Source organism: Leucobacter sp. M11 (assembly GCF_035726885.1).
GTDB lineage: Bacteria > Actinomycetota > Actinomycetes > Actinomycetales > Microbacteriaceae > JAPFRB01.
Window position 1 is genome coordinate 698,071 of record NZ_JAPFRB010000001.1, and the last position, 47,249, is coordinate 745,319.

Consider the following 47,249-nt stretch of genomic DNA (forward strand, 5'->3'; position numbering starts at 1 on the left):
TGAAGCGCGCCTCGAAATGGCTCGCTGAGGAGGAACGCGTCGACCCAAAAGGGCGCACCCGGTGATCGACCGTCTCGTCGATGCCGGGGCACCCGTAGAGACCTGCTGCCGGCTCCTGGGCGTCTCCCGGCAGGGCTACTACCGATACCGGAAACGCCCCACCAGCTCCACGCAGCTGCGTAGGCAGTGGCTCACGGGCCTGATCCGTGAAATCCACACGGCCTCACGCGGAACGTACGGATACCGCCGCATTCATGTCGAGCTCACCATTGGGATGGAGATCCCGTGTTCGAGTCGGCTGATCTCGGTACTGATGACTAAGAGCGGCATCTACGGGCTCCCTGGCCCGACCCGTGTGAACCGATTGAAAGGGGTTGCGACTGCTGATGACCTTGTGCATCGCAAGTTCCACCGGCTCACGCCGGACGAGCTCTGGGTGACGGATATCACGGAGCATCCGACGCGGGAAGGAAAGGTGTTCTGCGCGGCGGTGCTTGACGCGTGTAGCCGGAAGATCGTCGGTTGGGCGATCGATTCCAAGCAAGATTCAACGCTTGTGGTGAATGCCCTCGACATGGCGCTCCGCGGGCGAACACCAGCCCCAGGGGGAATCGTCCACGCTGATCACGGGGTCCAGTTCACCTCGTGGGCGTTCACGCAGAAGATTCGTTCTGCAGGCTTTCTGCCTTCGTTCGGGACGGTCGGTGATGCGCTCGATAACGCGATGATGGAATCGTTCTGGTCATCGATGCAGATCGAGCTGCTCAACCGAAAGAAATGGAGAACTCGGATCGAGCTCGCGAACGCGATATTCGAGTACATCGAGGTGTTCTACAATCGCAAACGAAGGCACTCGTCCTTGGGGTATCAAACGCCCACGGACTTCGATCTCGCCCTCTCAAAACAGTTAACATCCGCCTGAAGCTAGTGACCGGGATTGGAAACCAAACTGTAGGTCAGGTCAGAATGTCACCTAAACATGCATCAGACCCGGTGGTTATCATGGTGCTGGCGCGGGATTGAGAGCGGGAGGGACGGTGCCGGTGCGTTGAGGTTCCTGACCGACGGGAACCTGTGGTCGGCCGTCTATCGTCGCGAGATCAACATCGTGACTCTAGAATCTCCGAAACCAGGCGGGAACACCACGCGACACGCTGATCACGCCCGCGCACTTGCGCCGCGGTGCCGACGTGCCTCCTGAATCCGCGCCCGCGCAAGGAGAACGAGGCTCCAAGGACCGAAGAAGAGGAACTTCAGCCCGTTCCACAGTACCCAGAAGAAGGCCAGGTAGAGCCATTTGCTCCAACCGTGCTCGATGAGACCGGTGCAGGTGACTGCAATCAGCAGGTAGGCGAAGCCGAGGAGCATCGCGGGGATTCCCCATTTGAGGCCGCGTCGGGTGCGGAGCTTGTCGAGGAGGATGTTGGTGGGCATCCAGCGGCGCAGGAAGATGCGGGTGTGGATGCTGGCGTTCCAAAGCCGGTTCAGGAGCATGATGTGGGCCTCACTTTCGCACACAGGACTATCGCGATGTGGCTGGTCCTGAGTGGTTGAGTGCCCGAGATACTTCTCGAACGGTCTGCCTCACCCCAGTGTGCGGGGATCGGCGCGTGGTTGCTCCTGCCTGACCTGATCCTACGTCAGCCCGTCGAAACCTGGTAAGGGCTCTTCGCCGCTCGTTGCCGTCATTTGCTCGTTTCTGGCCGGGTCGGGTGCTGCCGGGTGGGGGTCGTACCTGCTCTGGTGGCGGGGCTTCGTCTTGAGGTTGTCGCCTCCACCCGTGACGCAACCAGCAGTGGTGCAGAAAGAGAAAACGTTATGCGATTCCAATCACCTCCGGCAGAAATCAGGCCGGAACCTGTCACCCGGGGTGGGAGGCTGCGACGGCGGCTTCGCCAGCTCGGGTCCGTTCTTGCTGCCACCGCAGTCCTCGCCACCGGTAGCCTCATCGCCACGTCCCCGGCGAATGCTGCCTCTCTCGGTCCAGGCCACGGCGATCTGAACACCACCGGCACTGTCGGCGCGTTCATCGCAGAATCCGATGGCCGACAGGTGTACTGCATGGATGCCGGAGCCCCAGCCCCCTGGAACACCACGACCGGGCCGACAACCGTCACCGACCTGGTGAGCTACACGGGTCAGCAGTTGTCGCCCACGACGCTCGCGAAGCTGAACTATGTGCTCTCAAAGTGGGGTGATGCCACGAACCCTGACGTGACGGCTGCCGTGCAGATGTATGTATGGGCAGAAGCCGACCCGGTGACCTATCACTCCCACGGGATGGATGGTGACTCCTGGTACATCGGCCGCGTGCCAGCAGCAAACCGTGCCACGGTGCTGAACAATTTGGCGGCGATGCGGTCGGAAGCGACCGCGAATCACTCGGTGAACCCGTCCGTTGACGTGTCGATCGCGATGGTCGACCAGTACAACGGCACTCTCACTGTCGCGCTGTCGCCGACGGTCCTCACCGGCAACGTCGTCCTCACTGATGGCACCTTCGTTGACGGCACCACCTCGAAGGCCCTCAGCGAAGGCACCTACCCGATTGTCGGGAAGCCAGCGGCCGGGGTGCCTGAGTATCGGATCAGCGCGTCGGCGTCATACAGCGGTGTGGGGCTTGGTGCACGGGTGAACCTGTATGAGACGCCCGGGCAGCAGCGGCTCCTCGCGAACGGCAGCCCCGCCGCGGTGACAGACACGGCGCAGACGCCGTGGATCGAGTTGGATTTCCAGCCCGTGATCGGCACCCAGGTCGCCACAAAATATGTGGCCGAAGGTGACGCGTTCACGGATCTGCTCTCCGTCTCCACTGTCGGTGTCGGGGCCTGGATTCATGTCGCTGGCACCCCGGTGCCGTTGACCGCATCAGGTACCTTGTACGGGCCGTTCGATGAGCAGCCCACCGAATCCGAGAGCGTCCCCGAGGGTGCACCAGTAGTTGCTGAGGAGACGCTGCTGCTTGATCGTGGCGTCGGCGACTACACCTCGAACGGTTCACTGACCGCGACTGAGTCGGGTTTCTACACCTGGGTGTGGGGCATCGATAAAGACGACCAGGGCACGAACTCGAAGTACATTCGCGGATCGTTCACCGACTGGTTCGGGCGGGTCACTGAAACCCATGTGACACCGTTCCAGCCAGAGGCCGTATCGAAAACAGATGCGCGGCTCGCAGTCCCCGGGGATGCAGTCACCGACACGATCACTGTGTCGAGCACGAACGGTGCCTGGTTGAAGATTGACGGAGAACCCATCCCCGTGGTCCTCGATGGCATCGCCTATCAAGTGCCCGGCACACTGCCACCGGTGGAACAGGCAGGCGTGCCCGAGGACGCGATGGTGCTTGGCGAGGTGCAGGTCACCGCGACGGGACCAGGCACGTACACCTCGCCTGGAGTCGTGCACCCTGATGCGGGGTTTGTGACCTGGGTGTGGGGAGTCCGGTTGGTGTCGCAGCCTGAGGAGTACCGCGACTTCATCGCCGATAACTGGTCGGATAACTATGGGATCCCGTTGGAGTCCACCAGCGTCCGCTGGCCTATCAGCGTGACTTCGGAGGTTCGGGAATACAACGTGTATTCGAATGGGCGCGCGTTCGACACTGTCGAGGTCACCGGGTTCCCTGACAACCACGGCGATTTCACTGGAGACGGATACTGGGGTGCCGACCTCGATGTCATCACCCACACCGTCTACGGCCCGTTCGTAACTGACACGGTCCTCACTGATGATCTGACGCTCGAAGACGCTCCAGTACTGACAGCATTGACTACTCCGGCACGCAACGGGGTGTACAAGCTCGGCTACACCGACGCTGATCAGATCCGTCCGACGGAGCCTGGCTACTACGTCATCGTGTCCGCGTTCGCTGGCGATGACCGGGTGCAACCCTTCCGATCCTCACCAGCAGACATCCTGGAACGCTTCTACGTCCCTGAGACGCCCGTCCCGGTCGGGGTGACGGTAACGACGAAAGCGACACCGGAAGCGTTCGTTGGAGACCCGATCAGCGACACGGCAATCATCGAAGGAATTGTGCCTAATGGTGCGTATCTGGTGTTCCGCGCCTACGGCCCCTACCAGGAGCAACCGATCGCTGATGAGGAGCTAGAGCCGTTCTTCACCTCAGAAGACATCCCGGTGGCGAGACACGGCGAGTACACCTCTGGAGTGACGAGTGTCGCTGCTGCGGGGCTGGTGTTCTGGGTGGAAACTCTGCATGCGGCAGACGGCACGGTGCTTGCGGAGGGGTTCATCGGAGCCCCCGGAGAGACCACGATCGTTCACCACCGGCCTACGGTGCAGGTGACAACCAAAGCGGTCCCGGAGGTGACTCTTGGGGACCCTGCCCATGATGTTGCGATCGTCACTGGCACGGTGCCAGAGGGGACGATGCTTGCCTTCCAGGCTTACCGTCGAAACGGAGACGCCCCGGTGTGTGAGGTGAAGAACCTCGTATTCGACACTCACGACACACTCATCCCCGTCACTGACGCTGGCGAGTATGTCTCCACTGAGGTCGTGTTCGAAAGTACCGGCACTTACTACTGGGTGGAGTCGCTCTACAGCAGGGACGGTGAGCTGCTGCACCGTGGGGACTGTGGCGCACCGGGTGAGACGACGAAAGTCGTCGACAAGCCGGGTGTTCCGCCTGGTCCGCCGAGCCTCGCGGTCACCGGTGGAGGGTGGTCCTGGGCTGGGATCATCGCCGCGCTGATGCTTTTCGCAACCGGTGGGACACTATGGTTTGGCCGCAGACTCGCCCTCCACCGTGAGCGCACCGGGTACGTGCGTGACGAGGTTCTCGCCGCCGAGCTCGATGAACTTGCAGAGGAGTAACTTCAGCTACGGGAAGTAAAGGCCGGGTGGGCTGCGTCAGTATTGGGGCGTAGCCCACCCGGCTGTTTGGCTATTCCTTGCGGTAAGGCTCGTGCCAGGTGTCGGCGATGAACTGTGCGACAGCAACAGTGGAGTTGAACACCAGCCGTGCGTGTCTCGGGGTTGCCGGGCTGGGGCCATCAGATCCGTGTCCGTTGCCGATGGCATTTCTTGCTTCGGCGATGGACTGGACCGTCGTGGTGAGTGCCCTCATCGCTTTCCTGATTGCATCACTACCTCGGGAGCTTCCCTGCACTGCGTCAGCGTTGATCTCAAGTTGGGATGCGACTTTCCCGAACAAGCCAGGGAGGTCGTCTCGCTCCGAGAACTCGACATTCAGGTCAGTGAGTACGATCTTGCATTGGCTCTCGATCAGGTTCTTGCACGACGAGATCGCTGTTGCAGGATCATCGTTCAGGTCTCGGACGATCATGTCAAGATGCCGTCGAAGGACCGCGTTCTCGGTAAGATCTGGCGTCTTTGCGAGCGTGAGTTTCGCTGGCGCATGGTAGGCGGCGATGTTCCGTGTCCCGTAGATGATCCGGTCACCGAAGTGGTCAACTGGGTAGAGTTCGAACCCATCTCGACGAAGAGTGTTGTTGTAGGCGGAGACCATTTCGGCTGCCGCTGCGGGGTCGTCACGCACAACAGGATGCACTGTCTCAACGAGGAAGTTCAGAAGGTTCTCGTCTGAGCCGTCTCGGAGATTGAACCGGTCGTCACCGAACACCCAGTCATCTTCCCAGTCCCAGTTATTGACGGCGTGCTGGTAGATATCTCTGGCCGCATTCTTGTATCGGTAATCCTTGCTCGGCAGCTTCTCCAGGTCAAAGAGGCGTGCAAGAAAGTCGGGGTGCTCCAAACGTCCCGCCCACTGGAATTCGGAGAGGGAAAGCCAATCAACCAGGTTATTTCGCGTACTGCGACTAATGCGCTGAGTTCCCTTCGAGGCCATACCTCAAGTTTATCCGGCGTTGAAGTCAGAGCAGACGAACGCGATGACGCAGGGCAGAAGACTCCTCGGATGATGGGGCGACGTGCACCCGATTACTCAGGTCGGATCGAATACGTTCGTAATCGATCCGCTGTGCATCATCGGCGGGCACTGGCCCGAGGGCGCTTGTCGAGGTGATGCCCCACCGGTCACGGTACGCGGCGACCGCGCGAACCGCCTGTTTCCGGGCCTCGTGTTCGAGGTCTCCGAGTATGGGTAGCCAGGGTGCGGGCTGCTCGATCGCGGCCTTGGTGAGCGCGTCGAGACGTTCACCCATGAGCTGCTCCCGCTCAGCGAGCGCTGTGCTCATGGCAGGGTCGGTGAGGCCGGTGGCGCGGGGAACAAGGCCTGCAATGAGCCCGGCTGCACGTCGCGGGCTGGGCGGGTAGGTGCTGGTGATCTTCTGGATCCGGTACCGCAGCAGTGACCCGATATCATCGACGCCGTCGAGGTTCCCTGCCTGCACCACCCGTGGAAGTAGTTGCTCGATGTCGTGGCCTGCCGCTTCGAGGCGACGCAGCTCGGTGGTGAGGTTTCCGAAGGATTCCGTCTCGACGAGTTCGTCGAGCACTTCGGTGGTGAGGCCTCCTTGTTCGAGGAGGCTGGTCCAACGGTGTTGCTGGGCTTCTTGGGCGATGGTCTCGTACTCTGCTGCGAGTTGCGCCAGCGATCCCCACGTTTCGTGCTCGGCGGTGATGGTGTCGTGTGCGGATGGTTCAGCGCCGACGTGTTGCAGGATGCCGTAGAGGATGCTCTTCGCGGTCATGTGGAGGTCGTCGCGGTGCTGGTGTTCTTCGAGGTGATGTTGGTCGGTGGCGATGTAGGCGCGGTTGGATTCCCGTCCGCGGGTCATGGCGACGTAGAACGATTCGCGAGTCATTTCCGGCGACGACACGATCGCGTGCGCCGTCGTCACGGTCGAGCCTTGCGCACGGTGCGCGGTGATCGCGTACCCGAGTTCGACGTTCTCGGCCACATAGGAGGCGGGCAGGGTGATCGTGGTGCACCATTTCGAGTGTGCTCGGCGGACAGTGAGGGCTCCATCATCATGCGCTCGGGTCACCATCCAGCGGTCGCCATTCTTCACCCAACCCCGCCCGAGCGACAACCGCCGGTCATTCTTACGCGTGATAACCAGGTCACCACGGGAGCCTTCGTTCCCGTCTTGGAGCCGAACGCCCTCGAGGGCGACTTCGCCTGCGAGGATCCGATCGGTGCGAGCACGGTTATTGAGCTGGGAGACAGTATCGAGGGTCTCAGCGATCAACACCGAGGTCTTCCCGGCGGCTTGGTCGTGTTGCCAGGCCTGGTAGGCCTGCTCGAGGATCTCCTCGTACCCGCCGGGAGTGATGCGATCATGAGCGAGGTAACTGTCGATGACGTCGGTGTCGCCGATCCGTAGTCCGAGGGAGGCGTGTTTTTCCCAGTCGTTTCGGAACCTGCGCACATCCAACAGCTCCGGGGCATCGGCTCGTTCACGCACCAGCATCCCGAATGCCCCACCCGCATCGACGGCCGCGAGCTGCGCCCAGTCGCCGACCAGTAGCACTTTCGCGCCGACCGCGTTCGCGTGGGTGGTGATGGTGTCGAGGGCGAGGGTTCCTGCGAGGGATGCTTCGTCGATGATGACGAGCTGACCGCCAGTGAGGTTCCAGTTGCCGTGGCGGTGTTCGTGGAGCCACTTCGCCGTGTTCTCCGTCGCCACCCTCAAATCACCCGCCAAGACGTCCGCAGCCCCAGCCGACGGTGCGAGCCCGATGACTGAGCCTCTGCCGTGGCGTCTTTCCCATGCAGCATGCAGGGCTTGCATGGTGGTGGTTTTCCCGGTCCCAGCGGGGCCGACGAGCACATCCAAGGTGCGACCGGAGATACCGATCTTCGCGATCGCCTGCTCCTGATCAGGCGACAACGTGTACCCGTCCTTGTTCTCGGCACGGGCGGCCTGCTCAATCCACGCAAGCGGCACCGTCGGCGCAGTGCGACTCTTTGCAGCGGCAAGGAGTCGGTCTTCGGCAGCAAGGACCCGTTCGGAGGAGTACACGGTGGAGGCCTTCGGGCGGAACACACTCGTGCCATCGGCCTGTTGGAATGTGGGTGGGCTCGATGCCAGCTCCGGCGGCGTCAATCGGAGAGATGCGTGTTCAGCGGCGTCAACGATCTGCCGTGTGATGGTGTCACGGTCCTGGGAGGTGGCGAACCGCAGCCCCATCGTTTGACGGACGGCTTCGGCGTGGAGGTTCCATCGTTTCCATGTCGCACGCCGATCGCCTACCCGCTCGACTACGACCGCTGCTACCGCGTCGAGGTCATCGAGCGGGATGTCGTCAGCACGTAGCAACGGATCGGCTGCGCTACTTGAGAGGAGCACGGCGGCCCAGGTCGGTGCGTCCTCTCCGAGTACCTGGGTGGCTCGTTGACGCCATTGCGCGGTGAGGTCGCTCAGGGAGTGCTGTTGCTTCGGTGGCCGGGTCTCGAGGGTCGCCTGTTGCCGGAACTGCCACAGTAGCTTCGGTGACGGTTGCCTGCCATGCTTTTCTACATAGTCAGCCACGAGGCGGTCTTTGACCTGCTCGATATCGCGGGTACGGGAGGAGAACTCCTCCATCAGCTCCTGCGAGACCCCGGTGATCTCCCACGCCGTCGACCGGCCCGCACCACGTTCACGCGCCTCCCACCCCACCCCGAGCAGCTGAGTGATCCTGTCGGCGAGGACGGCGTTGTAGTGCTCCGATAGCCCGGTCACTGCTGCGTGGAGTGCGCGGGAATCAAGGGTGCGCCACTTCCCATCCCGCACAGCTTGTACCCGGTTCGCGATCACCACATGGGTATGCAGCTGCGGATCAGACGCCCGCGAATCGTAATGGTCATACGCAGCCGCAATCACACCCCGCACCGGCACCTGAGCGACCGCACCCCGCGGACCCTTCGCACCCACCCTCGTCGCAGCGACATCCCGCTCCAGCAGCTCGATTACCTCCTGGATTGCGGCGTGGTGTGCTTGCGCGATCAGCGCTTGGGTTCCTCCATCGGCGACCGCCCAGAGCGTGGAGACGGACTTCGGGACGGAGAACGTGAGATCGAAACCAGCGACAGGCGCACCAGTCTGCTTCGCCGCTTCCTCAGCCTCAATCAACCCGACCTGGGTCGCGCGCTCGTCAGCAGTGAGCGCAACCGAGAGTTTCTCGACGCGACGCTGCACCCGCTCTGTGGCGGTGGCGAACTTCCGGTACGGGCGACCAAGCTGCGAACCCGTGCTCGGGTCCTGCCCGTAACCCATGAGTCTCCGGAGCTGCTCCTCAGACACGGAATCCCCGTCAGCGAGATTGCCGGAGAGCCCGGAAAGGCCCGAACCGATCCATGTGCCGGGTGGGGTACCTGCTTCGAGGTAGTACCTCGTCAATTCGGAAGCCGCGTCACGATCACCATCACCGGTGACGACAGAATTCAACAGATACCGGTATCCATCACCGGCGGTCATCACCCTGATCGAGACGGTCACACTTAGCAGGTACGAAGCACTGCCCTCAGCGATGCCGGACCGGATTTCGCGGCCTTCGTAGATTAAACAGGATACGTGAGAGGCGGCTCTCGGCAAGCGGGTTACTTAGGGGGCATAGGGCCGGGTTGGCTCCTGTGTCCACTCGTAGGTGCGGGTGGGGTGAAGGAGAAGTATCAGTGATGAAGTACTCAGAAGAATTTAAGCGGGACGCGGTCGCGCTCGTTCGTGCTGGTGCGACGCAACGCGAGGTGTGTCGTGATCTGGGGTCTCTAAATCGGCGATGTCGAAGTGGGTAGCTGATGCTGGCCTGCCCGCAGCGAAAGACCTGTCAGCTTTAGAGGATGCGCAGGTGCGTGAGTTAATGCGCCGGAACTGGCTTCTAGAGCAGGAGAACGAGGTACTCCGTCGTGCAGCCGCATATTGACCGCTGATTCATATCACGCCTCCAAAATCGTATTCCCGCTCGTCCAAGAGATGGTTGCGAATGATGCTCCGCTCAGGGCGCCTGTCGCGGTGGCGTGCCGGGTGCTCGGTTCTCGAAACAGGCGTACTGCCAGTGGGCGGAGTATCCGGTGTCTGCGCGTGAGCGTGCTGATGCGCAGCTCATTCACGTGTGACGTGAGCTGCATGAGGATGACCCTGAGGGCGGCTACCGGGTGCTCGCTGACGATCTGCACGATGTCGCGTATTCGGTCTCCGAACGTCGATTGTGCAAGATCGTAGGTGTTCAGTCAAATATTACGAGACGGAAGCGTCGGTATCAGAACACTGGTGCGCCAGTAGGTGATGATCTCGTGCAACGCAATTTCAGTGCCAAGTATTTAGACCAGAAATGATTGCTAGACATCACCGAAAATTGGACGGATAAAGCTCGACTGTCCTGGGGTAGGTAGTTTATCGGCGTGATGCGCGAGTCTGCGTGCCGGAGCATTTCGGCGGAGACTGTGGGGAGACATCGTCAATTCAGCGCATCATAGTCGCGTCGCGCAGACGGTGCCGGACATTGTTGGCCGTATACGAGATCCCATGTTGCCGTGGTCTTCATTCTCTGCGACTGTGCTACTGAGCGTCCCGTCCGTTCATCTATGACGCACGCAAGGTCGAAGAGTCGCGCTGCGAGGTACTGCGTCAGCTATCGTGACGATGCAACCTCAGCACGTCCGGGTGGGAGCTGGAAACAGACGCTAAACAGTAAGCCCTCCTGAGCGTGCCAGCGCCCACTTAGCGGAGTGACATTACCACGGGCGACTCCCCACGCAGTGAAATCTCTTCCATCGAGGCCAACTTGTACTCGGTAGTCGGAAGGAAAGAACCGAACATTCGTGAAGGTGGTTAGTGCTTTGTAGTAGCTTTCCTTCGCGCTAAATACCAGGCGATCCCAGGCAACTTCGCTGGACTCCCTGTTCAGTTCCGTTATCATTGCTAACTCTTCGGTGCTGGCGACCAATCGCAGCGTACCTTGAGGAAGCGGTTCGTTGAGCTCGGCGTCAATGCCGATCGAAAGTAGATCGGCGCTCCAGCCCGCCGCAGCAGCGCGATACCCGTGACAATGGGTAATGCTACCAACCACTCCATCTGGCCATCCGGGCTTGCCGTGTACGTCCCGCAGGATCGGCCCCGAAGGAGCGCCGAGTTTCTGTAGAGCACGCCTGGCGCATGTTCGACCCGAAAGGAACTCGATCTTCCGTGGGTCTGAAGCGTGGGCAACCTCTGCAAGCTCTTCAGGAAACACCTCCGTTAGACGCTCGTGTTGATACATTTCGTCAATTTCAGCTTCGGACGGAACGAATAGTTCAAACATTGATGTGACCTGGCCGCCGGTAGGCAACTATCTTGCTTCGACCGCAGAAAGGAGCGCGGACGCGACGACCCGAGCCTTGACGAGTGTCTCTTCGTATTCTTCTTCGGGGTCAGATAAGTGGGTGATAGCCCCTCCTACTCCGAACGTTGCCCGATTGGCCTCGACAACGATGGTCCTGATTACGATGCTTAACGACACCCCTCCATCGAGGGAAAACCATCCGATGGCACCGGAGTAGATACCACGAGGCGTCTCCTCAAGCTCGTCGATTATCTGCAGCGTCCTTATTTTCGGAGCCCCTGTCATGGAGCCGCCGGGGAACGCCGATCGAACGCAATCCACTGGAGAACTGCCGCGACGTAACCGCCCGCAAACTGTGCTGATGAGTTGGTGCACAGATGGGAACGACTCCACATCGAAGATACTTGGAACATGAACCGATCCTTTTTCGCACACCGTATTGAGGTCGTTGCGCATGAGATCGACGATCATGAGATTCTCCGCTCGGTCCTTCTCCGAGTTGACTAGTTCGTCCTTGAGCCGCAGGTCGTCCTCTGGGGTAGAGCCTCGCGGCCGAGTGCCTTTGATCGGGCGTGTTTCCACCGCCCCCGAGCCATCGATGGTGAGGAAGCACTCTGGGGAGGCACTCAGCACGGAGAAATCTTCACATCGTAGGAATGCTCCGTAAGGGACGCGCGCACGGGCACGAAGTAAAGAGTATGTTGTCAGTGGGTCAACTGCGCCTTGGAACTCGACAGTGTTCGTCATGCAGATCTCGTAGGACTCGCCATCAAGTATGTATTGCTTGCAGCTCTTGATTCGGTCGATATAGTCTGACCTCTCGTGTCGGAACGAGAACGACCGCTCCAATTCGTTATCCGTAGGGAAAGGACTGAACGGCTTTGGCATACCGTCCGGTTTATCCACGTGAGAAAGAAGAACACTCGCCGTCTCGTCGAGCCATGTGGAGCTGGCATCGTCGAGGTCTCTCCGTGCTCCACCTGAAGTCAGGGCGAGCAGTTGGCACTGACCCGAGACATGATCGAACACCACGGCCCTTTCGGCAAAAGTAAGCCTTGCATCTGGGAGTGGTGAGGCGACAGGGTCAGGAACTCCGCAGGTGTCTGCCTTAAGCCCGTAACCTAAATACCCAACGTAACCTAGATTAAAGCCTGCTGTATCCGCCGAAGCAGTTGCACGCCCGAAGCTCTCGATCTCGGCCTCGAGCGCCATGAAGATGTCGCCTTTGTTAGTTTGACGTGTGCCGTCTGGTGCAACGCGTATAGTCTGTCCCGCGCCAGCTTTGTACTCGAGCACATGGGAAAGGACCCCTTCGCATGTGCCCATGACGCTAGTTCGGGAGCGTTCGTCTCCGCTGTTGCTGTCCAGCCAGAAACTGCGGGGGTCGTCGCCGTAGAGCGTCGTATAAACTTGTTCGGGCGAGAGACCTGCACCGAGGGACCGAACCTCCACCGTCCATGAAGGGCGCGGTTCGCTATTAGAGTTGGTCGCAAGGAAGTTTTCGACAATGCGCGTGCCCCACTGACTCAGAACGGACTCAGGGTGGAACTGCACTCCCCACAGGGGTCTGCTACGGTGCCGCAGGCCCATTACGACGCCGTCGTCTGCGATTGCGGTAACGGCCAACACCTCGGGTACTGCGGATACTGCCAAAGAATGGTAGCGCACGACCTCAAAGGACTGCGGGAGCCCATTGAAAAGCACGTCACCAGCCTGTGTCACCTTAGAGATGCGCCCGTGCATGGCCTCGGGAGCGCGCGTTACCTCACCTCCGAAGTAGGAGGCGAGGAGTTGGTGTCCAAGGCAGACGCCGAGCACAGGTACCTCGGCGGTTCGTAGGATATCGGCACAGATTCCGATGTCGGATGGCACGTCCGGAGACCCAGGCCCCGGCGAGAGAATAATATGCGAGAACCTGGTCAAATCGATGCTGTCTAGGGGTACATCGTTGCGCACGACAATGGGACGCTTTCCCGTGCAGTCCTCTACCTGCTGGGCCAAGTTGTAGGTGAAGGAATCATAGTTGTCCACGATTAGAGTCTCACTGACGGCTAGTGCCATAGTCATACCTCGCTTTCGTTCTTTCTCAGTTTCAGCGCATCCTGTAGGCCTTCGGCCCAAAGGCGCGCGTCTTGTTCTTGCGTTTTCAAGCGGGTGCGGAACCCCTCCGCGAGTCCCGAATTCCTTACGGGACGACCGTCCCAAGATTTGACTACTCGGATTCCATGCAACGAGCTCAAACACCAGACCTCATCGGCGGCAACAATTTCCGAGGGCAGGCTCGCTCTTTGGACTACCTCCACGCCCGAAGCGACGGCCTGGTGTACGACGGCAGCTCCGGTCACGCTAGGAAGCCTGTGCGTGTGAGGTGAGATAACGAGTCTTGATTGGTCCCAGTGGACGGTCGAACTAAAGACTCCTTCGCGCACAGTTCCCCCGGGGGCGAAGAGTACGGCTTCATCGGCCCCGAGTGCTGTGGCCTGCGCGCGGAGCGCGGTCTGCACAGGGAAATCAGGCCCCTTGAGCGAGGGCTGTAGGCGCGGGTCGGGTCCTGAGGCACTGACTAACACTGCGGTCGTGCGTAGTAAGCCAGGGTTGATCGGGCGCACTAAGTGCTCGAGCACACCATCGCGAAACGTGAGAAGGGGAAATGTCCACTCTTTACTAGCGCACGCCTCCCGCAGCATGCGAGCGTACGCCGAATGAAGAGCGGAGACAGGGCATCCGATGCCCAACGCCATGCGTGCGAGGTGATGATCTAGGCCGAGCGCTCGTCCTTCTCTTATCAAGAAGGAATCGTGGAGAGTGAGCGAAGGCATGATCAGTACCTTCCACCGGTTCGACTGCCGACTGTGAACGGAGCGTCCTCGAGCCAGCGACCGGCGCTCGTTAGGAAGCGGCTCGCCTGTGCGGCAGACCACTGTGCGGCCCGGTATCTACGTGAAGGATGAAGTACGCGGAAACCGCGAGTCGCCGCCTCAGCGTTCACTCGCGCTGCCGCCTGTCGAGTTTCAGCGAAGCGCATTGTTGCTGCAGATGATCCGGTGGAAGCGTCGATCGCGACGGCCTCGGCAGCTGCGTGCGCGTCGGCGATCGCTGAGTTCATGCCCCGGGCGCCGAAGGGCGGGAAGAGGTGCGCAGCCTCGCCGACGAGAAGCACCCGCCCTGTTGGATCCGACAGCGAGGTCGCTACCGCCGTTGTGAAACGATAAGTCGATACCCACGACACGTCCTCCTGGGAGGCTTCCGGGGCGACACAACTCAACCAAGTCGATACATCCCTGAGTCGATCAGCGTCCTCTTTCGATTTGGCCTGCACGTCGAGTTGGAAGCCGCCGGCGAACGGGATGATGAGAAGATTCCTCTTCTCGAGACTCGGGACCTTGTAGTGGAGGACTCTTTTGGACCGAGGGTGGGCGCTAGCAGGAGTTGCGAGGTCGACGACGACGTGGTGACCGTCAAGGCGAGGGCCTTCAAGCCTAGAGTCGATACCTTTCCTGGCCACAGAGCGCGCTCCGTCGGCGGCAATTACACGCTCAGCTAGGACCAACCCCGACGGAGTGGAAAGCACGACACCATTGCCAACGACATCGACCGCCTCGACAGGACATGAGGTACGAATCTCAATGCCTGCTTGCTCACATGCCTCGCGAAGGATGGCGACGGTGGCCGATTGCCGTAATGATGAGTACTGTGCGATTCCTCCGGAGGAACTACCCACCCGCCGATCGACACGATGAAACACCCGTTGTCCGGAGTATCGTGTTTCCCTAGCAGCCCACATAATCCCCGCTTCAGAGATCGTCTGTCCAGTTCCCGGGCTCACAGCCTCAACGACAGCCATCGACTCTCGGTGGACAAAAAGAGCGCGACTGCCAGGCACGAGCTCGCCCGGTCCTTTCGCTTCGACCACAAGCGGCTCGATGCCCCGGGCGCGTAGAGACAGTGCCGCGACGAGTCCTGCCGGTCCAGCTCCGATGACGACAACACGCCGCTTTTCCGAGTTCACCGGTCCTCACTTCCTTTTTGCATCTCGAGCAGGACACCGGCACGTTCGGCCACAAGGTGGCGGCGGATCTTGCCGCTCGGCGTGCGCGGGACCTCGTTGGCCTCAAGCAGTACATTTGGGATGCAATAGCGGTCGAGGTTCTTTCGGCAGTGGGCGTTAAGAAGCACAGTGAGACCGTCCCACCGTTCGGCTGTAGCTGGAACTACCAGCGCAACGAGGAAGGACTTGCCGTCCTTACCAACTATCGAGGCCAAGGCTGTGTCGATGACGAGCCCTGAGGCCCGTATGGTTTGTTCGATCCGTAGCGCCGATACAGAGATCCCACCGCTCATGAGCATGTCGTCAGACCTGCCTAAGACGACAAGTGCTCCTTCGTAGTTCCAACGAGCTAGGTCGCCGGTGCGCAGCCAGCCCTCAGCGTCGGTAAGACGGATATCGCCGTTAACAGTGCGCGCAGTGGCTGGTATCGTCGCGCTTCGGACCCATAGGTCACCAACATCCTTGAAAATCGGGTCGGCAGAAATCGCTGCTTCCTCGTCCCATGGCGGACGTACCTCAACATCGATACCGGGGCAAGGTGTTCCGCAACTATGTATTGAACGGTTGGCGAGACGATTCGCACAGATTGCGTTGCCGACTTCCGTGCACCCGATTTGCTCAAGCACCGGAGCACCGAGCTCAGACTCAACGGCCTCCTCAACGAACGCCGGGAGTTTTTCCCCAGCTGAAACGATCGCACGCAGTTGGCTGGAGGTCCCTCCGTGTCTGCGCACCGCGTCGGCGGTTAAGGCGAGGCTGGACGGGACGGAAAAGAGGACCGTCGGGCTGAGTTCATTGATGGCGGTCGCGATTTCCTCTGGTCGTCGTCGCTCGGGGCGCAAAATTGCGGAGCCTCCGGAGAACAGCGGGTAGACGAACTGGTTGTTGAAACCGTATGTGAAGTACAGCTGCGACACCGAGTAGAGCACGTCGTCGGGGCCGAGGGCGAGGGCACTCTCCCCAACAGAGCGGTGGAATAATTCGAGATGTTCACCGCGGTGACGGACGGCCTTGTGATGCCCCGACGTGCCGGAGGAGAACTGGAGATATAGAGGCGAATCGAGCGGCGCTCCACTGAGATGCACACTTGGCGGGCCCTCCTCGAGCGCTCGTTCAAGTGACCACTCTGCGCGGACTACTCCGCTTCGGCGGTCGACGAGTTTTGTCCGATCCTCGTCATGGACGAGCAGTAACGAGACCTCCCCGAGCTGGTAAAGCTCCTCAAGCGTCGCGAGGGAGGCATCCGGATTAACAAGCACGGCGACTGCACGCGCACGTGCACAGGCGAGGAAGGCCACGGGCCACTCAAGCCGGTCACCAAGAAGCAGTGCGACAGCCTCGCCCTCAAGTATGCCTTGACCGGCGAGAACCGCGGCGAGAGATTCTGCGGCATCGAATACCTGCGCGTGGGTGAGAACAGTGGTCCTGCCCTCCTCGGAAAAAGCGGGAGTGTCAATCCATCGGCCTTCTTCGGCGCGACGCTTAAGCTGGTCGACGAGATCCATATGATTATCCTTTCCCCGGCGTTGAGGAAGGGGGGAAGCCGAGTTCAGCGCGCAGAGCGACAGTGTCAGTCTTCCCCATAGGCGTGCGCGGGATTGCCCTGACCGCGCGGAGTGCGTCGGGGAGAGTCGTTGCATTTGGGTACCGAGTGCGGAGCCACTGCATCACCGCGTCTGAATTCTGGCCGGGATCTAGTTCGACGACGGCCTGGACGATCTGCTCATACAGAGGGTGCGGGCGGCCGAGGACCACGACTCCACGGACGGACGGGTGGGAGCCAACCAAAGCCTCGACCGATGCAGGGTCGATAAGCTCCCCGCCGCGATTGATCATGTCGTCGGCACGGGAAAGTACCCGGAACCTGTGGTCGTCGACAGGGACGGCCAGGTCGCCAGTCCGAAGCCAACCGTCCGGCGTGAACTTCGTCGCGTTGACCTCACCCGAGGCAATGTATTGTGTGATCGTATACGGGCCGCGAAGCTCGAGCGCTCCAGCGCCGTCGGGACGGGCATCAACGATTCGGTAATCATCGTCGATTGAGAGCATTCTCCCTATTCCAGCGAGGCGCATGTCATCGCCGTCCTCAGGGGACGACTGTGCCAGCAACCCTTCCGCCATACCGAAGGAGGTTTGCACCTGGCAGGAAAACAGCCGGTTTAACGTCGAGACATCTGTCGGAATCACTGGTGAGCCACCGACCTGGACAAGCCGCAAGGCGCTGGTCTTCTGTCCCTTGTGCCCGGCCCATTGTCTAGGCATCGACGGAACTACGGGGAGCACCGTGGCCGCATGTCGCTCAATCTGGCCGACAACATCCTGGTACCGACGGGACTCAGTCACTCCAACGGACGCACCAGAGAGGATTGCCCCGAGCACGCCCGGGCAAGCGAGTGCGTAGTTGTGAGCGATGGAAAGAGCAGTGAGGTACGCGTCTGAATCAGTCAGCTCCGCGTTTCGGGATGTTAGCCACGCTGTCTGCAGGTAGCTGCTGTGTGAACGTGGAATTATCTTTGGAGTACCAGTCGTTCCGCCTGTGGTGAGGAAAAGAGCCGTATTGCTGGGGACATTGCCTTCTGCAACAGCCTGGCGCAGTGCATCAAGGTTAGTCTCGTCGGCAGAGGGGACTAGTACCAGTGGTGTAAGACCGCTGGAAAGCGCAGCCAGGAGTTGGGCGATGCCTTGGAGGTCGTTGGCGGGGCGGATTACGCATGGGGCGTCCGCATCACGCGTACATATTTCTTCACGCACTCGGTCGAGCGAGTGCCACATTTCCGCCAATGTTATGCAGGAACGGTCATCACGGAGAATGAGATCCGGGTGCTCTTGGACAGCGATCTCGAGCTGCTGTCCGATCGTTGTGGCGTTTGATAGCGCGCGGGCAGTTCGCTCATCCTCACAGGCGAACATGTTCAGGACTGCCGTGCTGTCTGTTTCGATCCCGCGCCTAATTTCAGAGACGAGGTCCTCGAGATCTCCTAGTGTCTCTACGGTCGAGAGCTTTTCGTATGGAATAGACGCTTCGAGACGGTCCTCGATCCTTACCACCAGAGCGACAGTGTCGAGACTACTGAGTCCCATTTCGTGAAAAGCGGTGTTTCGCGAAGTCGCGGACACGTCGATACCACTGAGCCCGAAGATTTCTGCGCGCACGTCGACCTGACTCATGCGTCGACCCTTCTAGCAGTGAATGCAGGGAACAGGTCGTGTTCGGCACCGCCGTCGCGGCGGACGAGCATTGAGGACTCACCAGGCCACCCCGGCATGGCGTTAGCTGCGCCGCCCTTGAAGAATGTCCCGCGAATGTCGCCCTGTCCCCAGAGCCTCTCTGAATTGAGTTGGAGAAGCGGATCGAAGCGCTTCCATGCACCATCGTCGTCGAGGATCTCTGTCCATACATGGCGGGCATCGAGCATGCCGAGAATCCTGCCCCACTGGAAGCGTGTAGTCAGGCCCCGCTTCAGGAGCATGCGGTTTGCAGTGCGTGCAAGGACAACGCAGTCAGCTCTTCCTGACTCCCACGTACGTTCCCATTCTGCGCGTCCGAAATCACTCACCCATTGAAAGCGAACTAGGTCAGAACGGAATATCCCAAGAATCTCGTCAAAGAGAGCTGAGGCCGCAGGGTTTATGAGGCCGGACTGTTTTCCTTCGGTGTCCATAGTTCCCTCGATGACAGTGCCGCTCTTGCGTGGCATCAGCCAGCCATCTCCGGACGAGGACCTAAGGAAGCTCCCGTGCAGTTCCATGTGTGCGACCGTGGGGTCACGGAGGACGAGTTCACCTCCTCCCTCTATCTCCGATTCACCGAGCGGCATGCGGAACTCCCACCGCACCGTAGCTACCAGTGCTTCACGGGATTGGTCGGCAAAACGCATCATCATTCTCAACGCGAGTGTAGGCACGCTTCTGGGAAGATCGCGATCTAAGGCCATGGCGACGAGGTCATGGTACGCGAAACTATTTCCGACTCGAGGTAGTTGATCGCGACGGACTGCGTTCTCCTCAAAAGTCGGGGTGTCAAGGCCAAGAAATGCCTTGGCCTGGTCCGCGTCGACAAGACGGTCTGCTCTGCGTTCGGCATTGAGGGGATATCGCACGCCAGGTTCTCCCGCTCGTATCACGGTGTAATCATGCATCTTAGGCTCTGTCTCCTCCACTGGTCTCCCGACCTTTCCCTTCTAGTAGGCCGAGGATGTGATCGGCTGCGACCTTTTCGCCAGGGTCTGCCGCCCGAAGCTTGCGACCGTTGGCAGAAGCGCGTTCTCGTAAGTTGCCGTCGGCAAGCATCCCTGCGACCGTCTCAGCGAGACGGGGCTCATGCGTGGACTTCGGCAGCGTTCTGCCAAGACCTGCGGCTTGCACTGTGCGGCCTATAATTCTTTGGTCTGAGATTGGATTGATCGGAAGGATGAGCAGCGGAATGCCATGAGCGAGTGTCTTGAGGGTTGTTGAGTGTCCCCCATGGCCAATGACGAGGTCTACCGTGGGAAGAATCTCAGCGTGGTCAGCCCAATTCAATACCTTGACATTGGGGGTACCTTCAAGCCTTCCACCGAGATCTACACCGCCGGTCGTGACGAGCGCGTCGACGGGTAGCTCCGAGAGAGCGGCGACAATGCGGCGATAGACAGGGAGCATGCCGGGCCAGTCCGTGCTGGAGAGCGCGACAAGCACACGGGGGTGGCTTGCCGTTTCTCGTTGCGCGGCTTCCACCCCTTTTTCTGTCGTTCCGGTCCAAACGTAATCCTGAAACTTAGGGTCAGAACTGGCGGGGTCGAGTTCGGGGGCAGTGAGAATGAGCCGAAGATCCGCAGCGGCCCACAGTTTCCGAGGTCGTAGGCCGATAATTCCCAGACCCAAGCCTGCCTGACGATCGAAGGAGCTAAACCAGAACCGGCCGATTGAGTGAAATAAAACAGCCACGGGTATATCGGCTCCGAGCGTCCCACGCAGGGCGGCGGCAAACATGCAGTCGACCACAATAACGTCGGGCCTCCGCTCAGCTATAAGCGTTGAGACCTGGGTGGCCGTTGAGCGACCAGCCATGAGTCGCATCATCGCTCCGGACTTCGCTAGGCCCTTGCCGCCTTCTGGGCCTGCCGCAATGGCCGCAAGAAAATGAGGTTGGGCATAGGGAACACGGCCCGATTGGAGGCCTGCCATCTCGATCTCGATTCCCCGATTGGCGAGTTCCTTGGCGACGGCGAGGAACGGTGGAACATTGCCGCCCAGGTCGGCAGTCAGGAATAATGCTCTCATCTCACACGCCTATCAAAGGTGGGTGCAGTCGTGTTCGAAGATCGTCATAGGTCTTTCCCTTTCGAGCGGAATGCGAGTCGGGGGGCAGAATGTGTGGTCTGACTGTTAGTGTCAACGCGACACCGCCAGAAGAAGGCGCTCCAACTCCGGCACGGCTATGGGGAATGTCGTGATTTCCTCGACAACCGAGCTACGGTGCTCAAACTCTTTCGCTTGCTTGATATAAGGTGCGTAGAAATCGATCTTCTCCCCCAACTCCTTGTCGATCGACGACAGCTGACCGGAAGACGAGACGAACTTCGGCGTGCGTAGGCCAAGAACAGAGAAGACTGTCGAAAGTGTGTCCGCCATATTCGGGGCGGCGGGGTTCGTCAGATGGGTAATGGATCCAAGGGGCGCTTCACCCATGCCAGCTAGGACCATCCCCCCTACACATCGATCCACGGTGACGAAGTCGGCGCGAGCTTCCGGGTTTGTGATCAGGTTCACCTGAGTATTGGTGAATAGTTCACCGAAATGGGCGGCCACCCTTTTCTTGAACATCCGTACGCTGCGGTGGAAGCCGTAAAGACCCGCCGCCGACATCGTTTCGAATGTGCTGCTGTCGCCGACCACGATTGACGGGCGCATGATGCGGTAAGGTAACGTGGAGCGCACGACGATGTCCTCGCCCATGCGTTTGCTCTTCTCATAGAAGTTGTTCGTTGGGACCGTCGGATCGTAGCCGGTCTCCGGGATAGTGCCTTCGGCGATTCCGGCGACGTAGGCAGTCGAGACATGGTTGATTTCGCCGACGTCGTTTGCTTCGAGCCAGGCGACGAGATTCTCCACAGCGAAGACGTTCGAGGCCCAGATCTCCTCGGCGTCTCGATCTAGGAACTTAAGGGATGCAGCGGTGTGCCAGGCTTTGTCAATGGTGACGGGCAGGTTCGGTAGTGCTTCAAAGTCTCCGGCAACGACATCTATGCGGTCTTCAATCGCATGCCCGAGCCCGTTGAGGCGGTACTTTGAGGCCGCTTCGCGGAGCTTGTCTAACACCCGCTTCTCGGCAGGGAGACTTTGAGAATCACGCGCCAACGCGATGACTCTGTGGTCGGGACCTAGCCTAAGAAGCTCAAGAGCAAGCCGGGAGCCAATGAAACCTGTGGCTCCGGTGACGAGATGAATCATGCCTGCTCTTTCCTGTCGGGCGCAGCGCTTACAGTGCCACGAATATGTTCTGCGATAGTTGCCGAGCTCATGAAGACTTCCGCTGCGGCATCGAAGTCCCATTGGAAGTGAAAGGCGTCTTCCAAGCGAGCGAGAAACGCAGTGAACGCCCATGACTCGACACCAATATCAGCTAGGGACTTCTCCTTGAGCACCTCAAGGGCGATCTTGTGCTCGAGTACCTCCGCGAGGACCAGGGCGACGTCTTCGGTGCTGGGTCCTATCGCACCACCTAATGTGCTCGGCGACGGGTTCTCTCGGTTGAGCAAGTAAGAGACGAAGTCCAGAACCACATCCTGGAATCGCTCGGCATCTTCGAGGTACGGCAGGTGGCCAAGCCCCTCGAGTACGCGAATACTATGTCCCGGAGCAGTGAAGGCCGCGCGTGCCTCCTCGATTTGCTCACCCTGCCACAACATGTCTTGGTCGCCGACCGTGACCTGCGTAGGGATCGGCAGCGAAAGGAGGGAGTGGAAAGAAGTGCTGCTGACTGCGGCCGAGCGCATGTTTGCAAGCATCGGGTCTTGACGGTGAAGAGCCATGAAGGCCGAACGGAGGCCGAGATACCCTGATGCGCCAAGCTTGTTCATGGTACTCACCGAGAAAACGAAAGAGTACAGATGATCCCAAAGAGCCTCGATGCCACCCAATCGGAGCGAGTTCATCAGGGCTCGCTCCGTGGCTTTGCGGATAGGATCGGCGCTAGGCGTCATGGACGGTCCGATGAGGAGGAGTCCCACAACCGACTCCGGGTGAAGTTCGGCATATCGGGTGGCTATGACGCAGGAGGCAGAAGTACCAACGAGGATAACCCTGCTTTTCCCGATGGCTTGCAGCAGGGCATGTAATGTTTCCGCATGACTATCAATTGAGGGCTCCTCAACGACCGAGGATCCACCCTGATTTTCAAGGTCATACAGCAGCACAGAGTGCTGATCGATCACTCGCCCAAGATAGCCGCGCCACATCGGCGCGACAATGTAGAAGTTGTTGAGGAAGACAACGACCGGCTCAGTAGCTCGGTCGTACAACTCGGTGTAGACGGCGCATTCGCCGCCGAGGTCGACCGTCGAGTTCGGCCGGTAGCGGAGGTCAGGTGTCTTGAATGCCATGTGCTCTGCTCCCAGAACGCTCAGGCGCGATGAGTGGAACCCACCGCGCGGGGATTTGCCTCGCGTGCGGACGCCGGGCCAAACCATCGAACCTTGCAGTTAGCAGGTCGCCTTTCGGTCCGCCCACATGTCGGGTCTGCGGTGACGCAAAGGAACACGCCACCTCCCGATACCTTCCACAAACGTCCACATTAAGGATAGTACCGCATCGGGAACATCTCGTCTAGACTCTAATCCAGGGGACGTTCGGCGGGAGCAACGGGGCGGAGGCAATCAGCTTGGCAGAGTAATTTGCGGTGGGTTCAGGGTGGCTCATTTGAGCTGCAGGATCAACGAGGAAATGCGTAGCGTGCGTCGAGACGACGGCAATAATGAATCATCCAAGGGGTACAGTGGTCCGAAGAAGAGGTTACTTAGAAAACGATTCCGCACTATTGCCGGTTCGAGTGCGAGGGCATGGACCTGGCGTCATCCTGATCCCGGGAGGACTTGAGACTGCGGCTGACTTCACCCGTCTCGCTGATCGGCTGGCCAAGTCGTTCACTACCTTTGTTGTCGAACGTCGCGGACGAGGTGCGAGTCGTCACCTTGCTGCTCAGCCAAGCATCGACAATGAGGCAACCGACGTAATTGGTGTGGCGCGAGCGATGGGCGTGCGTTATATGTTTGGCCACTCGAGTGGTGCGCTAATTTCCCTACAGGCTGCGCACCTTGCTCCGGAGCTTATCGATTCGATCGCGGTGTATGAACCGCCATTGCCTACAGCTGGCTACCAGGATCAATTTGACTGGGCGGGGGAAGTTGCCCAGTTGATTCGAGAAGGACGGTGCAGCACCGCTCTGGCGAGAATGATTTCTGCGGTGTTCTTTAATGGCGCTCTCAAGAGAAAACCGAACATCATTCTGAGAGCTGCCGCCGCTATCGCTCTGCGGTGGGGCCGGGGCACTTCTGGAGAGGCGCTTGTTGACCGCTTGCAGGCTTTCACCCAAGACGCTTGTATTGTCGATGAAGCTCGAGCGATGGGGATCTCGGTGCCCGAAATCCGAGCGAGAGTACTGTTAATGAGTGGCTTCCGCATGAACGAGGCGCTTGTTGCAGCGCTCGACACTCTCGAAAGAGAGCTGCCGCATGTTGAGCGAGTACGAATACGAGGCGCTAACCACCTTGGGCCCACAAATAGCGGCAGGCCAAAGCTTGTTGCGGTTCGCCTGGCGGATTTCTATTCTCGTGGAGAGAGGCCCGTTTAGCTCGTCCAAAAGGCAGGGGACATAGGGGCGGTCGCGATGGTTGGACAATTGCTGAAGTTGCGGGGTTCGGTACCAATTTAGGGTGCGCTTCCGTTCTGGTTGGAAAGACCACCCTCCCGTTCCGCCGCGGATGTGTTTGAGAACGGTGATCGTCGCGAGCTGTCAGCGGTCGCGGATTTGGATGTGCGCTCGGACAGTCGAGTTGATCTCGGCCGCGAGGTATCTGTGGACATGCCGCATTGGTCCGTAAAGGCTATCCAAGCCAGCGAGTGTCATGGCATCAGCGTCGGCAACGATGCCCGTTGCGATGACATTCTCCGAGGGTCGGTACGTGCTGGGGCGGTGTGCGCCAAGGTGACATGGCGATTCGTGAGGGTGGAAGCGGCAGATCTCAATTGGAGACAACCCGAATTGACCAGTGTAGGCAGTCAGCGATCGTGAGGTCGAAAATGAGCTTGCCGTCCACGCTAGAATCTGCAGCCCTACTTCCAGGTGCTTCTGCGAACGGACGGGCCCCGTCCCTCTCTTCCACCACCTGACGCGAGCTGTTCACTATCTACAGCAGGTGCGGGTTGCCACCCTGCGGAGTGGATTATGAGCCGCAGAGTTCGGATGCGGATTAAAATCGGTGTGTGGGAGCCCGTGACGCTTTGCCTATGAGACGGGCAAGTATTCCCACATCACCTAGGAAAGCAGGATGCCCGTAGTCGGATTCCGCGGATTCCTTAGTTCGCTACATAGACATGACGCCGATCAAGGTCGTTGCGTTCTGCGATATCCAGCAGCGCGGTCGCCATGTCGGGAGGCGAGATAAGCCAACCACGACGGAGTGGTTTGTTAGCACTGAAGCGATACTGACCTTTCGTTTTCATGGGTTGGATCCGAGGTGCCCTGATGGCCGTCCACCGCGCGTGGCTCTCCCACAGAACAATATCCATGCGGCGCATATCGTCATACGTGGCTCCGAGGAATCGTTGGAGGAGCGGCAGGACGACCCAGAGTTTAAATGGACCCTGATGGGCCCAATGCTCGGCAACCTCGGAGGAGATGACGACGATACGGCTGACGCCATGCTCACTCATGCCTGAGAGAAGGTTCTTAGTTCCCTTAGAGTACAGGGTCGTTGGGGTCTTGGAAGTGCCGATTCCCACAGTGCTGATGACGGCGTCAATGCCTCGGAGGCACGGCTTTACAGCCGGTCCGTCGAGAATATCAACGGCGATCTTGGTCAACCGCGGATGGCTTACTGTAAGCTTCGCCGGGTTTCTTGCAATGGCGGTGACGTCGTGGCCGCGTGCGAGAGCCTGCTCGACCACGTGTCCTCCCACGGTGCCGGTTGCACCGGGCACTAGGATTCTCATAGAGTGGATAGAACCTTTCTCTTCGGAATTGCACGATGCTGGGTCTATTCTTTGAACTCGCGAACGCTCCGGGAGATTCCAGCAAGGAGCTCGCAGAGCCTACCGGACTCCTGCTCATTCAGCGTGGAAAAGACGTCGAGAATCCGAAGGTTGACTTCGGCGAAGACCGCATCGAAGCGTTGAGGATTGACCGGCACGATTTGTATTGCTCTCCGGTCGCCGGGGATCGGCTGGCGTTCAATCCATCCGTCGTTCTCGAGGCGTGTGAGAATTCCGGTCATAGTCGCGGCGTGTATCCTCGTCCGCGCCGATAACTGTGTCGGCGACAGAGGTCCTGCTGCGGTGAGTACGTCGAGAACAGCAAGGTCAATTTCTTTGATTCCGATCGACGCCGCCACATGACGGTTGAAAAGCGCCATCTCGGTGCCGAGAGCTCGGAGCTGGAGGAGAACCTCCCGTTGGTAGTTGAGCATCTTCATGCGCTCACGCGGCGGGTGAAGATGGGGAAGGCATCCATGCCAACCTCACTGAGTTGAGCCCGTACGTTGCGGTAGAAGCTAGGCCGAAAGAGCTGTCCGATGAGGAACATCGGGACGGGGGCGGGGATCCGGGCGTAGTTGACGATGATCCAGTCCTCCCCGGCGCCAAACCTGAGCAGAGTCGAATTGTCAACGTCGAGCTTGTCCATGTACCACCGAGAGACGGATTTCCACGCGTCGACGGCGGCATTCGGATCTGTTGTGCCAGCGAAATGATTGAGCATGAAAGGCCCATCAAAGGCATCCGTATCGCCAAAGAGCCCAGCATTGTTCACGGTCGCTGCAAGAGATGGTTCTGGGAGGCCTGCGTCGTTTGTCCGCTCGAGGATTCGTGGACGATAATCTCCTTGCGCCCGGACGAGAAGGACTAGGTCATATTGTGGTATGCCCTTCATTGGAGGAACGAAGGTGGTTTCCAAGACGCGCACCACTTCGACATCCTCATGCTTGCGAAGGTCGTTCGCGATCTCCAGCAGGCTCGCTCGTGCGCCATCCCTGGTAGTGCTCTTGCGGACAAACGGACCGGTCGTACGGAGATCGATACTCCACGCGAGGTAGGTGTACGGGGCGTCGTGCGGCTCTAGGAACTGCATGCTCCTCCTTCAGTGATTGTATGGTAACAATATCATATGCACCCCATACAATATTCGCTAGCCTTGGGTGCCAGAAGGCTCGGGGCGTCGCCCGAGAGTCAGGGAGGGGCCAGGTGTAGAGTGGTAAGATCGTCAGCCGATACGGAATGTCCTGAATCGGGACAAGTGGACGTTGGTGCCGCGAAAGGGGAACGGTTGTGGAAGAGAGTCCGGTCCTTCGCGTCAGACGAGCGCTGCAGAGGCAACTGGTAGCTGCAATTCTCGGAAATGAGCGAGTGGCTAGACAGCATGGTCTGTTGGTCACAGACTTTCAGATTCTTCATCTCCTGACCCTTCGTGATGACATTCGCACCCCCCGGGGGATTTCCGACGCTACTGGGATGCCGACGAGCACGGTCACGAAACTCGTCGACCGACTTGAGGCGGGGGGGTTCATAAATAGATCTCCTGACCCAGTTGATCGTCGGCGCATTATTCTGGAACTGGAAGAAGAAGCTATCGCGCCCTTGAAGACGATGTATGGGAATACAGACGAAGAGTTTGATTCGTTAAGCGAGACGTTCTCTGTCGAAGAGCTTGAGATAGTCGCTCGCTATCTTGAGGGCGTGAGCGAGTTTTACCATATGAAGCAGCCACCGGTCTAAAACCCTCATGTATTGAAATTAGGAATCAGCTACCAGAATCCAGGCCATTAGGTGGGATTCGCCAATTCTCTCCCAGCGGCCTACGTGTTTAGCTGAACGCAAGGATCCCGAGCGGACTCGAAATTCCCCAGACCACTCGTTCAAGGTTTGATAGCTGACGTCCATGTCTAAGACTGACTCTCTACGTTGTGCCGCTGGTGGGAGCGCCTTGAAGGCAGCTTCTCGTGCTGTGAACGGCAAACGATGAAGATCCGGTGTGCCGATCAGCTCATCGTACTCAAAGTCACGGGCGGCCATTGCGGCCTTAACATGTGGCGGCAAGGGCCGACAAACTTCGACGTCAATGCCGACACCGGTGATGGCTGCATCAGTGCTGACGAGCGCCACGGCGAGTCCGTCGCAGTGGCTGATGCTTCCGCGTGTGGCTTCCGGCCACACTGGCGCACCTGCTGGAGTGCGCAGAATTGCATCGACAGGCTGGCCTAATGCCAGGAGCGCGTTTTTGGCGGTTAATCTTCCGAGCGCGAAAGATTGACGCCGTCTAATTGCCGACGTGCTTACCAGTTCGTGTTCAAGCGGGTGCAGTAGATGCTCCACAGTGCCAACGGTATGCGTTCTACACAGAACGGTGGATCGTTCATACTTAGCGATGGTCGAGTAGATCATTGGGGTGACTCATCGATGGTGCGTTCGACATATCCATCTGGACGGACGATGCGGACAGAGTCGCTTGCTGTGGTTGGGTTAATCCGGGAGGCACCGACCGGCAGCCCAGGATATCGAGTCTCCAAGCATGTAGTTCCCCGTGGCTCCTCAATCACATATCTGTGGCTTCGGAGCGCCTCAAGCGCGGTGGGATCACCTAGTAGGTCTGCTGCGAAGGTACCCGTATCGCGATATTGTAGTTTCCGAGAGGATGTCGAAGCCGCAAGACCAAGGCGGCTACCGGAGAGTTCTTCTCCGAGTTTGCGTTCAAGGGCATTCCTGGTAACTGGGACGACCCGCAGTGTAGACATTATGAAGTCCTCAATACGTGCTCTCAGTCCGCGACGGTGCGTTGCACGATGGATCATCGAGCCGGAACTGCGCACAGCGGCTTCTGCAAGCGGCCGCATCTCAGATTCGTAGGACTTCAGAAGCCCATCTGCAGCGTTGTTCTTGATCACCCTCGCCAGTTTCCAGCCAAGATTGACGCTGTCTTGTAGTCCAAGGTTCATACCCAGGCCTCCGGCCGGTGAATGAACGTGCGCAGCATCCCCAACTAAAAATCCGCGTCCCATCCGATAGTAGTCGGCAACGCTCTCGTAGCTGCTGAATCTCGATACCCAGCGTGGGTTGCTGACTTGGATCCGTCCCATGACGTCTCCACAAGTCGCTTGCAAATACACGAAATCGCTGGCTCCCGCTTCGTCCGGGATTCGTGAGCGACTCCAGCCGAAGATCCGGTGGTACCCATCTGCGAAGTCCGCCATGAAGACGAATCCCGCGTGATTGGCCGCGATCACCATGGGCCGTTCAGGGCTGGGAAAAACGTGCGCATCGGCGAGGACCGCATGAGCCAGGACCCGCTTCCCCGGGAACTGAATGTCTAGCTGGTTACGCGTGGCGCTGCGGGACCCATCCGCTCCGACGATGAAGCGTCCAATGACAGTGCGGACATGATCATTGTGTCTATAAGACACGCTTACTGAATGAGGCCCGTCAACGTGCCCAATGTAGGTGGATTCGTAGTGGATATCTACAAGGGGGGACTGTGCATGCTCCATGAGCACGGCCTCAACTTCGAATTGGGGAACGACCAGCATCTCGCGATGGAAAGCGGGTACCTCGGAGAAGGATACTTCCAGGCCCCATAGGAAGGGTATGGACTGCACGGAGACGGCGCGATCGCGTATAGGGTCTGCTAGGCCACGAATATGGAGCAGGTCGAGGGTTCGCGCGTGCAGCGAGAAGGCTCGAGTGAGATTTGAGCGTTTCCGTGGCCGTTCTTCGAGAACTATGCAACTGACTCCCTGTTGCGCGAGGTCCACGGCTAACATCAGGCCGGTCGGACCCGCACCTATGATGATGACATCGGCGTACTCCGCAATGTACTTGCCTGCCATCGGATCAGTCCTCCACGATGGCTCTTGCTCTGTCCATCCAGAGCTGATGACCAGGTTCGGCTGAGCGTTGAGGCATCAGCGAAATCACGCGAGACTCACCGTGTCGTATGGAGGGGTGACTGCCGAGGATTGCCGAAAGCGAGGTTCCAGGCCCGAGATCGATGAAGACGCAGTCTCCGTCTTGGAGCAGGGCTTCGATCGAGCGCCAGAATTGAACCGGGCGGGACAAGTGAGAGGCCCAAAAGCACGCCGACACTGCCTCGGCAGGCGTGAGCCATGAACACGTGACCGTGGAAAACAAGGGATGCACGAGGGGCTTGAGCTTGGCGCTTGACAAGATGGCGGCGAAGCTATCAGCTGGACCCTGCATCAGTGGTGTGTGGAATGGTAACTCGGATTCTGCAGCTACCGCCAAGATAGATCGCCGTTTAGCCTCTGCGCAGAAGTTTGCGACGGCAACTTTTTCACCTGCGACGACGCATTGATTCACAGAATTCACGGTGGCGATAAAGACTGTTGAGGCCGTTTCCTCAATGATCCGCTGAACTTCACGCTCAGAAGCGCGGATAGCTACCATGGCTCCTGGTACCTCGATCCCGTCAAGGAAAATGGCGCGCTGTCGAAGCACCCTTGAAAGTTCGGCATCATCGATGAGGCCGCTCGAGCAGGCCAGTGCGAACTCACCTGCGCTGTGGCCGAGAAGTACGTCGGGGACGAGGCCCATATCGTAGAGCCTCCGGGCTGAAGCGAATCCGAGCGCTGCCAGTAGAGTCTGTACGTATGGCGTGCTGTTCTTGCTCCTGTCGTCTTGAGATTCCCAGGAGATACGAATGCTGTTCAACGTTGGGTCGTCGGTCGGGAGAGCTGTTTGAAGATGGTTTCGGAACCGCTCATCGTTGCGATAGAGGTCGAGTCCCATCCCAAGGTATTGGGCCCCTTGTCCTCCGGCGACGAACACTACCTTCACCGGTAATGATGAGTCGTTCACGCTGATCCCCCGTTCGTCAGTTGTGGACTCGGTCCCTGGAGCTGTCTTGAGTGGGAACGTCTTTGAGTTCGGCGAGCAAGAAATTTGCTCAACGCTCGGTCCGGATATGCGAGGCGGAACTTGAAGTCCGGGTAGTCGGCGACTACCCGATCGAGTGTTCGGGGCCAGTGGACCTGTCGCACTAGGATGCCCGCAATGCTGTCGAGTGCCTGTGTAGAGGTCCTCACGGGGTCAGGCGATGTCGAGAGGTAAACCGGCAGAGATGGCTCCGCAAGGAACGTAGTTCGAATCGCCTGGTTGAGAAGTCGGCTCTTGCGGTGCAGCTGAGAGTGTGCTGCACCGAGGATGTTTAGGCGGATAGCACGGGCCACATCTGAGGTGGCGAGCCTGTTTTCAAGCGCGTTGACGAGGTGTACGTCTCCGCTGACAACAATCTGTTTCTGGTCATTTATATTGGCGATCTGGAGGCATCCTTCGTCGTTGGAAAGGACGGAGGAGCAGACCTCTTGCGCCTCGGATGCTGTGAGTCCGAGGATTGCGCTCATCGCCGACGGACGGTCTCGTGCCTGCTGATCCATGTCAGCACCGCATTGCCGAACAAGGTGAAGCCCGTCGGACCAACTGAACGCCCCGGAAACGGCCAAAGACAAGAACTCGCCCAGGCTATGGCCTGCTACTGCCACCGGTTGCCAGCCCTCATCGACGAGTGCGTCCCATGACAACCATCCGAGAATGTATTCGATAGGCTGCGCCCACTCATTTGGTGGTGCGGGTTCACGGATACTCTCGGTTATCGCGTGGTCCAGGTTGAAACCCACAGACTGGATCTCGGCCGCGGTTCGCTGTCCGTGTTCTGTGGCTAGCAATCGCTGAAGTTCGGTGACTATTCCGTTCATGGGGCCCCCGTGGCCCGGCGCAATAAGGATGTCCGACATTCTTTAGTCCTCTCTCGATGCATGAGCGACCGTGACGATGATTCCGTCGGGGCGGATCAGAGCTGAGTTATCGGTATCTGGGGGCCTGAGATCCTCAAGTCGTCTGTCTGCTTCGGCGGCCAAGACCGCATCGCCGGATGAATTGTCATCGGGGCGTACGGATCCAATCGATGTGTGGCGAAGCGTCCGCTGTGCGTTCTGAACTAAAGCCCGAGCATCTGAGGGTAGGTTCGCTGGCCAACCGAAGAGCCCGCCTGCGCCGGTGTTGGACGGGCTATAGTCGATATCGACCCCCGACAGAAAATCTGCGGCATCGACATCTGGCTTGATTATTCTGCCCCGTGGATCAGATGTGGGATACCTCTCGTCGATTTCTGATTGGAGGATCCCCTGCATCCGCTGCCATGCATGGTCACGCTCTAGGGCGAACTGACGGAAGCCGCTAGTGTCACTGGTTTCAAGCACTTCAGGTATTCGCCATGCGAGTGCGAACGCATCTTCGAGGCCATAGTTCAGGGAACAACCCCCCACGGGAAGCTGGGTATGCGCGGCATCGCCCAAGAGCACAACCCGGGGATATGGAGCCATCGGAGCGGAGCGATATCCGTCGGTTTGGAAGGTGGTACTCACAATGGTGCCAGTGAATGACGTCCCAGTTGCCAGGTGCCAGATGTCCGGAACATCTTGGGGCCTCACCGCATAAGTTGCGATATCGGGTGGCAGATACATCATGACTCGATAGAGGCCCCCCTGGATCTCACCCGTGGAGAGAACGATCCCCGATGGGGTCTGGTTAAACCGATGCGGCGGGAGTTCGTCTGCTTCGACGTTGGCGGTAATGAAGGTCCGCTGTCCGGCGGTTTCGATCACAGGAACGGCGAGGGTGCGTCGCACAGAGCTATCGGTTCCGTCCGCTGCGACGACAAGGCGCGCGGAAAGGCTCGTTTCCGAAGAGTCCGTGTCTACAAGAGCATAAGGATCGGAGTACCTGGTAATGCCAGTGACCCGTGTCTCCCACAACGCACGAGCCCCTTCTCCGACTGCCCAATGCCGGAGGGCGGCGGTGAGTCTACTCTGTTCACATGGCCACTGTCCCGGCCAGGGCGTGTCAACCATTCCGAGGGAGACATCAGCGCCCGCGAATCTTGCATTCATGATGGGCGCCTGGCGGAGGATACTGCTGCGGAGATCGAAGGTATCGAGGATCTGAGCCGTCCTGGCGTTCACCGTCATGGCACGTGGCTGAGGATCATCTTTACAGTGATCGACTATGCCGACGTTCACACCGTTGGTGGCGAGTATTCCCGCGAGGAGAGAACCAACCGGTCCTGCACCGACAATGAGAACGTCGAGCATGGTCTCGCCTACTTTCCGACCGACTGTGTCCACTGGTCGATCGTCTTGATCGTGGTGGCACTGTTGAGGACCAGAGACTTCGCGACAAGGTCGACCGCTTCGTCGAGGGAGACGCCGGGCCCCAGCATGTTCTCGATGCTTGCCTCGCTCACTCCGAAATGATGGATGCTGGTGACCCGTGTGCGTCCACTTACCTCGTCCACCTGCCATTCGCCGCGATGACTGATGAGCGCACCGGGAGTGTGGTCCTGTTTGTACACCAAGCGGCGTCCGGGAAGTTCTACCCGATAGGACCCCGTCTGATGTGTCGAACCGTCTGGAGAACGAGTAGTCAGCTTGAGGTACTCACCGCCTTCATCGAACCGAGTCAATTCGGCGTCGGCGACGTGCGGAATGCGATGAGGCCAAGACTCCGCCTCCAGTAGAAAGGCAAACGCCTCATCGGGGGTTGAGTCGATCGTGTACTCGTCCTCCGTCCGGTGGTACAACCGGCGTCCATGAGAAGGATTAAATACCTTTGTGATGGCTTCGAGTTCACGGGCGCTATTAAAGTCGACCGCGTTGCGAATAAACTCGATCTCCTCGGGTGTCCCTGCGTCAAAGTGATGTATCAGGGAGACCTGACACGTGTCATCGTTGATGGGAGAAACTTTCCAGACACCAGTCATCGCTGAAGCCGGTGGTGCCACCTTGGCCTGCGCGAACTGGATCTTCTTCTCTTCAGAGTCGAAGATTCTGGTCGACGTCCAGTTCCTCACGGAGCCTTTGACCGTAGCCCAGATCTGAATAGTTTCAGTGTTCCCCTCAAGCGTCTCCCGACGCGCATGGACCGTCGGTGGAAAGACGTCGGCCCAGTTCTCGACGTCCGCAAGGAACTCGTAGACGGTGTCTGCGGCGACAGGCACTTCGATTTCGTGTGTGGTGGTGACGCTCATCATCGCCTTCCTTAGTAGTTGCCGAGTCCGCCGCAGACGTTGAACGCCTGAGCTGTTACTGAGGCGGCATCGTCCGAAAGCAAGTAATTGACCATGCCCGCAACTTCCTCGGGAGTGCTGTAACGACCTAGCGGGATCTTCGCATTGAAGGTCTCGAGAATTTCTTCCTCCGTGCGGTTCCAATACTCGGCATGTCCCTGACGCACCTGCACAGCCATCGGGGTTTCGACGTACCCCGGGCAGACGGCGTTTACGGTGATGCCGCGAGTTGCGAGCTCCTTCCCCAGCGACTTGGTGAACCCGATAACACCGTGCTTCGATGCGGAGTACGGCGTCGCCAAAGCGATGCCCTGTTTACCAGCGGTCGAAGCGATGTTCACGATCCTTCCAAAATCTGGGATGAGGTCCTGCGACATGACCGCGCGCGTGACGTAGAAGACACTGTCGAGGTTGGTCGTCAGTATCCGGTTCCATGTCTCGTCTGAGATCTTGTCGATGGGCCCTCCGCCGCTCGTACCGGCATTGTTGATCAGCGCATCGACACGAGTGGTCTCGGTGACGATGTGCGCGACCCATCGAGCAACGTCTTCCGGCTGGGTTACATCGACGGCATCCCCGACGACGTGCCCTAATCCGAACCCGGCATCGCGCTCGACTTCCCGGATCTTGGTCTCATCTCTGCCACAGAAGTAGACGTGCCAGCCCTCCGAGACGAGGCGTTTGACGATGGAGAGACCGATGCCACTGGTACCGCCGGTGACCATGGCGATGCGTGGCTGTGCCTGCGGTGCAGCTGTCACGATGCGTCTTCCTTTGCGATGTTGGCGGAGAGGGAGCCATTGAAGAGAGTGATGAGCTCGTCCGCGGTCTGGGCGCCAGCGATGTCGGCATCGGCCACGGTAGCTCCGGTTTCGCGGCGGAGCCGCAGTCCGGTTTCCAAGACAGCGAGCGAGTCATAGCCGAGTTCGTCGAACGACTTCGTCTTCAGCTCGTCGAAAAGCGCTGTCGCGTCGTCGGCTCCGGATCCGTCGACGAGTGCACGATGAACGTCATCGAATGTGATGTGGTTGGTCATGAGTTTCCTTTCCTGGAGATGGATTTATCTGATTCCGATTACAAGGGCAGAAGTGAAGATCGGCAGACCACGTGCAATGACGAGAGCATGACGCATGGTGGGAACCCGCACGGGTGCGGTTTCGATGCGTATGGGCAGCTCGTCACTGATGCTGACTGCAGGAGTGGGCGGGATTATTTTGGTGCGCAGCGCGAGGGCCGCCAGCACAGTGTCGAGCGGACCCATCCCCGAGGCGGTCCGTCCGAATCCGGCCTTCGGGGCTGTGACAGGCACCTTGCGCGCGCCGAACACAGCAGCGAGTGCGTTCGCTTCCGCGATGTCGTCTTCGAAGACGCCTGCCGCATCCGCAAAGACCACATCGATGTCGACTGGCTCGAGGCTTGCGGCATCCAGTGCCTTACGGATCGTGCGTTCAAGCGAGGCCTCTTGCGGCTCATTCACCGTCATGGTTCGCGCGTGACCAAGGACACCAATAGACGACGCGCCGTCTCCGATAGGTTCGGGGGTCAGCGCCAGGAGTGCTCCGCCTTCCGCTGGCACAATGCCGCTGGCGCGCTTGTCGAATGGGAGGTAGCTGGCCTCGGGAGCCTTGCTGGAGGTGAGACGTCCTGTGCTCTCGAGTGACACCCATGCCAAGGGTGAGAGTGCGCTTTCCACGGATCCTGCGAGTACTAGCTGCTGACCTTGCTGAATGAGTTCGGTCCCTTGTGCGATGGCGTCCAGCCCTCCCGCGGAATCCGCGACTACGGTCGAGCAACGGCCTTTGAAGCCGTAGCGGATCGACAGCTGTCCGGTGTTGACGGCGTAGAACCATGCATATGACTGGGCAGTACTGACATACTTCGGCCCGTGTAGGTACATGTTCCGCAGCTCACGCTCTCCGAAGGCATATCCGCCAGCTGAATTTGCCGTGACGATGGAACGTAGATAAGGGTCGCCATCGGCATATCGATCTGGGAGCGCTTCCAGAGCCCGCTTCGCCGCGATGAGTGCGAGCTGGGTAGACCGGTCAGTTGTGGGCTTAAGGCGTCCAGGAACCTCAGCAGCATCAAAGTCGGAGACCTGACCAGCCAGCGACGATGCATATGAGTCTGGAGCAAAGCTTTCGCTTTCGGAGATCGAGATACGCCCCTCGAGAGCACTGCGCCACAAACGGCCCAGTGAACTCCCTGACGGGCTGGCAACTCCGGCAGCGGAAATCCATGCGGTGGGGCGTGTTGTCATGAGGCTGCCCTTTCCACGATGATGGCGCTCTGAAAGCCACCGAAGCCGCTTGCGATGGACAGGACACGGTCGACCTGTGCCTCACGTCCCACATTGGGGACATAGTCGAGATCAAGGTCGGGGTCGGGTGTGTTGAGGTTGGCTGTCGGAGGCACGAAGTTGTCTCTCATCGCCAACAAGCAAGCAGCCACCTCGATGGCGCCGATAGATCCCATCGAGTGCCCAGTCATCGACTTCAACGAGCTAACGGGCACACCGTACGCGGCGGGACCAAGAGAGAGCTTGAGGGCTGCCGTTTCGTGGAGGTCATTTTGCTTAGTGCCCGACCCATGAGCGTTGACGTAGTCGAGTTCATCTGGTGAAAGATGTGCCTCTGCCAGCGCATCGGTTATCGCACGGCCGAGTTCAACGCCTTCTGGACGTAGACCGGTCATGTGATGCGCGTTGGAAAACGACGCATACCCGCTGACTTGTCCGTAGCTTGCGTGCCTTCGAGCCTCTGCATGCTCCCGGCTCTCCATAACGAGCATGGCAGCGCCCTCGGCTAGGACGAATCCTGCCCTGGTGGCATCGTAGGGTCGTGAGGCGCTCTCAGGGCTGTCGTTCATAGGTGAGGTAGCCATGATGGAGTCGAAACACGCGAAGGTGATCGGGGAGATAGGAGCCTCTGTCGCGCCGACAATGGCAACGTCAATTTCACCACGTTCAATTGCGGCTTTCGCTCGCCCGATGGCGTCAATGCCTGAAGTGCATCCGTTCGAGACGAGTTCCCCAGGGCCACGAGCGTTGTATTGCAGAGCAACGTCGCTGATGAACGAGCTTGGGACAAAATAGGCATAAAGGTCTGCTTCGATGCGCTCGTCGACCTCGTAAAGCTCACCGTCGTGAGAGGTCTCGCGATAGATTCGCTCCATTGACATCGTTGCGCCGACAGCCGAGCCGATGAAGACACCGATGCGTTCGGGGGCTGTATTCTCCAGCGCATTTCCTGCGTCATTGATGGCTTCGCTCGTGGCAGCCCGTAGGAGCGTGACTGCACGATCGGTCTGACCGAGGCTTCCGTCCATCAAGGCGGGTTCTGGCAGGTCGACTTCGCCAGCAACCTGGGACCGGAACGGAGCAGGGTCGCACAAAGTAGGACGCCGGGTGGCTGTTTGACCGGATTTCATCGCGGACCAGAAGGTCTCGCGGTCATTACCACCGGGAGCGATGATTCCGATACCTGTGATTACAGGCGGACGTATGTCAGTCACGAGTTTCCTCCCAGTGATAGAAGCGGTTGGCAATCGAGTCCTTCGGGCTCTGCCAGTTGGGGTCGTAAGGTTCGAAGAACGGACGGAGATCCTGACTGATCTGGATGAACTCGGGCTCGGTCTTTGCGGCCTCGATCCGCTCGGTCCCGGTGTCGCTCTTGAAGTCTTGAAGGTGGAAGTAGAGATCATGGAAGGTGAAGAGTTGGCGTCGAACAGTGCCCATCTTCTGGGGCATATCGGAACGATCGAACTCGGTGAAGAGGCGGCTGATTTCGGATAAGCGCTCTGTGTTGAGCTTCGCGACGACCAGTGACGTATAGAGAGACATTGACTAACTCCGTTCAGGTTGAGTTGCGGTGGGATGCAGATGGTAGTACTCGAACACTTCGCTGAGACTCTTGTCACTCAGACTTGTCCAGGCGATGACACCGTCGGGCCGGATAAGGGCCGAGTCTCGGTTGGCTGCAGGCATGAAGGTGTGTGAGATCAGTTCGTCCACCTGGAGGAGGCTCGCCTCGAGCGAGGGAATTCCGCATGTTTCGGCCGCTCGGACTGTCGATGGATCTGCTCCCGGAGTATGGATATAAAGCCAACCCCCGTGCTTCTGTAACCCGTCGAGTAGCTGAGTCCAGGGTCGCCGGGGAAGATGGCCCGACAGGAGTGGTAGGCCAACAGCAAAGTCGGTGCCGTCATCGGCGAACTCATAGCGAACTCCAATGCTGCTTACGTCGCGCACGAGAGTGTGATGCCCTCCGCTCGCCTGGAGAAGTCGACCAAACACGTCACGGAGCGCGTCGACCTCCTGGCCGCGGAGGAAAAGCTGCCCCTGTGCCTGGGTGTTGATCACGAGAGCACGGGAGGCAGCGAGGCGTTCATCCTCGAACTGCTGCAAGGGTTCGTTGCTTGCAAGATTCAGTGCACGACTGAGGTGCCATCCCAGGCAAGCCGCATCAAGAATGGCGCTGTTCATGCCTTGCCCGCCAGCGGGCAAATGCCTGCGTGCGGCGTCGCCCAAGATCACGATCCGACCAGCGACGAGTCTCGATGCGACGCCGGTGGCATCGGTGAAGCTACTGCCCCATCGGAGAGACCCCCAGATGAAGCCCGAACCTACGATACGGGTATAGGAACTCATAATCTCGTCAGCGGAGACGGCGGCTCCGTGTTCCCTAAAGGGGCGACCGAACTCAGCGGCAATGACACGGACTGCTCCGTCCCCGATCGGGCCTGACATCACCATGCCTCGGTGATTACGTTTTCCAAAGGGGTTCGTCGGCAGGTCCGTATCGACAAAATCTCCCAGCAGCATCTGGATAGAGGGCGCGGTGGTATCGAAGTTCAATCCTGCAAACGAGCGAACTGCGCTCTTTGATCCATCGCATCCGGCAACATATCGGGCCGAGATTTGACGGGAGACACCTGCCGAATCGGAGACGGTGCATGTGACCGACGTATCGTCCTGATCAAGCCCGGTGAGTCGAGAGCCCCGTTCGACTCGCCCTCCGAGCTCTTCTACCCAATGAAGCAGGGCGGCTTCGGTGCGGTGCTGCGGAATGTCAATTGCTGGTTCAAGTCTTGTCGGAAGTCCTGCGGTCGACATCGGAAAGCCACCAAAGTGAACTTCTTGCCGGGTGCTGCCAACTTGGAGTTGGCCATATTGTCCGCGCCGAAGAAGATGTTCGAGGGCGCCGATAGTGAGGCCAATAGCTCGGGATTCCGACATAGGAGATTCACGTGCGTCAATGATCCGCACACTTACGCCGTTCAGCAGGAGCTCCGCGGCGAGTGTGAGTCCAGCGGGCCCGGCTCCCACGATCAACACGTCCACGGGCGGCTGTTCTTCTGCGGTGTCATCCATGATCAACGTCCTTTCGTCGCGGCAGACAAGTTTCTTTCATGGATACTCCCGATCCGGGATGTTCCCGATATGATGCCACATTAGCACGTGATGCCAAGATTGCGAAAGGCCTGGTTGCCGTGCCGCGTAATCGAGATTGCAGCAGCGAGGGCGCCGCGACTGTTAGCAGGAAGGGCTCATTGCGCATCCCGTCGCACCCCCGCTAACCCAGCGCCGCTGCTGAGAATCGAGTGTCGGGGGCGCTTCTCTGCCGGAAGCCGACGGGGCAAGGGCTCCCTGTTCGATGATCATTGAAGCCAGTATTTGGCGGTGGAATGCCAGCCAGAAATGCTAGCGACAGGGGCACTAAAGAGGTACGTGATGGTCGTGTTCGCTAGCCACCCAGAGGCGCGTCGCATCGGGCGCCCTGGAGCTCTCTTGCACCCTCGGCCACACTCATCCCGATGCTGTATCATCCTGAATCGGGATAATCTAACATGGGAGGGAATGACTGTCAGTTAGGACTGGAGGGGGCAACATGAGCGTGGTGGACCCGTGCTGCTTGCGGTATCTGCGTAGCATCGTGGGTCGCATGACGAAGTAGAGATCTGTCTCCTTAGGAGCACAGGCTAAGGGAAACCCCGAGAATGCGCGTGGGTCAGCCAGATTTATGGGAGGTGTATTTTGTGAGAGACAAGACACTTCTTCAAGTGCGTCGGATGCTCCAACGTCAGCTTGTCGACGCGATTTTGAGTAATGAGCGAATTGCGAGGAAGCACCGATTACGCGTTACCGATCTGCAGACTTTGCATCTGTTGGTTCTACGGGACGATATCCGCACCCCCCACGAGATTATCGATGCGACCGGAATGCCGCCGAGTACTGTCACGAAACTGATCGACCGGCTGGAGCGCTCTGGCTACGTGCGTCGCAAATACGACCGACAAGATCGAAGGCGTATACGGCTCGAACTAGTCGCGGAAGCTATCGCTCCGCTTCAGTCGACTTACGGCCGCACTGAGGAAGAATTTGACAAGATCAGCCGACGACTAAGTGATAGTGAGCTTGAAGTTGTTATTCGGTTTCTCGAATCAGTTTCCGCGTTTGCCTTGGGGGACGCTCTAAACGCTCAGTCAAGAGACACGAGTAGCCGGGTCTAGGGACGCCAGTGGGGTCGGTGATCTTGGAATGGACTCGAATTGTAGCCAGCTGCCAAGTGCGTCAAATGGCTCCGTTACAGAACCGGTACCAGCAGGGGTCGCCCTGGCGGGTAAGTGGTGCCGTGCCTTCGAAGGTGTGGAGCAACTTTTCGGCGACTGCCGAGCCACTCATCATGGGAGGTCTTGTTGCGGAGAATGTGCCGGAATGACGTGGAACCGCTCAAGTGCTGATCGCTCAAACGTTACTCCGTTTATCGCCTGTGAATGGACCATTTCTTCTCTGGCAGTCCCTTGTACGAGCGAACGGCAGAGGATCGTGTTCATCATGGACGGGCGGGCAGAAATTGGAAGTGAGGAACGACAGATCCCCATTACCCGCGGCACCATTCTCACTATCCCCGCAGGTGCTACGCCGAAGCTTAAGCCTCGTGGTTTGCTGCGCACGATTGCACTTCTCGTGGATCCTAACTACCTCGCTGAACAGTTGCGGTGGCTGCCCCTGCACCACCCGCTCGTGCATCAGCTACAGCTCAACATCCAGGACGGGTCGACGGTCGGCAGGCTTGATCTGCCCTCAAAAGTTATGGATGCGTTGTCCCCAGTGCTGTTGCGCATCGTTCGGCAATCGATGACCGAAAGACGACAGTTTGCATTATTGGCGTCAGCCTCGGACGTTTTCGACATCATCAGCAGGGCCAAAAGCAGTGCTACCATCACAGCAAGTGAAAACAGGCGGTTGCCTCGCAAAGAGATAACCAATGCAACGCGTCTTCTACGTTCGCATCTAGGTCGGGCCTGGACCGTGGATGACCTCGCCCGGGAAGTTCTAATATCACCGTCACAACTCACACGGATCTTTCGGGCCGATCTAGGGGTTTCACCGGCAGCATATCTGCGGCAGGTGAGAGTCGATCGGATGGCCGAACTCCTGAGCACTATGACAATCGGAGTTAGCGCGGCGGCCCGGCAGGCCGGCTGGTCTAATACGACGGTAGCGAGTCGTGCGTTCAAGGAGCGTTACGGAGTTAGCCCCAGGAGCTTTGCTGCGACGCACCTCGAAGCTAGACATCTGAAGGTCGCATAGCCGCGACCTGACCCGTTGTTAACCGCGGCGAAAGGAGACATCTCTTGCGCCATCTACAGGCACAGCTCGCACTGGCCCCAGCCTCCGCGGAGCGGAGCTACTGCGTCGGGAGATCACGACTCCGCATTCAGGGGCGGAACCTGACGGTGGGGCCCGAGACTGTCCGGCAAGCGAAGCGGATCAGCCCGTCTGCGACAAAGCGAGCCTCCAAGAAACGCTATACTGCAAGCCCTCGATGCCCCGCCGGGAACCCTCTGACAGGCAAGGAGCAAGGGCACGTTTCAGGCTCGGCTACCGGGGATCAGGCGGATGCTACCGGAACATGAGAGCAGCTGCGACACTGCACGCTCCGCTGACACAGGTGTCGCATGCAGATGACCCAAAGAGACCTCCACCGCGACGGCTCGCCAGCAACACCATTAACGCGCCGTAGCCAGTGTCGTCAGCGTTCGGGCGGTGACGTATGTGGGCGAAAAACAACCGAGGGGGTGCCCTCTTTGTCGAATTCGGCTTATGCGCCCAGGGGGCGGTCGATGAGAAGCGTCGCAGTGTAGTTCAGTGCCCGTTTGCCGAGCTCAATCGCGAAACCATGCACGCTGGTGCTGCCTGATCTGGCCACGCAACGAGGCTCTTACTCAGTCCCTGTCGTCGTGATGACCATTCCAAGTATTCCTTGGAGAGCGATGATCGGTTCGTGGCGCACGGCGGTGCGGCCGACCATGAGCACGAGATGCCTGGAACCTTCCGGGGAATGCTCTGCGAGGGCGATCCCCGCCCCGAGTTCGAGGTCCGCGTAGGGATTCCCATTGGGGTCATCGTTATGGATGGAGTCCATAACATGCGATCGTCTCGATTTCTGTGCTGACAAGAGCAAGATCTCAGCCAACAGGTGTGAACTCACCCATGGGGCCAACGCATATGATGAGATCGCATCCGATGCGGTTCGTTCGTTGATTGCCGATCGTGTGTGGGAGATCTGAGGCACTGGGAATTGACGAGGCTCGACGGGCTCGGCAGATGACACGAAGCGGTCAGCAGCGATCCTCGGAATTTGTTTGCGGTGGCGTCGTGTCCGCTCGGGGCTATCGGGTCGGCCCGTACCTGCTGGGTGATCCTGTTCGTCGCACACGGTGGCGAACAGGCCCCGAACAGCAGGGAGCCACCGTCATGCCAGACCCCACACCGCCGCCCGCCACGCGACTGACCGAACTGCCCGAGCCCGTGTTCGCCGATGGTCGGGCGACGCTCTACCTCGGAGATGCGGTTGAGCTCCTCCCGCTCCTGCCCGCGGCCACCATTGATTCACTCGTGACCGATCCACCGTACGGGTTGAGCTTTAACGGGCAAGCCTGGGACGACGCCACCGGATTCCGCGAGTCGCTCCCGCACATCGACACCAGCGCAATGAGTGCGCCAGAGATATTCGAGATGTGGTGCACTGCCTGGGCTGCGGGCGCAATGCATGCGTTGAAGCCTGGCGCGCATCTTGCAGTGTTCGGTGGTGCACGCACGTGGCATCGGATGGTGCGCGGTATCGAGAATGCAGGGTTCGAGATCCGCGATCAGATTGCCTGGCTGCACACCACCGGGATGCCGAAGTCGATGGACCTCTCGCACGCAATCGATAAACACCACGGGGTGCAACGGCCAGACCGCACGGTGCAGAAATCTGAGCATGACGGGGTACTCGGTGCGACGCGCACGGTGCTGTCCAAGGGCACACCGGTGACCGAGGACGCGCAGCGGTGGGAGGGATGGGGCACAGCACTACGCCCTGCGTTTGAACCGATCATCATCGCCCGCAAACCCCCAGAAGGAAACACGGTCCGCAACGTTCTCGCGCAGGGGGTGGGAGGGATCAACATCGACGGCGGACGGTTCGCCGATGACCGGTGGCCAACGAACGTCGCCTTCGATCCGTCCCAAGCTGACGCCTTGGATATGTTGACCGGAACCTGGCAAGGCGAGTCGCTCTCTCAGAAGTTCCCGATCTTCCGGTTTGACCACAAACCTTCCTCTGGCGAGCGTCCGCGCGCTTTCGGGAGATCTCACACGACCGTGAAGCCGCTCGGATTAATGCGCTGGCTCGTCACTCTCATCACCCCACCGGGAGCGACAGTCCTTGAACCGTTTGCGGGTTCAGGCACCACGGTTGAGGCCGCCGTGTCCGGTGGCTTCCGAGTGATCGCCGTCGAGAAGGACAGGACATATCTGCCGTTAGTGATTTCCCGACTCGACAGGACACCGTGAACCGCATCAATGGATGCCCTGAACACAACCGAGAAGGAAGCGACCATCAACAACTGGCGAGCGATGACGACACTGATCGGGTTCCTACCTAAGAGGTATTCGATTCTGTTCCGCTGCGGCAGATAACGCATTTCTTCATGAAAGGAACCCATCATGGACCCCGAAACACTTCACCCCGATGAACCTGACCTTGAAGGTAGCCGGGTGGCTCAAAAGCCGCCCGCGTTTTTGTTCCTCGGGGTGATCCTCTGGTCCGATGACACTGAGGAAGACCCAACGGTGATCGCCGATCGCAACCCGGTGACGTTGGCACGGACCATGGCGATGATGATTCACGACATGATCGACGATTCACCCGCCTATGTGGGTGCGACGGAGTTCTTGCAATCGAATCCGCCACCGCAGGATTGGGTGCTGCCCGAGGATGTCGACGACTGGTTGGAGGCGTTACGGGAGGCGACCCCGTATCCGTCGTATTCGTTCCATCAGATTCCGATGACTGGTGGGGCCGATGGCACGAACCGTACGGTCGTGAACCGGTACTTGGAAAGTGCGCTCCAGGAGCGTGAACAGTCACTGAGTGCAGATGCTCCGGCTGCCCCCATCCGCCAGCGTCCCGGCCCGGCCCACGGCCTCTGATCCGGCCGGTACTGCGTCAGGTTCTTCGGTCTTAGGGCCTACGGATATGACGTTTTGGCGCATGTTCTATACACGTTGCCGCATCTTCGCCCGTTCCGCTGGACATCCCCGCTGGGGCCGCTTATGCCGGATGTAAGGCCTGCGGTTTACCCGCACCTGTCGTGCGCCTGGTGCACAAGTAATCGGCCCACCAATCGAAGGAGAAACTGTCATGTCTGATATCAACGTCCCGCCGCCACTGGGGTATGTTCCTGATCCGTTGACCCCGCACCGGGTGGTGATCGAGTTCGATGTTCTCGCGCGTAGTCAGGCTGAAGCTGACTACATCGTGGGTGAGGTACTCGTTGAGGAGCTTGCTGGTGAACCCGATGGGATTCGCACCGATGGGGATCGGGTGTTCGGAGAGGACTTCGGCGGTGATGTGTCGAGCATCACCTCGTGGATCCCCGTCACCGACGCCCCGGCAGCGACACTTCACCGGGTGGTGATTCCGTCGCCGGGGTGGGAACCGTTCGAGGAGAGCGGGATCCCGGAGATCGTGGCGGAAATGTTCCCGCCCGAACCCCACACCGATAGTTTCCGCCTCCCGGACGGGTCACCCGACACCGACGGTTTCGATGAAGCACACGAACTGTGGCGCGACGAATGCCTCTCGCTCGCGATCCAAGCCTCACGACTGCCCGACACGCTCACGAAGCTCGAGCGAGCGGAGCGTGTGCGTGACGGGCTGATCGACCTCATCGAACGAGAACCGCTTCCGGTGGAGCCCGTAAAAGAGGACTACCTCGTCACCGTTGCGCCCGCGTACGAGGGCGAGTTTGAGGATATGCGGTTTGCGTGGGATCACGGGCAGTGGCGCACTGATTTCACTGACCTCGCTCAGCGTCGCGAACACGCCCTCCAAGGGTTACTTGCAGAGGGCGGGCCGCGGACGATGTTCCTGCCGGAAAAGTTCCATCGGGAGTGGCTGCCCGCGGACCTGATCGCGATCCAAACGCTCCGGACGGTCGTTGAGCGAGAGAAAGCCGGGCAGGGGGTGCCGCTGCTGGACCGAACGCAGCGGGAACAGTTGGAAGCGATGCTGCTCGCTGCTGACCCTGATGTGCGCATCACCGACCCTGCAGACCCAGACGAGGGCGAGTTGTATGCCGGGCCTGCGTCAGAAGCTCATGACTGGATCCCGCCGGGCGTGTACGACGCGGTCGGGCTCGAAGGCACCGGAGAATTTCGGGTCGTTGTCGGCAGGATGCCGGTCGGTACGGACGGGACAGCATCGGCAGCATTTTCACCGGTGGAGCAGGACAGTGCGGTGTTGAACGAGGTCGCCCGCATCCTGGAGCAGAACAGCGAACTGTACGAGCCTGCCGAGGCTCTCGCACGGGTGAATGCTGCAATTGTTGCGACGGGGAGGATCGGTGCTGCACCCGAACCCTTCGGGGGTGCGTCGCCGGGGCGAGCGGTGACTCGGCTGGAGCAGGGGGTGCTGCTGAGCGAGTTCCTCGCTGAACGAGAGCAGCACCTGGACACCGGCCCAGATGACCCAGAATGCCCCACGCCCGATGCCGGGTTTGGCCGGAGTTTGTAGCAGATTCGTGCGTACGGCCGGTGGAGGTGGGGGCCGGTGTGTTTGACGATTTGACGCATGTTCTATACAAAACGACGCATCTTTGCCCGGAATGCTGGCAAACAGGGTGCGGGCTCGGGTAGTGCTTGAGTCTTACAGGGGAATGCTCGCAAGCGGACTCTGCATCACCAGGTGACCTCGCACGCACTGCTGCTGCCACACCTGAGGGATGAACCCGCGCACGAGCTTCTCATCAGCGCGGATGTTTCCCAGGAGGTGCACATGATTATCATCGACCCCACCGGCTGGGTGTTGCCGGAACATCTCCCAAGCTCCGTTCCCGCCGCTGCCACCGCGTACGCGGCAGCCGGTATCCCCGTGTTTCCCTGTGCGCCTGCCGGAAAGCGCCCCCTCGCCGTGCACGGCTTCCATGACGCGACTATCGATCTCGCCCAGGTCAGCGGGTGGTGGAGACGATTCCCGGCAGCGAACATCGGCATCCCGACCGGCCAGCTGATAGATGTGCTCGACATCGATGTGCACGCCGCCGGTACCGGATTTCCGGCCCTGCGTACCCTCCAGCAGGAGGACTTGATCAGCGGATGGGGGCAGGCGGTTCGATCCCCATCGGGCGGCCTGCACCTGTACTACCCGGCAGATCCAAACCAGCCACGCGGGTCGTGGTCGAGAGGACGCACTCACATGGATTTTCGTGGCGTCGGCGGCTACATCATCGCCCCACCCTGCACGATCACCACCGAGCACGGGGACCGCCGCTACGAGGTGATCGCCCGAGGAAAGTACCCGCGGCCGGTCGACGCAGACAGCATCCGTGAGCGCCTCACCCCGAAACCCGAACCGGCAGCACGACACTTCGTCACTGCCGCCAACTCACAGGAGACGTCGGCCGAGCACATCGCGGAATGGGTATCTACGCTTCCGGAGGGAAACCGGAACGCCGGTCTGTTCTGGGCCGCGTGCCGTCTGGCGGAGGCCGGCTTCACCGTGCATGACACCACCGGCATCCTCGAACCCGCAGCTACCTCTGTTGGGCTCGAGCCACGGGAGATCGCCTCCACGATCCGCTCCGCCCACCGCAGCACCCAACTCAGCCACGACCCCAGCAGCGTCACCGCCGGATCGAGAGTGAAAGCCCCGGCTATCCGATGACCACGACCATTCCAACGGCGAACCCTCACATACGGGTCGACGGCACACCGAACACAGCGACCGAGCATGCGGAGACGTCGGGGGTGTCGCGGTTTGTGATCGTGCTCGCGGTCACCGGAACAATCCTCCTCGCGCTCGGCGCATTCTGGCTCTCATTCACGACCCTGCGCGACCTTGCCGTGCTCTCCGGGATCGCAGCAGAGCAGGCATGGATTTGGCCGCTGATCGTGGACGGCGTGATCCTGGAAGCCACGATCAGTGTCGTCGCCCTCCGAAACTCAGCGAAAGCAGCCCGCCGGTTTGCGTGGCTGCTCCTCGCTGCAGGGGCCGGGGTATCGGTCGCCGCGAACATCACCCACGCGGTAGTCGCCGCGGACACCCGTGTCCCTGCACTCATCGCCGCCCTGGTTGCTTCGGTGCCGCCGCTGGTGTTGCTAGCGATGACACATCTCACCGTGGAACT

Annotated in this window: 40 protein-coding genes and 1 pseudogene; 12 read left to right on the forward strand and 29 right to left on the reverse strand. The window is 59.5% G+C overall.

The window, feature by feature from the left end:
• Positions 1-922: pseudogene (locus OOT08_RS03640) on the forward strand (IS3 family transposase); the annotation flags it as partial.
• A 236-nt stretch (positions 923-1,158) separates the two neighbouring features.
• Here the strand turns inward: OOT08_RS03640 and OOT08_RS03645 are convergent.
• Positions 1,159-1,494: a hypothetical protein gene (locus tag OOT08_RS03645; RefSeq protein WP_325091173.1), complete on the reverse strand. Its 336-nt coding sequence runs from the start codon at positions 1,492-1,494 to the stop codon at positions 1,159-1,161.
• A 324-nt stretch (positions 1,495-1,818) separates the two neighbouring features.
• Between OOT08_RS03645 and OOT08_RS03650 the strand changes: the two genes are divergently transcribed.
• Positions 1,819-4,842 (forward strand): hypothetical protein, encoded by a 3,024-nt coding sequence (locus tag OOT08_RS03650; protein ID WP_325091174.1) that lies wholly within the window; start codon positions 1,819-1,821, stop codon positions 4,840-4,842.
• Between the two features lie 70 nt (positions 4,843-4,912).
• Here the strand turns inward: OOT08_RS03650 and OOT08_RS03655 are convergent, their stop codons facing one another.
• Together OOT08_RS03655 and mobF are read right to left on the reverse strand one after the other, a co-directional pair.
• Positions 4,913-5,836 carry an abortive infection family protein gene (locus tag OOT08_RS03655; RefSeq protein ID WP_325091175.1) on the reverse strand — a complete coding sequence of 308 codons (924 nt, stop codon included), beginning with the start codon at positions 5,834-5,836 and terminating at the stop codon, positions 4,913-4,915.
• A 25-nt stretch (positions 5,837-5,861) separates the two neighbouring features.
• Positions 5,862-9,374 (reverse strand): MobF family relaxase, encoded by a 3,513-nt coding sequence (mobF, locus tag OOT08_RS03660; RefSeq protein WP_325091176.1) that lies wholly within the window; start codon positions 9,372-9,374, stop codon positions 5,862-5,864.
• 179 nt (positions 9,375-9,553) lie between these two features.
• Here mobF and OOT08_RS19065 point away from each other — a divergent pair, with 179 nt between their 5' ends.
• Positions 9,554-9,670, forward strand: a complete 117-nt coding sequence (locus OOT08_RS19065; protein ID WP_442916174.1) for a transposase — start codon at positions 9,554-9,556, stop codon at positions 9,668-9,670.
• An 836-nt stretch (positions 9,671-10,506) separates the two neighbouring features.
• On the opposite strand, the gene OOT08_RS03665 is transcribed toward OOT08_RS19065, so the two are convergent.
• The 10 genes from OOT08_RS03665 to OOT08_RS03700 form a co-directional block, all read right to left on the reverse strand.
• Entirely contained in the window at positions 10,507-11,175 is a 669-nt protein-coding gene (locus OOT08_RS03665) for a 4'-phosphopantetheinyl transferase family protein (protein ID WP_325091177.1), read from the reverse strand.
• Positions 11,176-11,202: 27 nt separating this feature from the next.
• The gene (pabB, locus tag OOT08_RS03670) at positions 11,203-13,227 is read right to left on the reverse strand and encodes an aminodeoxychorismate synthase component I (protein ID WP_325091178.1); all 2,025 of its coding nucleotides are present in this window, start codon (positions 13,225-13,227) and stop codon (positions 11,203-11,205) included.
• A gap of 32 nt (positions 13,228-13,259) precedes the next feature.
• The gene (locus OOT08_RS19070; RefSeq protein WP_442916161.1) at positions 13,260-14,015 is read right to left on the reverse strand and encodes an aminotransferase class IV; all 756 of its coding nucleotides are present in this window, start codon (positions 14,013-14,015) and stop codon (positions 13,260-13,262) included.
• 2 nt (positions 14,016-14,017) lie between these two features.
• Positions 14,018-15,205, reverse strand: a complete 1,188-nt coding sequence (locus OOT08_RS19075) for an FAD-dependent oxidoreductase (RefSeq protein ID WP_442916162.1) — start codon at positions 15,203-15,205, stop codon at positions 14,018-14,020.
• Positions 15,202-16,749 carry a class I adenylate-forming enzyme family protein gene (locus OOT08_RS03675; protein ID WP_325091179.1) on the reverse strand — a complete coding sequence of 516 codons (1,548 nt, stop codon included), beginning with the start codon at positions 16,747-16,749 and terminating at the stop codon, positions 15,202-15,204. Before OOT08_RS03675 ends, OOT08_RS19075 begins: the two co-directional genes overlap by 4 nt.
• A gap of 4 nt (positions 16,750-16,753) precedes the next feature.
• The gene (locus OOT08_RS03680) at positions 16,754-18,412 is read right to left on the reverse strand and encodes an AMP-binding protein (RefSeq protein ID WP_325091180.1); all 1,659 of its coding nucleotides are present in this window, start codon (positions 18,410-18,412) and stop codon (positions 16,754-16,756) included.
• Positions 18,409-19,383, reverse strand: a complete 975-nt coding sequence (locus OOT08_RS03685) for a transglutaminase-like domain-containing protein (RefSeq protein WP_325091181.1) — start codon at positions 19,381-19,383, stop codon at positions 18,409-18,411. Before OOT08_RS03685 ends, OOT08_RS03680 begins: the two co-directional genes overlap by 4 nt.
• Before the next feature lies 1 nt (position 19,384).
• On the reverse strand, positions 19,385-20,506 hold the full coding sequence (locus OOT08_RS03690) for a glycosyltransferase (RefSeq protein WP_325091182.1): 1,122 nt from the start codon (positions 20,504-20,506) through the stop codon (positions 19,385-19,387).
• A 111-nt stretch (positions 20,507-20,617) separates the two neighbouring features.
• Complete coding sequence (locus tag OOT08_RS03695) at positions 20,618-21,676, reverse strand: SDR family oxidoreductase (RefSeq protein WP_325091183.1); 1,059 nt, start codon at positions 21,674-21,676, stop codon at positions 20,618-20,620.
• Positions 21,673-22,827 carry an alpha/beta fold hydrolase gene (locus OOT08_RS03700; protein WP_325091184.1) on the reverse strand — a complete coding sequence of 385 codons (1,155 nt, stop codon included), beginning with the start codon at positions 22,825-22,827 and terminating at the stop codon, positions 21,673-21,675. Before OOT08_RS03700 ends, OOT08_RS03695 begins: the two co-directional genes overlap by 4 nt.
• 371 nt (positions 22,828-23,198) lie before the next feature.
• On the opposite strand from OOT08_RS03700, the gene OOT08_RS03705 reads away from it, so the two are divergent.
• Positions 23,199-24,074: an alpha/beta fold hydrolase gene (locus OOT08_RS03705; RefSeq protein ID WP_325091185.1), complete on the forward strand. Its 876-nt coding sequence runs from the start codon at positions 23,199-23,201 to the stop codon at positions 24,072-24,074.
• A gap of 725 nt (positions 24,075-24,799) precedes the next feature.
• Here OOT08_RS03705 and OOT08_RS03710 read toward each other — a convergent pair.
• Genes OOT08_RS03710 through OOT08_RS03720 form a run of 3 tightly spaced genes read right to left on the reverse strand, consistent with a single transcriptional unit; the run spans position 24,800 to position 26,567 of the window.
• Complete coding sequence (locus OOT08_RS03710; RefSeq protein ID WP_325091186.1) at positions 24,800-25,423, reverse strand: NAD(P)-dependent oxidoreductase; 624 nt, start codon at positions 25,421-25,423, stop codon at positions 24,800-24,802.
• A 56-nt stretch (positions 25,424-25,479) separates the two neighbouring features.
• Positions 25,480-25,914, reverse strand: coding sequence for a MarR family winged helix-turn-helix transcriptional regulator (locus OOT08_RS03715; RefSeq protein WP_325091187.1), 435 nt, complete (start codon positions 25,912-25,914; stop codon positions 25,480-25,482).
• On the reverse strand, positions 25,911-26,567 hold the full coding sequence (locus OOT08_RS03720) for a hypothetical protein (protein WP_325091188.1): 657 nt from the start codon (positions 26,565-26,567) through the stop codon (positions 25,911-25,913). The genes OOT08_RS03715 and OOT08_RS03720 overlap by 4 nt, the downstream gene beginning before the upstream one ends.
• A gap of 296 nt (positions 26,568-26,863) precedes the next feature.
• Here OOT08_RS03720 and OOT08_RS03725 point away from each other — a divergent pair, with 296 nt between their 5' ends.
• Positions 26,864-27,211: a MarR family winged helix-turn-helix transcriptional regulator gene (locus OOT08_RS03725; protein ID WP_325091189.1), complete on the forward strand. Its 348-nt coding sequence runs from the start codon at positions 26,864-26,866 to the stop codon at positions 27,209-27,211.
• A gap of 18 nt (positions 27,212-27,229) precedes the next feature.
• Here the strand turns inward: OOT08_RS03725 and OOT08_RS03730 are convergent, their stop codons facing one another.
• The 12 genes from OOT08_RS03730 to OOT08_RS03785 are packed head-to-tail and all read right to left on the reverse strand — an operon-like array spanning position 27,230 to position 38,940.
• The gene (locus OOT08_RS03730; protein ID WP_325091190.1) at positions 27,230-27,877 is read right to left on the reverse strand and encodes a 4'-phosphopantetheinyl transferase family protein; all 648 of its coding nucleotides are present in this window, start codon (positions 27,875-27,877) and stop codon (positions 27,230-27,232) included.
• On the reverse strand, positions 27,874-29,316 hold the full coding sequence (locus OOT08_RS03735) for an FAD-dependent monooxygenase (RefSeq protein ID WP_325091191.1): 1,443 nt from the start codon (positions 29,314-29,316) through the stop codon (positions 27,874-27,876). Before OOT08_RS03735 ends, OOT08_RS03730 begins: the two co-directional genes overlap by 4 nt.
• 4 nt (positions 29,317-29,320) lie before the next feature.
• Positions 29,321-30,304, reverse strand: coding sequence for an acyltransferase domain-containing protein (locus tag OOT08_RS03740; protein ID WP_325091192.1), 984 nt, complete (start codon positions 30,302-30,304; stop codon positions 29,321-29,323).
• On the reverse strand, positions 30,301-31,239 hold the full coding sequence (locus OOT08_RS03745) for an ACP S-malonyltransferase (protein WP_325091193.1): 939 nt from the start codon (positions 31,237-31,239) through the stop codon (positions 30,301-30,303). Before OOT08_RS03745 ends, OOT08_RS03740 begins: the two co-directional genes overlap by 4 nt.
• Positions 31,240-31,242: 3 nt before the next feature.
• Positions 31,243-32,595: an FAD-dependent oxidoreductase gene (locus tag OOT08_RS03750; RefSeq protein WP_325091194.1), complete on the reverse strand. Its 1,353-nt coding sequence runs from the start codon at positions 32,593-32,595 to the stop codon at positions 31,243-31,245.
• Positions 32,596-32,603: 8 nt separating this feature from the next.
• Positions 32,604-33,530, reverse strand: a complete 927-nt coding sequence (locus tag OOT08_RS03755; RefSeq protein ID WP_325091195.1) for an aromatase/cyclase — start codon at positions 33,528-33,530, stop codon at positions 32,604-32,606.
• A gap of 11 nt (positions 33,531-33,541) precedes the next feature.
• Positions 33,542-34,330: an SDR family NAD(P)-dependent oxidoreductase gene (locus tag OOT08_RS03760; RefSeq protein WP_325091196.1), complete on the reverse strand. Its 789-nt coding sequence runs from the start codon at positions 34,328-34,330 to the stop codon at positions 33,542-33,544.
• The gene (locus tag OOT08_RS03765; protein WP_325091197.1) at positions 34,327-34,605 is read right to left on the reverse strand and encodes an acyl carrier protein; all 279 of its coding nucleotides are present in this window, start codon (positions 34,603-34,605) and stop codon (positions 34,327-34,329) included. Before OOT08_RS03765 ends, OOT08_RS03760 begins: the two co-directional genes overlap by 4 nt.
• A 24-nt stretch (positions 34,606-34,629) precedes the next feature.
• Positions 34,630-35,829 (reverse strand): beta-ketoacyl synthase N-terminal-like domain-containing protein, encoded by a 1,200-nt coding sequence (locus OOT08_RS03770; protein ID WP_325091198.1) that lies wholly within the window; start codon positions 35,827-35,829, stop codon positions 34,630-34,632.
• Positions 35,826-37,082 carry a beta-ketoacyl-[acyl-carrier-protein] synthase family protein gene (locus tag OOT08_RS03775; protein WP_325091199.1) on the reverse strand — a complete coding sequence of 419 codons (1,257 nt, stop codon included), beginning with the start codon at positions 37,080-37,082 and terminating at the stop codon, positions 35,826-35,828. The genes OOT08_RS03770 and OOT08_RS03775 overlap by 4 nt, the downstream gene beginning before the upstream one ends.
• Entirely contained in the window at positions 37,075-37,410 is a 336-nt protein-coding gene (locus OOT08_RS03780; protein WP_325091200.1) for a TcmI family type II polyketide cyclase, read from the reverse strand. Before OOT08_RS03780 ends, OOT08_RS03775 begins: the two co-directional genes overlap by 8 nt.
• A 3-nt stretch (positions 37,411-37,413) precedes the next feature.
• A complete protein-coding gene (locus OOT08_RS03785) occupies positions 37,414-38,940 on the reverse strand; it encodes an FAD-dependent monooxygenase (RefSeq protein WP_325091201.1) in 1,527 nt (508 codons plus the stop codon).
• A gap of 698 nt (positions 38,941-39,638) precedes the next feature.
• Here OOT08_RS03785 and OOT08_RS03790 point away from each other — a divergent pair.
• Together OOT08_RS03790 and OOT08_RS03795 are read left to right on the forward strand one after the other, a co-directional pair.
• A complete protein-coding gene (locus OOT08_RS03790) occupies positions 39,639-40,079 on the forward strand; it encodes a MarR family winged helix-turn-helix transcriptional regulator (protein ID WP_325091298.1) in 441 nt (146 codons plus the stop codon).
• 205 nt (positions 40,080-40,284) lie between these two features.
• Positions 40,285-41,163, forward strand: a complete 879-nt coding sequence (locus OOT08_RS03795) for an AraC family transcriptional regulator (RefSeq protein WP_325091202.1) — start codon at positions 40,285-40,287, stop codon at positions 41,161-41,163.
• Positions 41,164-41,794: 631 nt separating this feature from the next.
• Here the strand turns inward: OOT08_RS03795 and OOT08_RS03800 are convergent.
• The gene (locus tag OOT08_RS03800) at positions 41,795-41,998 is read right to left on the reverse strand and encodes a hypothetical protein (protein ID WP_325091203.1); all 204 of its coding nucleotides are present in this window, start codon (positions 41,996-41,998) and stop codon (positions 41,795-41,797) included.
• Between the two features lie 332 nt (positions 41,999-42,330).
• Between OOT08_RS03800 and OOT08_RS03805 the strand changes: the two genes are divergently transcribed.
• From OOT08_RS03805 to OOT08_RS03825, 5 genes are all read left to right on the forward strand, one after another.
• Positions 42,331-43,413, forward strand: coding sequence for a DNA-methyltransferase (locus tag OOT08_RS03805; protein WP_325091204.1), 1,083 nt, complete (start codon positions 42,331-42,333; stop codon positions 43,411-43,413).
• Positions 43,414-43,566: 153 nt separating this feature from the next.
• A complete protein-coding gene (locus OOT08_RS03810) occupies positions 43,567-44,052 on the forward strand; it encodes a hypothetical protein (RefSeq protein WP_325091205.1) in 486 nt (161 codons plus the stop codon).
• A gap of 211 nt (positions 44,053-44,263) precedes the next feature.
• Positions 44,264-45,637 (forward strand): hypothetical protein, encoded by a 1,374-nt coding sequence (locus OOT08_RS03815; RefSeq protein ID WP_325091206.1) that lies wholly within the window; start codon positions 44,264-44,266, stop codon positions 45,635-45,637.
• 261 nt (positions 45,638-45,898) lie between these two features.
• Positions 45,899-46,786 carry a bifunctional DNA primase/polymerase gene (locus OOT08_RS03820; protein ID WP_325091207.1) on the forward strand — a complete coding sequence of 296 codons (888 nt, stop codon included), beginning with the start codon at positions 45,899-45,901 and terminating at the stop codon, positions 46,784-46,786.
• Positions 46,783-47,249: DUF2637 domain-containing protein (locus OOT08_RS03825; RefSeq protein ID WP_325091208.1), on the forward strand; the 467-nt coding region annotated here is incomplete at its 3' end. The genes OOT08_RS03820 and OOT08_RS03825, both read left to right, overlap by 4 nt.

Bases quoted from the DNA above. Each gene is read 5' to 3' on its own strand.
- OOT08_RS03765 (WP_325091197.1), bottom strand. From the start codon at position 34,605: ATGACCAACCACATCACATTCGATGACGTTCATCGTGCACTCGTCGAC.
- OOT08_RS03785 (WP_325091201.1), bottom strand. From the start codon at position 38,940: ATGGATGACACCGCAGAAGAACAGCCGCCCGTGGACGTGTTGATCGTG.
- OOT08_RS03750 (WP_325091194.1), bottom strand. From the start codon at position 32,595: ATGCTCGACGTTCTCATTGTCGGTGCAGGACCGGTTGGTTCTCTCCTC.
- OOT08_RS03695 (WP_325091183.1), bottom strand. From the start codon at position 21,676: ATGATTCATCTCGTCACCGGAGCCACAGGTTTCATTGGCTCCCGGCTT.
- OOT08_RS03795 (WP_325091202.1), top strand. From the start codon at position 40,285: ATGACGTGGAACCGCTCAAGTGCTGATCGCTCAAACGTTACTCCGTTT.
- OOT08_RS03735 (WP_325091191.1), bottom strand. From the start codon at position 29,316: ATGGCAGGCAAGTACATTGCGGAGTACGCCGATGTCATCATCATAGGT.
- OOT08_RS03815 (WP_325091206.1), top strand. From the start codon at position 44,264: ATGTCTGATATCAACGTCCCGCCGCCACTGGGGTATGTTCCTGATCCG.
- OOT08_RS03810 (WP_325091205.1), top strand. From the start codon at position 43,567: ATGGACCCCGAAACACTTCACCCCGATGAACCTGACCTTGAAGGTAGC.
- OOT08_RS03800 (WP_325091203.1), bottom strand. From the start codon at position 41,998: ATGGACTCCATCCATAACGATGACCCCAATGGGAATCCCTACGCGGAC.
- OOT08_RS03715 (WP_325091187.1), bottom strand. From the start codon at position 25,914: ATGAAGATGCTCAACTACCAACGGGAGGTTCTCCTCCAGCTCCGAGCT.
- OOT08_RS03690 (WP_325091182.1), bottom strand. From the start codon at position 20,506: ATGAGAGCATTATTCCTGACTGCCGACCTGGGCGGCAATGTTCCACCG.
- OOT08_RS03700 (WP_325091184.1), bottom strand. From the start codon at position 22,827: ATGGCATTCAAGACACCTGACCTCCGCTACCGGCCGAACTCGACGGTC.
- OOT08_RS03745 (WP_325091193.1), bottom strand. From the start codon at position 31,239: ATGTCGGACATCCTTATTGCGCCGGGCCACGGGGGCCCCATGAACGGA.
- OOT08_RS03790 (WP_325091298.1), top strand. From the start codon at position 39,639: ATGCTCCAACGTCAGCTTGTCGACGCGATTTTGAGTAATGAGCGAATT.
- OOT08_RS03770 (WP_325091198.1), bottom strand. From the start codon at position 35,829: ATGACAACACGCCCCACCGCATGGATTTCCGCTGCCGGAGTTGCCAGC.
- OOT08_RS03730 (WP_325091190.1), bottom strand. From the start codon at position 27,877: ATGATCTACTCGACCATCGCTAAGTATGAACGATCCACCGTTCTGTGT.
- OOT08_RS03665 (WP_325091177.1), bottom strand. From the start codon at position 11,175: ATGTTTGAACTATTCGTTCCGTCCGAAGCTGAAATTGACGAAATGTAT.
- OOT08_RS19070 (WP_442916161.1), bottom strand. From the start codon at position 14,015: ATGCCTTCGCTCACTCTCCACGATTCCTTCTTGATAAGAGAAGGACGA.
- OOT08_RS03685 (WP_325091181.1), bottom strand. From the start codon at position 19,383: ATGCATGATTACACCGTGATACGAGCGGGAGAACCTGGCGTGCGATAT.
- OOT08_RS03820 (WP_325091207.1), top strand. From the start codon at position 45,899: ATGATTATCATCGACCCCACCGGCTGGGTGTTGCCGGAACATCTCCCA.
- OOT08_RS03680 (WP_325091180.1), bottom strand. From the start codon at position 18,412: ATGAGTCAGGTCGACGTGCGCGCAGAAATCTTCGGGCTCAGTGGTATC.
- OOT08_RS03655 (WP_325091175.1), bottom strand. From the start codon at position 5,836: ATGGCCTCGAAGGGAACTCAGCGCATTAGTCGCAGTACGCGAAATAAC.
- OOT08_RS03675 (WP_325091179.1), bottom strand. From the start codon at position 16,749: ATGGATCTCGTCGACCAGCTTAAGCGTCGCGCCGAAGAAGGCCGATGG.
- OOT08_RS03720 (WP_325091188.1), bottom strand. From the start codon at position 26,567: ATGCAGTTCCTAGAGCCGCACGACGCCCCGTACACCTACCTCGCGTGG.
- OOT08_RS03650 (WP_325091174.1), top strand. From the start codon at position 1,819: ATGCGATTCCAATCACCTCCGGCAGAAATCAGGCCGGAACCTGTCACC.
- OOT08_RS03755 (WP_325091195.1), bottom strand. From the start codon at position 33,530: ATGAGCGTCACCACCACACACGAAATCGAAGTGCCTGTCGCCGCAGAC.
- OOT08_RS19065 (WP_442916174.1), top strand. From the start codon at position 9,554: ATGAAGTACTCAGAAGAATTTAAGCGGGACGCGGTCGCGCTCGTTCGT.
- OOT08_RS03805 (WP_325091204.1), top strand. From the start codon at position 42,331: ATGCCAGACCCCACACCGCCGCCCGCCACGCGACTGACCGAACTGCCC.
- OOT08_RS03645 (WP_325091173.1), bottom strand. From the start codon at position 1,494: ATGCTCCTGAACCGGCTTTGGAACGCCAGCATCCACACCCGCATCTTC.
- OOT08_RS03705 (WP_325091185.1), top strand. From the start codon at position 23,199: ATGAATCATCCAAGGGGTACAGTGGTCCGAAGAAGAGGTTACTTAGAA.
- OOT08_RS03780 (WP_325091200.1), bottom strand. From the start codon at position 37,410: ATGTCTCTCTATACGTCACTGGTCGTCGCGAAGCTCAACACAGAGCGC.